At 46.2% G+C, this 54809-nt stretch carries 61 protein-coding genes, 1 tRNA gene and 5 pseudogenes (2 of these 67 cut by a window edge); 43 read left to right on the top strand and 24 right to left on the bottom strand.

Going from position 1 to position 54809, the window contains the following annotated elements:
• Window positions 1-486 carry the 3' end of a homocysteine S-methyltransferase family protein gene (locus DXE27_RS02895; RefSeq protein ID WP_128112837.1) on the top strand. The gene continues 579 nt to the left of window position 1, outside the view, so 486 of the gene's 1065 nt are visible here — the last part of the coding sequence; its start codon lies beyond the left edge, outside the window; it ends in the stop codon at window positions 484-486.
• Complete coding sequence (gene metH / locus DXE27_RS02890; RefSeq protein WP_128112836.1) at window positions 483-3233, top strand: methionine synthase; 2751 nt, start codon at window positions 483-485, stop codon at window positions 3231-3233. The genes DXE27_RS02895 and metH overlap by 4 nt, the downstream gene beginning before the upstream one ends.
• On the opposite strand, the gene DXE27_RS02885 is transcribed toward metH, so the two are convergent.
• Window positions 3230-3547 carry a DUF1840 domain-containing protein gene (locus DXE27_RS02885; RefSeq protein ID WP_128112835.1) on the bottom strand — a complete coding sequence of 106 codons (318 nt, stop codon included), beginning with the start codon at window positions 3545-3547 and terminating at the stop codon, window positions 3230-3232. The two genes, metH and DXE27_RS02885, sit on opposite strands and share 4 nt — an antisense overlap.
• A 35-nt stretch (window positions 3548-3582) precedes the next feature.
• On the opposite strand from DXE27_RS02885, the gene argS reads away from it, so the two are divergent.
• The 3 genes from argS to DXE27_RS02870 are packed head-to-tail and all read left to right on the top strand — an operon-like array spanning window position 3583 to window position 6610.
• Window positions 3583-5310, top strand: a complete 1728-nt coding sequence (argS, locus tag DXE27_RS02880) for an arginine--tRNA ligase (protein ID WP_128112834.1) — start codon at window positions 3583-3585, stop codon at window positions 5308-5310.
• Between the two features lie 38 nt (window positions 5311-5348).
• Window positions 5349-5969, top strand: coding sequence for an SPOR domain-containing protein (locus DXE27_RS02875; protein ID WP_231969624.1), 621 nt, complete (start codon window positions 5349-5351; stop codon window positions 5967-5969).
• A complete protein-coding gene (locus DXE27_RS02870) occupies window positions 5966-6610 on the top strand; it encodes a thiol:disulfide interchange protein DsbA/DsbL (protein WP_128112832.1) in 645 nt (214 codons plus the stop codon). Before DXE27_RS02875 ends, DXE27_RS02870 begins: the two co-directional genes overlap by 4 nt.
• A 33-nt stretch (window positions 6611-6643) precedes the next feature.
• Here the strand turns inward: DXE27_RS02870 and DXE27_RS02865 are convergent, their stop codons facing one another.
• The 6 genes and pseudogenes from DXE27_RS02865 to DXE27_RS02845 all read right to left on the bottom strand — a co-directional run bounded on the left by DXE27_RS02865 (window position 6644) and on the right by DXE27_RS02845 (window position 10734).
• Complete coding sequence (locus DXE27_RS02865) at window positions 6644-7420, bottom strand: SDR family NAD(P)-dependent oxidoreductase (RefSeq protein ID WP_128112831.1); 777 nt, start codon at window positions 7418-7420, stop codon at window positions 6644-6646.
• Window positions 7417-8715, bottom strand: coding sequence for an SAM-dependent methyltransferase (locus DXE27_RS02860; protein ID WP_128112830.1), 1299 nt, complete (start codon window positions 8713-8715; stop codon window positions 7417-7419). The genes DXE27_RS02865 and DXE27_RS02860 overlap by 4 nt, the downstream gene beginning before the upstream one ends.
• A 71-nt stretch (window positions 8716-8786) precedes the next feature.
• Window positions 8787-9314, bottom strand: coding sequence for a DUF1365 domain-containing protein (locus DXE27_RS10390; RefSeq protein ID WP_415064439.1), 528 nt, complete (start codon window positions 9312-9314; stop codon window positions 8787-8789).
• Window positions 9315-9382: 68 nt separating this feature from the next.
• Window positions 9383-9532, bottom strand: a pseudogene (locus DXE27_RS10385) (DUF1365 domain-containing protein); the annotation flags it as partial.
• A gap of 171 nt (window positions 9533-9703) precedes the next feature.
• Window positions 9704-10168, bottom strand: a complete 465-nt coding sequence (locus tag DXE27_RS02850; protein WP_197712286.1) for an FAD-dependent oxidoreductase — start codon at window positions 10166-10168, stop codon at window positions 9704-9706.
• A pseudogene (locus tag DXE27_RS02845) lies at window positions 10165-10734 on the bottom strand (glutathione peroxidase). Before DXE27_RS02845 ends, DXE27_RS02850 begins: the two are co-directional and overlap by 4 nt.
• A 92-nt stretch (window positions 10735-10826) precedes the next feature.
• Here DXE27_RS02845 and rfaE2 point away from each other — a divergent pair.
• On the top strand, window positions 10827-11315 hold the full coding sequence (rfaE2, locus tag DXE27_RS02840) for a D-glycero-beta-D-manno-heptose 1-phosphate adenylyltransferase (RefSeq protein ID WP_128112829.1): 489 nt from the start codon (window positions 10827-10829) through the stop codon (window positions 11313-11315).
• Here the strand turns inward: rfaE2 and DXE27_RS02835 are convergent.
• Window positions 11312-12121 carry a type III pantothenate kinase gene (locus DXE27_RS02835; RefSeq protein ID WP_128112828.1) on the bottom strand — a complete coding sequence of 270 codons (810 nt, stop codon included), beginning with the start codon at window positions 12119-12121 and terminating at the stop codon, window positions 11312-11314. The genes rfaE2 and DXE27_RS02835 overlap by 4 nt on opposite strands.
• Entirely contained in the window at window positions 12118-12912 is a 795-nt protein-coding gene (locus DXE27_RS02830; RefSeq protein ID WP_128112827.1) for a biotin--[acetyl-CoA-carboxylase] ligase, read from the bottom strand. The genes DXE27_RS02835 and DXE27_RS02830 overlap by 4 nt, the downstream gene beginning before the upstream one ends.
• Before the next feature lie 37 nt (window positions 12913-12949).
• Here DXE27_RS02830 and DXE27_RS02825 point away from each other — a divergent pair, with 37 nt between their 5' ends.
• The 6 genes and pseudogenes from DXE27_RS02825 (at window position 12950) to lipA (ending at window position 17063) form a co-directional block, all read left to right on the top strand.
• On the top strand, window positions 12950-14038 hold the full coding sequence (locus tag DXE27_RS02825; RefSeq protein WP_128112826.1) for a VanZ family protein: 1089 nt from the start codon (window positions 12950-12952) through the stop codon (window positions 14036-14038).
• Window positions 14039-14054: 16 nt separating this feature from the next.
• A complete protein-coding gene (locus DXE27_RS02820) occupies window positions 14055-14366 on the top strand; it encodes a (2Fe-2S) ferredoxin domain-containing protein (RefSeq protein WP_128112825.1) in 312 nt (103 codons plus the stop codon).
• 37 nt (window positions 14367-14403) lie between these two features.
• Window positions 14404-15087 (top strand): annotated as a pseudogene (locus DXE27_RS02815) (alpha/beta hydrolase); the annotation flags it as partial.
• 48 nt (window positions 15088-15135) lie between these two features.
• Window positions 15136-15402: a YbeD family protein gene (locus DXE27_RS09570; RefSeq protein WP_172457145.1), complete on the top strand. Its 267-nt coding sequence runs from the start codon at window positions 15136-15138 to the stop codon at window positions 15400-15402.
• A 10-nt stretch (window positions 15403-15412) separates the two neighbouring features.
• Entirely contained in the window at window positions 15413-16066 is a 654-nt protein-coding gene (lipB, locus tag DXE27_RS02810) for a lipoyl(octanoyl) transferase LipB (protein WP_128112823.1), read from the top strand.
• Window positions 16053-17063 carry a lipoyl synthase gene (lipA, locus tag DXE27_RS02805; protein ID WP_128112822.1) on the top strand — a complete coding sequence of 337 codons (1011 nt, stop codon included), beginning with the start codon at window positions 16053-16055 and terminating at the stop codon, window positions 17061-17063. Before lipB ends, lipA begins: the two co-directional genes overlap by 14 nt.
• A gap of 585 nt (window positions 17064-17648) precedes the next feature.
• Here lipA and DXE27_RS02795 read toward each other — a convergent pair.
• On the bottom strand, window positions 17649-17906 hold the full coding sequence (locus tag DXE27_RS02795) for an accessory factor UbiK family protein (protein WP_128112821.1): 258 nt from the start codon (window positions 17904-17906) through the stop codon (window positions 17649-17651).
• 263 nt (window positions 17907-18169) lie between these two features.
• Here DXE27_RS02795 and DXE27_RS02790 point away from each other — a divergent pair, with 263 nt between their 5' ends.
• From DXE27_RS02790 to ptsP, 8 genes and pseudogenes are all read left to right on the top strand, one after another.
• Window positions 18170-19069, top strand: a complete 900-nt coding sequence (locus DXE27_RS02790) for a TorF family putative porin (protein ID WP_128112820.1) — start codon at window positions 18170-18172, stop codon at window positions 19067-19069.
• Window positions 19070-19094: 25 nt separating this feature from the next.
• On the top strand, window positions 19095-19418 hold the full coding sequence (locus tag DXE27_RS02785) for a P-II family nitrogen regulator (protein WP_128112819.1): 324 nt from the start codon (window positions 19095-19097) through the stop codon (window positions 19416-19418).
• A gap of 13 nt (window positions 19419-19431) precedes the next feature.
• Window positions 19432-20892: pseudogene (locus DXE27_RS02780) on the top strand (ammonium transporter).
• 104 nt (window positions 20893-20996) lie between these two features.
• On the top strand, window positions 20997-22295 hold the full coding sequence (gene gshA / locus DXE27_RS02775) for a glutamate--cysteine ligase (RefSeq protein ID WP_128112818.1): 1299 nt from the start codon (window positions 20997-20999) through the stop codon (window positions 22293-22295).
• Between the two features lie 5 nt (window positions 22296-22300).
• Window positions 22301-23242 carry a glutathione synthase gene (gene gshB, locus DXE27_RS02770; RefSeq protein ID WP_128112817.1) on the top strand — a complete coding sequence of 314 codons (942 nt, stop codon included), beginning with the start codon at window positions 22301-22303 and terminating at the stop codon, window positions 23240-23242.
• Window position 23243: 1 nt separating this feature from the next.
• The gene (locus DXE27_RS02765) at window positions 23244-23666 is read left to right on the top strand and encodes a PTS sugar transporter subunit IIA (protein WP_128112816.1); all 423 of its coding nucleotides are present in this window, start codon (window positions 23244-23246) and stop codon (window positions 23664-23666) included.
• A gap of 17 nt (window positions 23667-23683) precedes the next feature.
• Window positions 23684-23953 (top strand): HPr family phosphocarrier protein, encoded by a 270-nt coding sequence (locus DXE27_RS02760; protein WP_128112815.1) that lies wholly within the window; start codon window positions 23684-23686, stop codon window positions 23951-23953.
• A gap of 2 nt (window positions 23954-23955) precedes the next feature.
• Window positions 23956-25710 (top strand): phosphoenolpyruvate--protein phosphotransferase, encoded by a 1755-nt coding sequence (ptsP, locus tag DXE27_RS02755; protein WP_128112814.1) that lies wholly within the window; start codon window positions 23956-23958, stop codon window positions 25708-25710.
• Between the two features lie 3 nt (window positions 25711-25713).
• On the opposite strand, the gene DXE27_RS02750 is transcribed toward ptsP, so the two are convergent.
• From DXE27_RS02750 to gpmA, 3 genes are all read right to left on the bottom strand, one after another.
• Window positions 25714-26400 carry a HesA/MoeB/ThiF family protein gene (locus DXE27_RS02750; RefSeq protein ID WP_331852072.1) on the bottom strand — a complete coding sequence of 229 codons (687 nt, stop codon included), beginning with the start codon at window positions 26398-26400 and terminating at the stop codon, window positions 25714-25716.
• An 82-nt stretch (window positions 26401-26482) separates the two neighbouring features.
• Complete coding sequence (locus tag DXE27_RS02745; protein WP_128112813.1) at window positions 26483-27916, bottom strand: S41 family peptidase; 1434 nt, start codon at window positions 27914-27916, stop codon at window positions 26483-26485.
• Between the two features lie 12 nt (window positions 27917-27928).
• Window positions 27929-28618 (bottom strand): 2,3-diphosphoglycerate-dependent phosphoglycerate mutase, encoded by a 690-nt coding sequence (gpmA, locus tag DXE27_RS02740; protein ID WP_128112812.1) that lies wholly within the window; start codon window positions 28616-28618, stop codon window positions 27929-27931.
• Between the two features lie 22 nt (window positions 28619-28640).
• Between gpmA and DXE27_RS02735 the strand changes: the two genes are divergently transcribed.
• The 4 genes from DXE27_RS02735 to DXE27_RS02720 are packed head-to-tail and all read left to right on the top strand — an operon-like array spanning window position 28641 to window position 30911.
• Entirely contained in the window at window positions 28641-29054 is a 414-nt protein-coding gene (locus DXE27_RS02735; protein ID WP_128112811.1) for a rhodanese-like domain-containing protein, read from the top strand.
• A 9-nt stretch (window positions 29055-29063) separates the two neighbouring features.
• Window positions 29064-29318: a glutaredoxin 3 gene (grxC, locus tag DXE27_RS02730; RefSeq protein WP_128113686.1), complete on the top strand. Its 255-nt coding sequence runs from the start codon at window positions 29064-29066 to the stop codon at window positions 29316-29318.
• Between the two features lie 24 nt (window positions 29319-29342).
• A complete protein-coding gene (gene secB, locus DXE27_RS02725) occupies window positions 29343-29867 on the top strand; it encodes a protein-export chaperone SecB (protein ID WP_128112810.1) in 525 nt (174 codons plus the stop codon).
• Window positions 29868-29891: 24 nt separating this feature from the next.
• Window positions 29892-30911 (top strand): NAD(P)H-dependent glycerol-3-phosphate dehydrogenase, encoded by a 1020-nt coding sequence (locus DXE27_RS02720; protein ID WP_128112809.1) that lies wholly within the window; start codon window positions 29892-29894, stop codon window positions 30909-30911.
• A gap of 11 nt (window positions 30912-30922) precedes the next feature.
• On the opposite strand, the gene trmL is transcribed toward DXE27_RS02720, so the two are convergent.
• Together trmL and DXE27_RS09565 are read right to left on the bottom strand one after the other, a co-directional pair.
• Window positions 30923-31393, bottom strand: coding sequence for a tRNA (uridine(34)/cytosine(34)/5-carboxymethylaminomethyluridine(34)-2'-O)-methyltransferase TrmL (gene trmL / locus DXE27_RS02715; protein WP_128112808.1), 471 nt, complete (start codon window positions 31391-31393; stop codon window positions 30923-30925).
• Window positions 31394-31406: 13 nt separating this feature from the next.
• Window positions 31407-31883, bottom strand: coding sequence for a ComF family protein (locus DXE27_RS09565; protein ID WP_231969623.1), 477 nt, complete (start codon window positions 31881-31883; stop codon window positions 31407-31409).
• A 290-nt stretch (window positions 31884-32173) separates the two neighbouring features.
• Between DXE27_RS09565 and DXE27_RS02705 the strand changes: the two genes are divergently transcribed.
• From DXE27_RS02705 to DXE27_RS02680, 7 genes and pseudogenes are all read left to right on the top strand, one after another.
• Window positions 32174-32971 (top strand): methyltransferase domain-containing protein, encoded by a 798-nt coding sequence (locus DXE27_RS02705; protein ID WP_231969622.1) that lies wholly within the window; start codon window positions 32174-32176, stop codon window positions 32969-32971.
• A 179-nt stretch (window positions 32972-33150) separates the two neighbouring features.
• Window positions 33151-34313 (top strand): annotated as a pseudogene (gene coxB, locus DXE27_RS02700) (cytochrome c oxidase subunit II).
• Between the two features lie 41 nt (window positions 34314-34354).
• Window positions 34355-35962, top strand: a complete 1608-nt coding sequence (gene ctaD, locus DXE27_RS02695; RefSeq protein WP_128112807.1) for a cytochrome c oxidase subunit I — start codon at window positions 34355-34357, stop codon at window positions 35960-35962.
• Complete coding sequence (locus DXE27_RS10380) at window positions 35862-36077, top strand: cytochrome oxidase small assembly protein (protein WP_415064438.1); 216 nt, start codon at window positions 35862-35864, stop codon at window positions 36075-36077. Before ctaD ends, DXE27_RS10380 begins: the two co-directional genes overlap by 101 nt.
• A gap of 14 nt (window positions 36078-36091) precedes the next feature.
• Entirely contained in the window at window positions 36092-36676 is a 585-nt protein-coding gene (locus DXE27_RS02690) for a cytochrome c oxidase assembly protein (protein WP_128113683.1), read from the top strand.
• Complete coding sequence (locus DXE27_RS02685; RefSeq protein ID WP_128112806.1) at window positions 36673-36870, top strand: DUF2970 domain-containing protein; 198 nt, start codon at window positions 36673-36675, stop codon at window positions 36868-36870. Before DXE27_RS02690 ends, DXE27_RS02685 begins: the two co-directional genes overlap by 4 nt.
• A gap of 29 nt (window positions 36871-36899) precedes the next feature.
• On the top strand, window positions 36900-37754 hold the full coding sequence (locus tag DXE27_RS02680) for a cytochrome c oxidase subunit 3 (protein WP_128112805.1): 855 nt from the start codon (window positions 36900-36902) through the stop codon (window positions 37752-37754).
• A gap of 70 nt (window positions 37755-37824) precedes the next feature.
• Here DXE27_RS02680 and DXE27_RS02675 read toward each other — a convergent pair whose 3' ends face one another.
• Window positions 37825-38037: a twin transmembrane helix small protein gene (locus tag DXE27_RS02675; protein ID WP_128112804.1), complete on the bottom strand. Its 213-nt coding sequence runs from the start codon at window positions 38035-38037 to the stop codon at window positions 37825-37827.
• Between the two features lie 23 nt (window positions 38038-38060).
• Here DXE27_RS02675 and DXE27_RS02670 point away from each other — a divergent pair, with 23 nt between their 5' ends.
• Genes DXE27_RS02670 through DXE27_RS02650 form a run of 5 tightly spaced genes read left to right on the top strand, consistent with a single transcriptional unit; the run spans window position 38061 to window position 42111 of the window.
• Window positions 38061-38849, top strand: coding sequence for an SURF1 family protein (locus tag DXE27_RS02670; RefSeq protein WP_231969621.1), 789 nt, complete (start codon window positions 38061-38063; stop codon window positions 38847-38849).
• The gene (locus DXE27_RS02665; protein WP_128112803.1) at window positions 38846-39502 is read left to right on the top strand and encodes a hypothetical protein; all 657 of its coding nucleotides are present in this window, start codon (window positions 38846-38848) and stop codon (window positions 39500-39502) included. Before DXE27_RS02670 ends, DXE27_RS02665 begins: the two co-directional genes overlap by 4 nt.
• A complete protein-coding gene (locus DXE27_RS02660) occupies window positions 39502-40623 on the top strand; it encodes a COX15/CtaA family protein (protein ID WP_128112802.1) in 1122 nt (373 codons plus the stop codon). Before DXE27_RS02665 ends, DXE27_RS02660 begins: the two co-directional genes overlap by 1 nt.
• A 2-nt stretch (window positions 40624-40625) precedes the next feature.
• A complete protein-coding gene (gene cyoE / locus DXE27_RS02655; RefSeq protein ID WP_128112801.1) occupies window positions 40626-41519 on the top strand; it encodes a heme o synthase in 894 nt (297 codons plus the stop codon).
• 7 nt (window positions 41520-41526) lie between these two features.
• A complete protein-coding gene (locus DXE27_RS02650; RefSeq protein WP_128112800.1) occupies window positions 41527-42111 on the top strand; it encodes an SCO family protein in 585 nt (194 codons plus the stop codon).
• Window positions 42112-42129: 18 nt separating this feature from the next.
• On the opposite strand, the gene rpoH is transcribed toward DXE27_RS02650, so the two are convergent.
• Complete coding sequence (gene rpoH, locus DXE27_RS02645) at window positions 42130-43053, bottom strand: RNA polymerase sigma factor RpoH (protein WP_128112799.1); 924 nt, start codon at window positions 43051-43053, stop codon at window positions 42130-42132.
• A gap of 97 nt (window positions 43054-43150) precedes the next feature.
• The gene (gene ftsY, locus DXE27_RS02640; protein ID WP_128112798.1) at window positions 43151-44041 is read right to left on the bottom strand and encodes a signal recognition particle-docking protein FtsY; all 891 of its coding nucleotides are present in this window, start codon (window positions 44039-44041) and stop codon (window positions 43151-43153) included.
• A gap of 63 nt (window positions 44042-44104) precedes the next feature.
• Here ftsY and DXE27_RS02635 point away from each other — a divergent pair, with 63 nt between their 5' ends.
• From DXE27_RS02635 to DXE27_RS02615, 5 genes are read left to right on the top strand one after another with little or no spacing between them, the layout of a single operon-like run.
• Window positions 44105-45472: a M16 family metallopeptidase gene (locus DXE27_RS02635; RefSeq protein ID WP_128112797.1), complete on the top strand. Its 1368-nt coding sequence runs from the start codon at window positions 44105-44107 to the stop codon at window positions 45470-45472.
• Window positions 45472-46809, top strand: a complete 1338-nt coding sequence (locus tag DXE27_RS02630; protein ID WP_128112796.1) for a M16 family metallopeptidase — start codon at window positions 45472-45474, stop codon at window positions 46807-46809. The genes DXE27_RS02635 and DXE27_RS02630 overlap by 1 nt, the downstream gene beginning before the upstream one ends.
• Window positions 46781-47422 (top strand): 16S rRNA (guanine(966)-N(2))-methyltransferase RsmD, encoded by a 642-nt coding sequence (gene rsmD, locus DXE27_RS02625; protein ID WP_231969619.1) that lies wholly within the window; start codon window positions 46781-46783, stop codon window positions 47420-47422. The genes DXE27_RS02630 and rsmD overlap by 29 nt, the downstream gene beginning before the upstream one ends.
• Window positions 47423-47458: 36 nt before the next feature.
• A complete protein-coding gene (gene coaD / locus DXE27_RS02620; RefSeq protein ID WP_128112795.1) occupies window positions 47459-47956 on the top strand; it encodes a pantetheine-phosphate adenylyltransferase in 498 nt (165 codons plus the stop codon).
• Window positions 47957-47972: 16 nt separating this feature from the next.
• Complete coding sequence (locus DXE27_RS02615; protein WP_128112794.1) at window positions 47973-48239, top strand: YfhL family 4Fe-4S dicluster ferredoxin; 267 nt, start codon at window positions 47973-47975, stop codon at window positions 48237-48239.
• Window positions 48240-48256: 17 nt separating this feature from the next.
• Here DXE27_RS02615 and pth read toward each other — a convergent pair whose 3' ends face one another.
• From pth to DXE27_RS02585, 6 genes are all read right to left on the bottom strand, one after another.
• A complete protein-coding gene (pth, locus tag DXE27_RS02610; protein WP_128112793.1) occupies window positions 48257-48850 on the bottom strand; it encodes an aminoacyl-tRNA hydrolase in 594 nt (197 codons plus the stop codon).
• A 111-nt stretch (window positions 48851-48961) separates the two neighbouring features.
• The gene (locus DXE27_RS02605; RefSeq protein WP_128112792.1) at window positions 48962-49606 is read right to left on the bottom strand and encodes a 50S ribosomal protein L25/general stress protein Ctc; all 645 of its coding nucleotides are present in this window, start codon (window positions 49604-49606) and stop codon (window positions 48962-48964) included.
• Window positions 49607-49744: 138 nt separating this feature from the next.
• On the bottom strand, window positions 49745-50710 hold the full coding sequence (locus tag DXE27_RS02600) for a ribose-phosphate pyrophosphokinase (protein ID WP_128112791.1): 966 nt from the start codon (window positions 50708-50710) through the stop codon (window positions 49745-49747).
• A 54-nt stretch (window positions 50711-50764) separates the two neighbouring features.
• Window positions 50765-50841, bottom strand: a tRNA-Gln gene (locus tag DXE27_RS02595).
• Between the two features lie 5 nt (window positions 50842-50846).
• Complete coding sequence (gene ispE, locus DXE27_RS02590; RefSeq protein WP_128112790.1) at window positions 50847-51737, bottom strand: 4-(cytidine 5'-diphospho)-2-C-methyl-D-erythritol kinase; 891 nt, start codon at window positions 51735-51737, stop codon at window positions 50847-50849.
• A complete protein-coding gene (locus DXE27_RS02585) occupies window positions 51730-53217 on the bottom strand; it encodes an outer membrane lipoprotein LolB (RefSeq protein ID WP_128112789.1) in 1488 nt (495 codons plus the stop codon). The genes ispE and DXE27_RS02585 overlap by 8 nt, the downstream gene beginning before the upstream one ends.
• A gap of 35 nt (window positions 53218-53252) precedes the next feature.
• On the opposite strand from DXE27_RS02585, the gene mutM reads away from it, so the two are divergent.
• Both mutM and mutY read left to right on the top strand, forming a co-directional pair.
• Window positions 53253-54089, top strand: coding sequence for a bifunctional DNA-formamidopyrimidine glycosylase/DNA-(apurinic or apyrimidinic site) lyase (mutM, locus tag DXE27_RS02580; RefSeq protein ID WP_128112788.1), 837 nt, complete (start codon window positions 53253-53255; stop codon window positions 54087-54089).
• Window positions 54074-54809 carry the 5' portion of an A/G-specific adenine glycosylase gene (gene mutY, locus DXE27_RS02575; RefSeq protein ID WP_128112787.1) on the top strand. Its footprint extends 410 nt past the window's final position, so the window shows 736 of its 1146 coding nt (coding positions 1-736); its start codon is at window positions 54074-54076; the stop codon falls past the right edge of the window. The genes mutM and mutY overlap by 16 nt, the downstream gene beginning before the upstream one ends.

Here is a 54809-nt window from a genome sequence, read left to right as displayed (position 1 = left end):
TTTGACACACTGAATGCCAAAGCGGCATTGTTTGCGCTGGATGAATTCTTTGAGGATACTGGCGAACGTTTGCCTGTCATGATTTCTGGAACGGTTACTGATGCATCGGGTCGTATTTTGTCTGGACAAACTGTTGAGGCGTTTTGGAACAGCTTGCGTCACATTAAGCCGCTGACTTTTGGTCTGAACTGTGCTCTAGGTGCTGCACTAATGCGCCCCTACATCGCAGAGCTGGCAAGGATTTGTGATGCCGCAGTTTCTTGCTACCCCAATGCCGGCTTACCTAATCCAATGAGCGATACGGGCTTTGATGAAACGCCTGAAATTACTTCTAGCTTGGTAGATGGCTTTGCTAAAGACGGCTTAGTAAATTTAGTGGGCGGCTGTTGCGGCACTACTCCTGACCATATTCGCGCAATTGCAGATGCTGTTACCAAGCGCAAACCTCGTGCGTTCTATCGTGAAAATGCAGGGGTGGCAGCATGAGCAAGCTAGAGAAAAAATCTATGCCAGCGATGAAGCTCTCCGGTCTCGAACCTTTTAACGTTACAGCTGATGTCGGCTTCGTGAATATTGGTGAGCGTACTAACGTCACAGGTTCAAAAGCGTTTGCCCGCATGATTTTAAATAATCAATTTGATGAGGCGTTAGCAGTAGCGCGTCAACAAGTTGAAAACGGCGCTCAAGTCATCGACATCAATATGGATGAGGCGATGCTTGATTCTGAAGCGGCTATGACACGCTTCTTAAATCTCATTGCGTCAGAGCCTGATATTGCTCGTGTACCCATCATGATTGACTCCTCAAAGTGGAGTGTGATCGAAGCGGGTTTGAAATGTATTCAAGGTAAGCCGATTGTTAACTCGATCTCTCTTAAAGAGGGCGAGGAGCCTTTCAGAAAGCAAGCACGTTTAATTCGTCGCTACGGAGCGGCTTCGGTAGTAATGGCTTTTGATGAGGTTGGTCAGGCTGATACATTTAAACGTAAGACAGAGATCTGTCAGCGCTGCTATGAGATCTTGGTAAACGAGATCGGTTTTCCTGCAGAAGACATTATCTTTGACCCCAATATTTTTGCCATTGCTACTGGTATTGAAGAGCACGACAACTACGCAGTTGACTTCATCAATGCTACTCGCTGGATTAAAGAAAATCTGCCTGGCGCCAAAGTAAGTGGTGGCGTTTCTAATGTGAGCTTCTCGTTCCGCGGCAATGATCGTGTTCGTGAAGCAATTCATACGGTGTTCCTGTATCACGCCATTCAAGCTGGCATGGACATGGGCATTGTGAATGCTGGTCAGTTAGGTGTGTACGCCGATCTAGATCCTGACTTGCGCGAGCGTGTAGAAGATGTGGTGCTCAATCGCTTTAAAGAAAAAGATGGCAAGACACCAACTGAGCGCTTACTTGATATCGCTGATCAATTTAAAGGTGGTGGCGCTAAACAAGTTGAGAACTTGGTTTGGCGTGAGGCGCCAGTACGTGAGCGCTTAACCCACGCATTAGTTCATGGCATTACAACTTATATTGAAGGTGATACCGAAGAGTTGCGCGCAGAAATCATGGGTGCAGGCGGTCGGCCAATTGAGGTGATTGAAGGCCCGCTGATGGATGGCATGAATGTGGTTGGCGATCTGTTTGGTGCCGGCAAAATGTTCTTGCCTCAGGTGGTTAAGAGTGCTCGTGTGATGAAGCAAGCAGTGGCTATTTTGATTCCTTATATTGAGGAAGAGAAGCGTCAGCATATCGCTGCAGGTGGTGAAGCTAAAGCCAAGGGCAAAATTGTGATGGCCACTGTTAAAGGCGACGTTCACGATATTGGAAAAAATATTGTGACTGTAGTTCTGCAATGTAATAACTTTGAAGTTGCCAATATGGGTGTAATGGTTCCTTGTGCAGAGATTCTCAAGCGTGCAAAGGAAGAGAATGCAGACATTGTTGGCCTATCAGGATTAATTACACCGTCCCTGGAAGAGATGACGTATGTTGCCCAAGAGATGCAGCGTGACGACTGGTTCCGTGAGCGTCAAATTCCGTTGATGATTGGTGGCGCAACAACATCCCGCGTTCATACTGCAGTAAAAATTGCTCCACACTACGATGGTCCGGTGGTTTATGTGCCAGATGCTTCACGTTCTGTATCAGTTGCTTCTAGCTTGCTTTCGGATGAAAGTGCTAAAAAGTTTATTCAGGATCTACGCGATGACTACGTGCGTATCCGTGAGCAGCATGCCAATAAAAAAGCTGCGCCAACCATTTCATTGGAGGCGGCACGTAAGAACCGCGAGATGATTGACTGGTCATCTTACGTGCCAGAGAAACCTAAATTTATTGGACGTCGTGTATTTAAGAACTTTGCACTAAGCGATATCGCGAAGTATATCGACTGGACGCCATTCTTTCAGACTTGGGATTTGGCTGGCAAATTCCCGGCAATCCTGGATGATGAGATCGTTGGTGTCGAGGCGCGCAAGGTATTTGAAGATGCTCAGGCCTTGCTCGATAAGTTGATTAAAGGCCAATGGCTGCAGGCTGATGCAGTAGTTGCTTTTTATCCTGCCAACACAATTGGTGACGATATCGTTTTGTATAGCGATGAAGCTCGTGAGCATCCTTTGTTTGTGTGGCATAACTTGCGCCAACAATCTGAGAGACCGGTTGTAGAGGGCGTTCGCAGACCAAATCGTTGTTTGGCTGATTATATTGCGCCAAAAGATTTAGGTGTTGCTGATTACCTCGGTTGTTTTGCTGTGACAACAGGCCATGGCGTAGAAAAGAAAGTGGCTGAGTTTCAAGCAAAGCATGATGATTACAGCGCAATTATGTTGAAGGCTTTGGCGGATCGTTTGGCTGAAGCGTTTGCTGAGTTAATGCACCATCGCGTACGCACCGATTTGTGGGGATATGCAACGGATGAGATTTTGACAAACGATCAAATGATCAATGAGGAATACCGTGGTATTCGTCCAGCGCCTGGCTATCCAGCCTGCCCTGCACATGAAGTTAAAGAAGATTTATTGCGCGTGATTGGGTCTGAGGATATCGGCATGACCTTGACAGAATCTATGGCTATGAATCCAGCCTCAAGCGTAAGCGGTTTCTATTTGGCCCATCCAGATGCCCGTTACTTTAACGTAGGCAAACTCTCGGATGATCAGGTGGAAGACTTGGCTAAGCGTCGTGGCCAATCAGTGGAAGACACTCGCCGTCAACTTGCTAGCTTATTAGATTAAACACCCCACATTACGGGTTCGTCTTTGGACTTTGCCTGCTTCATTAATTCTAGGAATGGGTAGGCTCTTTGCCCAAGCCGGTCTGCAAGCTTCGGTTTTTCAGCGCCATCTTCGGTCTCGGACTTAGCTTTGGATCTTTCTTCTAAATCTTTCAAAATGGCCGTTTCTAAGGCAGTGATGAGATCGGGAAGTTGCTCAACCGTGAGAATTCCCCTGGGCTCTAAAGGGCGCCCCAAAATATCGAAGATTCGCTTGGTCAGATCGGCCAGCATGATGACATCTGGACCAGCTTTTGAGCGAAATTGATAGATCATTTCGATAGCTTACCACCTGATAAACTCACCTAACTATGTTGTTAACTAATAAAAATCGTTTAATTGAAATGTTGAGCAGCGCCCTTCAGGGCTTGGCTCAGGAGCGCGGCCTGGGAGATGCACCAAGCCCTCGTTTGGAGCGCCCTAAGGCGGTAGATCATGGTGATGTTGCCTGCAATATCGCCCTCCAGCTGTCCAAGGCTTGGAAGCTCAATCCGCGGGAGCTTGCACAGGCGCTGATAGAGCGTTTGCAGCAGCAACCCGGTTTTGAGCAATTAATTGCTTCTTGTGAAATCGCAGGGCCTGGATTTATTAATTTTCGCTTGAGCAATGCCGCAAAGACGGCAGTTGTTGGTGAAATACTCTCAGCCGGAACTCATTTTGGTGAGCTTCCTTCCAGCAGTGCTGCAGTGCCAAGCGCGATGATTGAGTTTGTCTCAGCAAATCCAACGGGCCCTTTGCATGTTGGCCATGGAAGACAAGCTGCGCTCGGTGATGCCTTGGCAAACTTATTGGCTACGCAAGGTATCAAAGTGCATCGTGAGTTTTATTACAACGATGCTGGCGTGCAAATTGCAAACTTAGCTTTGTCGGTGCAAGCTCGTTTAAATGGATTAAAGCCGGGTGATGCCGCTTGGCCAGAGCAGGCCTACAACGGTGAATACATTGCTGAAATTGCTACTGCATTTAAAGCTTCTCCAGAATTTAAAGATGGCATCGAAGCGATTCGTCAGTTTGCTGTTGCTTATTTACGCAATGAACAAGATATCGATTTAAAAACCTTCGGCGTGAAATTTGACTGCTATTACCTAGAGTCTTCTTTGTATACCGATGGTAGTGTTGCCAAAATCGTTGATGAATTGCAATCCATTGGTAAGACCTATGAATCTGAAGGTGCGTTGTGGTTAAAAACGACTGATGATGGTGACGATAAAGATCGCGTGATGCGCAAGTCGGATGGTAGCTTTACTTACTTCGTTCCTGATGTCGCTTATCACACGAGCAAATGGAGTCGTGGCTTTCAGAAGGTGATTAATGTACAAGGCAGTGATCACCATGGCACGATTGCCCGTGTGCGCTCGGGCTTGCAGGGCGTAGCTCAGAAGCGCGGTTGGGATATTCCTAAAACCTATCCAGATTATGTTTTGCATAAGATGGTGACCATAATGCGTCATGGTGAAGAGGTCAAAATTTCTAAGCGCGCTGGTTCGTATGTCACTGTGCGTGATTTAGTAGAGTGGTCTGGCGGCGTAACACCAGAGATGACTCCTGAAGAAAGAGAGTTGGCTTTGCAGCGCGGTCGCGATGCCGTCCGCTTTTTCTTGATCTCACGTAAAGCGGATACTGAATTTGTATTTGATATTGATTTGGCCTTGCAGCAAAACGATGAGAACCCAGTGTTTTATGTTCAATATGCTCATGCGCGAATTAATTCAATTTTGCAACAGTGGGATGGTCAAACATCTGATCTAGCCTCTGCAGATTTATCGCTCCTACAAAGCAAGGCATCCGACCATCTACTGCGTCGTTTAGCTGAGTATCCAGAGGTGCTTACTGACGCCGCAGAGGAAATGGCACCGCATGCACTTGCTTTCTACTTGCGCGACTTAGCGGGAGATTTCCATACTTTTTATAATGCTGACCGCGTGTTAGTAGACGATCAGAATTTAAAAATGGCGCGCTTAGCGCTTCTCTTGGCAACCCGTCAGGTCTTGCAAAATGGTTTAAAAGTATTAGGGGTATCTGCACCAGCCAAGATGTAATGGCAAGATATGAAGTGAAACTGTAAGATGAGGAAATGATGAAAAAACCGAATCAACAAGCTGGCTTCATTGAGAGACCTAGCGCTGTAGTGAATGGCAAAGACGCCCAATATGGGGGCACTATTTTGGGCTTCATTTTGGGCCTAGGCGCCGGATTAGGGATTGCGTTTGTAATTGCCTTTTATCTATCCAAAAATACACCTCAAGAAAGACCTGGCGTACGGGCACCAAGCTTACCTTTGACGATCAAACCTTCTGGTACTCCGGCTGAAGGTGAGGCCGCCGCTCCGGTTGAGCAATTGGACTTAAATAAGCCATTGCAGGGCAAGGCGCCAGCTACTGCTGCCGCAGATCCCATTGGCGATTTAGTTAATGGCAAGAAACCTGCAGAATCCACTCCACCTCCAGCCGCTAAAAGTGACGCGATTTATTTCTTGCAAGTGGGTGTTTTTGTAAAGCGTTCTGATGCTGATGCGCAAAAAGCAAATTTAGCAATTCAAGGCTTACAGGCGCAGCTTAGCGAGGTAACCAGCGAGGGGAATACGCTGTGGCGTGTTCGTGTTGGGCCCTACAACAGCGTTGAGGAGAGCAATCCTGTACGCGATAAGTTGAATGGCTTAGGCATTAAATCAACCCTCATTAAATCTAGTAAATCATGATTTCATTAAGCAAACGTATTTTTACTGTATTGACCTTACTTTCTTTAAGTGGCCTTGTTGGTGCGCAGGCGCAAAAGATTGAAGAGGGTTTTTATTACCGCATATTGCCAATGGCTCAGCCAGTTGAAACAAAAGGCAAGGTCGAGGTTATTGAGTTCTTTTGGTATGGCTGCCCACACTGCTATGACTTCGAGCCAGAGCTCAGCGCGTGGGTTAAGCGTCAGCCTAAAGATGTTGCATTCCACAGGGTGCCGGTAGCATTTCGTGATAATTTCTTGCCGCATAGCCAGTTGTTTTATGCGCTTGAAGCTATGGGTAAGGGTGATGCTCTCAATGACAAAGTGATGTATGCAATGCATAAAGAGAATAAGCGCCTACTCACAGAACCCGAGATTGCAGATTGGGTTGCCTCTCAAGGTATTGACCGCAATTCCTTCTTAGCTACTTATCGTTCTTTTGCGGTGGTTTCTAAGGCGCGGGCTGCCAAGCAGCTAACAGAGGCATATCGCATTGATGGTGTTCCAACTATTGTGATGCAAGGAAAGTACGTTACTTCTCCTTCTATAGCCGGCTCTAAAGCCAAGGCAATTGCTGTGATGGATTATCTCGAAGAAAAGATTCGCAGAGATAAATACAAGTAATTCTTGCTAATCGGTACAGTGCTTTGGTGCCGATTAGATTTTGACAAAGCGTCGCACAATCCAGAAGTACAGGGGGTAAGGCAAGATTCTGAGAAATTTTAAGAATCTTGAGAACCGCTTGGGGAAGTGAATATCAAACTCCCCATTTTTTATTCCTGTCAAAATTTCAGTGGCTGCTTCTTCTGCGCTGATTAAGGCCGGCATCTCAAAATCATTTTGAGCCCTGGCTTCTGTTGCCACAAAGCCAGGGGAAATCATATGAACGCTGATTCCTGTTGGTAGTAGGTCGTAATACAGGTTCTCGCAAAAATTAATGATGGCTGCTTTGCTGGGTCCGTATGCCAGCGCTTTTGGCAGCCCGCTATAGCCTGCAACGCTCCCAACAATAGCGATATGACCAGAGTGGGTCTTTAGCATCTCTGGCAGCACCAGGGCTACAGCCCTCATTGGTCCGAGTAGGTTTGCGCCAATCGTTTTTTCTGCGACTTGAATATCAAAATCATCTGCTCGCAATGGGGTGTAAACACCAGAAACAAAGAGCATTAAATCTACTCCGCCCCAGGCATCTAAAATCGTTTGATAACCATTTTGCAGTTGGGATTGAGTGGTGACGTCTAGCGGAACCGTAAGGGTTTGATCTTTTTGAGAAGTTTCAGAAATTTGGTTTAAGCGCTCAACCCTGCGGCTCGATAGTGCAACTTTGGCACCTGCCGCGATGAATTCTTTTGCACAAGCTTCGCCAATGCCGCTGGAGGCGCCAATTACCCATATGCGCTTTCCTGAAAAACTTGGGATACCTTTTTGCTTCATGCGCTTAATGCATCCGAGGATGTCCTGGTGGGATTGTGACTGAGTGTGAATTGCACTACATCAATATTGCGCTCTGAAAAACCGGCCGCACAGTACATGAGGTAAAAATTCCAAAGTCGGATAAAAGCCTCGTCAAATCCAAGTTGACGAACCTCTTGTAGTTTTTGATTGAAGTTATCTCGCCACAGGCACAGTGTCTTGGCGTAATCGGAGCCAAAGGCAAATTCACCTTCGACTTTAAGGCCTGCTTTAGCTGCGCTAGCTCTGAATCTGGTGCGCGAAGGGAGCATGCCTCCTGGAAAAACATACTGTTGAATAAAGTCAGTGTTGTGGCGATAGCGTTCAAATAGATCTTCTGCGATCACAATAGTTTGAATACAAGCCTTGCCACCAGTCTTTAGGCAGTTCGCAATCGCATCAAAATACTCAGGCCAATGCTTTTCACCTACAGCCTCAAACATTTCAACAGAAGCAATGCCGTCAAATTTGTCCTGACAATCTCGGTAATCTTGCAAACGTACTTCGTATGAAGTATTTAAGCTTGCCTCACCTCGAACTACTTGCAGTCTTTTTTCGGCAAACGCCTTTTGTTCGGTTGATAGGGTTAGGCCTGTGATGGAGAGTTTATTGCGGAGTGCTTGTTCCATAACCCCGCCCCATCCACAGCCAATTTCCAAGATATGACCGCCTGACTTCACTTCAATCGAGTCCAGGATGCGTCGAATTTTGGCGTATTGAGCATCAGCAAGAGATTGTTTATCTCCCTCAGAAAACCAAGCGCTTGAATAGCTCATAGTTGGGTCTAGCCAGGGCGTATAGAAGAAGGCATTTCCAAGGTCATAGTGGGCGTGAATGTTCTTACGGCTACCAGTTTTAGTGTTATCTCGCAGCCAGTGTTTAAGGCGATAAAAAATCGAGCCGTACCAGCTTCCGTAAATGGCCTTCTCAAGAATGGTTCTATTGCGGATAGCAAGTTCGAGTATGGCTTTTAGGTCTGGCGTATTCCATTGCCCGCGAATATAGCTTTCTGCGAAGCCAATATCACCATGAGACATGACGTCTTTAAATACGGACCAATCTAAAACTGCAATTTCAGCATGCAAGGCATCCGAACGATTGCCAAACTCGCGTTGTTCGCCGTTTGGCAAAGTCATTCTTAGGTAGCCGCTGCTTAATTGGGAAAGAAGCTGCAGTAATGCCGCTGCACTCACTTGGTGGCGATGCGAGGACGCCACTTTGTTTTGTGTGCGTGAAAAATTTAGTCTAGAAAGTAATGATTGTCCGGGGCGATTCATCCGCTGATTTCGAGTTCTGGTGGCTTAGGCTTCGAATGAAAGGGTACACCTTTTACCCATAATTTCAATGCCTACCAGTGGATTCTGAAAATGACCCCAAGACTCATTAGGGGGTAGCGTAAAAAGGCTAAATAAAGGGCTGAGCGACTTAGTTCACGACTCGTGCCGCTGATGCTTGTGGTGATGAGTGGTTGCCCATCTTCATGTAATTCAATGCGACATACTGAGTTCTTGCCTGTAATGCTGTCTTGTGGAAATAAGAAACGAAAATGGTATTCGCCGCGCACTTCACAAAATGGCGATACATGAAAGACTTTTTTGCTCATGAGCGTTTCTCCGGAGAGCAGTTCTTCGCCAGAGTCCTTGTATAGCAAATAGCAATGACGCTCGCCAAAGGTGTTATTAACCTCCGCCAATACCGCCTGAACTTTCCCGGTGGATCGAGTGCATATCCAAAAGCTAACTGGATTAAAGACGTAACCCATGACTCTTGGAAAAGTTTGCAACCAAATCTCTCCATCGACATTGGGAATATGGTTCTCTTCCAAAATCTTCTCAATCCAATCCAATCCAATCCAATCCAATCCAATCCAATCCAATCCAAACTATCTTGTTGGCCTGCCCCGTGATCTTTATCGAGGAAGGAAAAGAGCCCAAGGCGGTTATCTCTTAAGCCTCTCGTATGCAGAATTTCTGGTTCTGCTTTCCTGGATCGCATTGGAATGGAAATGGTAAAGACGCCATAGCCAAATGCATTCTTGGCGGGTCTTAGGCGCCGATGCTTCACTACTCCAAAGTTAATCTTTGGTTGGTTCATTTATTGCGCACCATTGTTTGAATCGGGAACTCCAGCATTTGTTCAACAGAGCAAGACCAGATTGCACCAATCATTGGGAGAAAATAGTTCTCTCTAAAGCTTTGACTCAAGTGATTGCGATCCAAGAAATTTGCAATAGTTTCGTCGGACTCTTTGTATTGGTGGCCCCCTTCAATTTGCGTAAGCGCTAAGTTGGTGGCCCATGCGGTTAAAGCGCAGGATGTCGTAAGCCATGCGCCAAAACGATGGAGACAGAAGATTAGTGCGTTGACCAAAAAATGAATTGATGTCGTTGCCAGCCCACTCAATTTTTCTCGGATGGCTTGATCTTTCGGATGAATCAATTGATACAGAAAAAGACATTTCAGAGGGTGATGCAGGCGCTTGAATTTCTTCAAACAGGCGAACCAAGCGTGGATATGTTTTACGATTAAATACTAAGAATCCAGTATCAACACCGTGCGTGATAGATTCGCCACCCACTTCACATGTAAAGTTCACCGTATTGCTGTGACCGCCAATGTGGTCTCCAGACTCATATAGGGTAACGTCAAATTCAGGATGTTGTCTTAGGGCATAAGCACACCCTAGACCGGAGATGCCTGCTCCAATAATGGCAATACGTTTCTTGCTCACTGCGCTTTTTCCCCTAAGAGCTTTTCAATTTCAGCAGTAATGCTACTGCTTGTAGGTTTTGTAACACTTCCAAACGAATCGACAACATTACCATTGCGATCAATTAGATATTTATAAAAATTCCACTTCGGTGTTGTACCTGTTTTAGCGATCAACATTTTGAAGAGTGGGTTAGGGCTGCTTCCAGAAACTTGGCTTTTAGAAAACATTGGAAATTTCACGTCATAGGTATTCTTGCAAAAGTCGGCGATCTCTTTATTGCTGCCCGGCTCTTATTTTCCAAAATCATTCGATGGAAATCCTAAAACTACAAAACCCTGATCTTTGTATTTAGCGTAAATTTTCTCTAGACCTTCGTATTGGCTTGTAAAGCCGCAAAAGCTGGCTGTATTCACCACTAGCAGCACCTTTCCCTGGTATTGGCAAAGGTTCTGTGGAGCCTCGTCTTGTAGATGAGCAAAGGTGTGCGACAAAAGTGGGCTGCAACTGGCCGCCGCATTGGCGCTAGAAGCTATCGATAAAACGGCGGCAACGGTAAGGAGCCAAGAGATCACAAAACGGTGCATAGAGCGCCTTCTTTATTGGGTTTGGAGTGCTCAAGTCTAAGACATTCTGGCCAATATCGCAGGGTGGTGAGTATTGCCTTTAATATTGAGCCATGAGCTCTCTTTTGCCACCATCTTTTGAATCTAAGGTTTGCCCTTTAGATCAGCTTGCTAGCCGCATAGCCAAGCTACCTAGGCCATTGGTATTTACTAATGGGGTATTCGATATTCTTCATCGCGGCCATGCGAGTTATCTAGATCAGGCTAGAGCTCTAGGCGCTAGCTTGGTGGTTGGCGTGAATTCAGATGCCTCAGTCAAAATGCTTGGTAAAGGCGATGATCGACCGATCAATACTGGGGCCGATCGTCAGGCCTTATTGGCTGCGCTTGAAAGCGTCGACATGGCCGTCTTGTTTGTTGAGCAAACGCCCGTAGAGTTGATTGAGAAGATTCGTCCGGATATTTACGTGAAGGGCGGCGACTATGAAATCGATACCCTGGCTGAAACTCACTTAGTAAAAAGCTGGGGTGGAAAGGCCCTCGCCATTCCATTTCTTTATGAGCGCTCTACTACGAGCTTGCTAGGAAAGATTCGTTCTTAAACGTTTTGCAGCAACCAAGACCAAGCACCACGTAATACGAGCCCGTCGATAGGCTCTATTGCTATTGAGGTTGGCAGTTTTAACTTAGCAATTTCATTGGCTAAAATTTTTGCATTGCCGCCATCAATCCAAATTCTCTCAACCGGGCAATTGATTTCTTTTGCATGTTGCATGGCGTATTGAATTGCACCAATTTGCGCAGCATCACATCCGCCAATAATCGCATTATTTGTATTGGTAGCAAATCCATGATGTTCTTCACGAGTCGCCAAAGGTAATTGCGCGGTGTTGCTCTGAAGACTGGTTTGCATCATCTCTAAGCCAGGCAAAATCCAACCGCCGTAATGTACACCATTTGAACCAAGTAAATCAATGGTGGTAGCAGTGCCAGCGTTCACTATCAAAGTGCTATTACTTGATAAGGCGCGTGCACCTATGACTGCCGCCCAGCGATCGGCGCCAAGCTGGCTGGGGTTTTGGTACAGGGTGCGCATTCCGGTAAAAGGGGTGTCACCCTTCAGTTGCTGCCAAGCAATATCACCCCATTGCGGAAATAAGGATTGGAGGTTTTCGATTGCCTCTTTACCTGCGACACAGCAAAAAGCAATGGCATCAGGCTTAGGTAATGTTTTGGAAATATAGTCAGCTAACTCAGCTTTATGTTCTTTGGAGCTGAGAGATTTGCTGCTGATTGAGCCTGAATAAGCCCATAATTTTTTTTGTCGATCCGACGGTTGTTGCGTTGATTCAACGGCCGCCCATTTAAGGCGCGTATTACCAACGTCAAATAATAAATACAGACTCATGATTGAACTCGCAATGAAATATCGCCTGCATGTATGGCAACGGTTTTATTTTCTTGCTGTAAGAGAAGTGCGCCAGCTTGATCTACGCCTTTAGCGGTTCCGTAAATAGATTCTTTACCTGCACCGGAAATAGACGCCGCTTGATCTTTATAGGCGTCCCACTTTCCCCATTGCTCTCTGTAAAACTCAAATCCATGTTGATCAAAGTTTTTAAAATGATCCTCAAAAGAGGCGATGAGTTTGAGCCACAAATATTCAGTGTCGGGAAGTTTTGTCGATGCCCCCAAAATTTGATCAAGAGCCCCAACCTTTTGTCCGCCCCCAAGGCTAGATTCAATGAGTGCAGCATTTCGTAAGTTCAGGCCAACGCCAACAATCATCCATGTTGGTTCCTGGGGATTGGATTGACCCCCTTCGATAAGGATGCCCCCCAGTTTGGCGTTATTGAGCAATAGATCGTTTGGCCACTTGAGACGAAGACCGGCTGAATGAAGCGTTTCTTCATTCAGCCCGGAAGCCTGAGCTAAGCCAGAAATCACCGCCAGGCCGACTACAAGGCTTATCCCGGTGAGCTGTGCAGGGGTTCTTTTGAAAGGGAAGGCTAGAGAAAAGCAAATAGAGTCTTCAGGGTTGGCTAGCCATACGCGACCCACCCTGCCTTTGCCGGCAGTCTGTTTGTGGGCAATGCGGGCGACTGGATCAATTAATTGACCGGCGCGCCAGCGCTCTAAAAGATCGTCATTGGTTGATCTTGTTTCGTTTACGCGCTCAAGGATGCAATTAGCAGTCATTTCGCCATTGTAGAAAGGTCTGACCTAGAATTGTGGAATGCATCAAAAAGACCAGCGCCCCCGTAAATTTGTATGGCCACTTCAGGCCATGCCTTTGGCTAGGTTCATGAGTGTGAGTTATGTGTTATTGATTATTTATGTGAGTCTAAATCCATTTGATTTTGACTTTCAGAATGGCATAACAGCTTGGGCCTGGATAGATGCCCCTTTGCCTCGTTTCATCACTTTATTTGATGTTTCCGTCAATATTCTTGCCTATATCCCATTTGGATTTTTACTGGTTTTTGCTGCATATCCACGTTGGCGTAATTTTGTTGCCTTGGCTTTAAGTTTGAGTGCGCTATTGGCATTGACTGTCGAATCCTTACAGTCCTGGCTGCCAACCAGAATACCAAGTCAAATGGACTGGTGGGCCAATGTGCTCGGCGGCCTCCTGGGCGGCCTGCTAGCAATTCCCTTGGGCCCCCAATGGCTATCTGGTAGCGCCATCCGCCGTCGCTTTGATCAGTGGTTCGGACTTCATTGGGGCGCATGCGCGCTCTTCTTATTATTTCCCTGGTCACAAATTTATCCCCAAAGTTCATGGCTCGGGACGGGAGTTTGGGGTCATGCGATCTTTGGCTCGATTGATTGGGGAACAACGGTTGTTAACCACGTAGCGCAAGAAACGCTTATTACTGCGCTATGTTGGTTAGGAGTCGCCTTATTGCTTTCACTAGGTCTTAGACCAAAGGCGCCGCAGTGGTGCATTTTGAATGGCTTACTTTTCTTCACTGTCGCAATTAAAACCTTATTCACAGCACTTCAATTTGGTGGAGAATTTGGTTTGATATGGTTTACTGCCGGTGCATTATGGGGAATGGCTCTGGCAATGATCTTATTGAGACTGGCATTAAAGCTAAGTCAAGTAGCAAAATTTTGGCTGGCGTTTTTTTGTCTTGTTAGCGGCACGATTGCCATCAACATATTGCCGGATAATCCTTATTTCATATTGACTTTACGGCACTGGCATCAAGGGCGTTTATTACACTTTAATGATCTGATGCAGTGGGTTTCGGTGGTATGGTTACCAATCGCCTTAGTTTGGATGATTCGTAACGTTACTGAATTTAAATCGCAGCATTGATGAATATAATTTTTCTATGAGTTTTTCTAAGCGCCTATTTTTTTGTTTGAACCAGCGTAGTAATGGCGAAGATTGTTGTGATCGTCATAATGCATTTGCTTTGTTTGAGTACGCAAAAAATAGAGTAAAAGTGCTTGGACTATCTGGTCCGGGAAAGATTCGCGTGAACAAAGCGGGATGCTTGGACCGCTGCGCTGATGGCCCTGTGATGGTGGTCTATCCAGAGGGTGTCTGGTACACCATGATCGATGTACAAGACGTAGAAGAGATTATTCAGTCACATTTGATTTCAGGGCGCCCCGTAGAGCGCCTTCAGTTAACTTTGTAGTTCTTTTAAGTCATTCGTTTTTGTTGAAAGTTTTCCCATGAATAGCCGCACAAAAGTAATTCATATTGAAGGCATTGTTGGATCGATGGAAATGTCCATTAATCTTCCGGATGAATTAAAAAATGATCCATCATTTGTTGTGCGTGGTTTGGCTTTGGTTGCACACCCACACCCATTAATGGGCGGGACAATGGATAACAAGGTTGCCCAAACAATGGCCAGGGCTTTTAATCAGCTTGGTTACGTCAGCGTACGACCAAACTTTCGTGGCGTAGGCGGTACTGCCGGCGTGCATGATGATGGCGTTGGCGAGCTAGACGATTTGCTACATGTGACAGATTGGATGCGCACACCATCAAGCTGGGATCAATTTGAAGCGACTGCAAATCAATCATGGGTATCCGGCGCCAATACATTGCCTTTGGTTGTTTCTGGATTTTCGTTTGGCAGCTTTGTTGGTAGCCACCTAGTCGAGAAGTTGGCAGAGCTGGGTCGTCCCGCTGAGCGTTTGGTGATGGTTGGCAGTGCCGCTGGTAAATGGAAGCTTGCTAATGTGCCCACCGATACGGTGGTGATACATGGTGAGGTTGATGAAACTATTCCATTGGCTGATGTATTGGATTGGGCGCGCCCCCAAGAGTTAACTGTTCAAGTGGTGCCAGGAGCAGACCACTTTTTTCATCGCAGATTGCATTGCATTCGCAACATCATTACGGGGGCGCGTGGTTGGGTATGCCCGATCATCGAAAACAATAAAAGGATTGAAGCAATGTCAGAAGAAAAATCATTAATCGAGTATCCATCGCTCTTTCCAATTAAGGTGATGGGCAAAGCAAACCCGGAGTATTTGCCTGCAATTATTCATATTGTCAAGCAATTTGATCCAACATTTGACGAGAGCAAGGTTGAGCAGCGCCCATCAAAGGATGGAAATTATTTGGGTATTACCTTGCCAATTACAGCCACTAGCCGCGAGCAGTTAGACGAGCTGTACAGAACTTTATCTACACACCCATTAGTTAGCATCGTGCTCTAATTTATTCCTGATGCCATTTTTAGTAAAACAACTTGGAACGGTAGAGTACCTCTCGACTTATGAGGCGATGCAAGTATTTGCTAAGGAGCGCAATAGTCAAACTCCAGATGAGATTTGGGTTTTAGAGCACCCCCCGGTGTTTACTTTGGGTCTGGCAGGAGATGCTGGTAACTTGCATTCACCAAGTAATCAAATTCCGTTGGTACAAGTTGACCGTGGTGGAGAGATTACATATCACGGCCCTGGTCAGATCGTGGCCTACCTTCTGTTAGATCTCAAGCGCCTGGGAATTTTTGTAAAAGAATTGGTTTCACGTATTGAGCAGGCTTTGATGGATACCTTGGCAGATTTTGGGATTGCGGCCGAAAGACATGCTGGCGCACCCGGGATATATGTCTCTGAGCAGCCTGGAGTGCCCTCAGAGTGGTTTGGCGCTAAGGTTGCTGCCTTGGGCTTAAAGGTATCCAAAAGCTGCTCCTATCATGGCTTAGCCTTGAATGTAGCCACTGATTTAGAGGCTTTTAAGCGCATCCACCCCTGTGGCTATGAGGGCTTAAAGACAGTCGATATGCAAACCCTTGGGATCAAGGACAATATAGACACTATTAGCCAAAGGCTTTTGCAGCACTTACAAAAGCAACTGATGCCACATGACAACAAATAATCCTGACACCAAGACATCTATTGAGGGTCGCCAAGATCTGAATTACGACGCATCGCGCAAACAAAAGTCGAGCGAAAAAACTGCGCGTATTCCAATCAAAATCGTTCCCCTTGAAGAAGTGCTCAAGAAGCCCGATTGGATTCGTGTGAAAGCAGCATCAGGTAACTCACGCTTTGCTGAGATTAAAAAGATTTTGCGTGAGAATGAACTGGTTACCGTTTGCGAAGAAGCAAGTTGCCCAAACATTGGCGAGTGCTTTGGCAAAGGGACTGCTACTTTTATGATCATGGGCGACAAGTGCACACGTCGTTGCCCATTTTGCGATGTAGGGCATGGCAGACCAGATCCTTTAGATACAAAAGAGCCGGCTAACTTAGCTCGCACGATTGCTGCTCTCAAGCTCAACTATGTCGTGATTACTAGCGTCGACCGTGATGACCTGCGTGATGGTGGTGCTATGCATTATGTAGACTGCATTTCTCAATCACGCGCTTCATCCCCCAATACTCGAATTGAGGTTTTGGTTCCTGATTTCCGTGGTCGCTTAGATAAGGCGCTTGATATTTTTTCTGAGCATGCACCAAATGGTTTGCCTGATGTGATGAATCACAATCTAGAAACAGTGCCACGTTTGTATAAACAAGCTAGGCCTGGTGCTGACTATGCCCATTCTTTGAAATTGTTAAAGGATTTCAAAGAGCGTTTTCCACATGTGCCTACCAAGAGCGGTTTGATGGTTGGCCTTGGTGAAACTGACGAAGAGATTTTGGAAGTAATGCGCGATATGCGTGAGCACAACATTGATATGTTGACGATCGGCCAATATTTGGCGCCATCAGGTCATCATCTACCGGTGCAGCGCTATGTGCACCCTGATGTATTTAAGATGTTTGAAGAGAAGGCTTATGCCATGGGCTTCTCCCATGCAGCAGTGGGCGCGATGGTGCGCTCTAGCTATCACGCAGATCAACAGGCCCATGGAGCTGGGGTTGTCTAGAGTGGTTTTAAAGGTTGCCGTTCTATGGGCAACATCCCTTGCCTTACTCGCGTGCAGTCCAAAATTAGATTGGCGTACCGTTCAATCTCCTCAAGAGATATAGCGCCTTATTTCCAGGCAAACCCGATAAGTTAGAGCGTCAAATACCATATCAAGGACAAGAGTTTTGGCAGACTCTTGAGGCAGTAAAAATTGACGATGATATTTACTCTATTAGCAGTATTAAATTGCTAGCTAATCAAACAGTGCTGCTGCCAAATCTAATTCAGCAGTTGCAAAGTAATTTATTGGATAGGGCCAAAGCTTCTGGGGGTAGCGTAGAGGTGTTGGGCACAACTTACCAGCTTGGTAGCCGTCAAAAGTTGGCAAGCAAAGATTACTTTCTTGTTTTGAAATCAAACGGGAAGGCGTCGCAATTGATGCGAGTGCGCTGGATTACGCGTGCCGCACCAATTGCGAAATGTGGATCTATCAAGTATCTGTGTTACATCCAGATGGAAGTGTGGATGATGCTAAAACGCTTTTATCTAAAGAAGAGTATGAAAACTTCTTTGGCGGTTTTTCTCCAGAATAGAGCTCAGAAAATTACTGCGCTTTCTCGAGTGCTGCAACTTTAGCTTCAAGCGCTTCTAATTTCCCCCTCGTTTTGGCCAGCACCTTACTCTGAAGGTCAAACTCTTCACGCGTTACCAAGTCCATTTTCTGAAAACCCTGATTCATCATGGCGCGCACATTTTTTTCAATCTCTTGCGCTGGTGAATTGCGAATGGCATCACCCACCTTGTTCTGCATATCACTTGCCATACGTTGAATTTGCTCGAGGATTTCGCCGGGTTTTTGCATGATGGTATTTCGCAGCTCTATAAAAAGTTGCATAAAAGATACACGTCGCTATTTTAAGCTGGGTAGCGAAAAAGGGGCAAAACAGCAAAAAACCCTGAAAAGGCTTAATTTTCACCCCTATGGTGCAATATTAAGCACCAAATAAGTGCATAGGCATTAATAAGGGGAATGCAGGGGAATCCCAAATGGGTGCGCGCTTCATGATCACTCCATGCATTAAGCATTCAAACCCTTTTTTGATTACAAACAGTAAGGAGTAACACATGAAAACAATTCAAAAGACAGCTATTGCTCTAGCAGCCTCTGGCCTATTTGCAACTTCTGCATTTGCGCAGTCAGCTCCAGCAGCTCCTGAAGCCAGCCCAATTACAGCTAACGTAACTATCGTAAATGACTACCGCTGTCGTGGTATCAGTCAGTCAAACTTTAAGCCAGCAATTCAAGGTGGCTTTGACTACGCTCATGAAAGCGGTCTTTATGTTGGTAACTGGAACAGCTCAATCAGTTGGATCAGTGATGCATATGGACCTAATGGCGGTATCTCTGGAAAAGGCGCTACCGTCGGTCCAGTAAGCGCCCCAATTGAAATGGATTTCTATGCTGGTATTAAGAAGGAATTGATTGGTGAAGGTTTTGCAAGTGATTTGGGTGTTTTGCAGTACTACTACCCAACATCAGGCATTCTAAATACTGGTGGATACACTGCTAACCCAAATACAACTGAAATCTACGCAGCTCAGAATTTCACATTCGGTGCGTTTACTGGCTTTGCAAAAGTATCTTATGCGGTAAGCACATTGTTTGGCACTGTTAACTCAACCGGCTCTTACTATCCAGACTTAACCGTGAACTACGACACTGGCGTTTGGGGCTTGGCATTGAATGGTCACGTTGGTTACCAATATGTTGCCGGCAACACAAAAAATGGCTCGGTCAACTGGGTTGGTAATGCGATTGCAAATGGCACAAGCAACAGCAGCTTGTATAGCTATACCGATTGGAAATTGGGCGTAACTAAAGACTTCGGTGGTGGTTTATCTGCTGCTCTTGCGTACGTAGGCACAACCGCAGCAACATCTTTAGGCGGATATTTTTACTCTAGCCCGAGCGGTAAAAACCTCGGTAAGGCTGGCGGCTTAGTTTCTTTAACAAAAACTTTCTAATTTCCACCTCTGAACGGAGAAACACATGAAATTAATTACCGCAATCATCAAGCCTTTCAAGCTTGACGAAGTGCGCGAAGCTCTCTCTGAAGTGGGAGTTTCGGGCATTACCGTCACTGAAGTTAAAGGCTTTGGTCGTCAAAAAGGTCACACCGAGTTGTATTGCGGTGCTGAGTATGTTGTTGATTTTTTACCTAAAGTAAAAATTGAAGCTGCTGTTGAAGATGGCATCTTGGAGCGTGCGATTGAAGCAATTGAAAAATCTGCACGTACAGACAAGATTTTTGTCTCACCAGTTGAGCACGTCATTCGTATTCGTACCGGTGAAACCGGTGCGTCAGCACTTTAAAGAGAGGTTCAAAATGTTAACTTGGATGAAACGACTCGTTGCTGGTGGTGCTATGGCTTTAGCTATTAGCGCTACTGGTGTATTGGTTACTTCGCCAGCGCATGCTGATGAAGTAAAAAACCTGCTGTAACAGCTCCTGCAGCAACTCCTGCTCCAGTACTTGGCTCTGAAAAGCGCAATAAAGCAGATATCGCTTGGATGATGGTTTGTACAGCATTAGTGCTGTTGATGACTCTTCCTGGCTTGGCTTTGTTCTACGGCGGCTTAACCCGCAGCAAGAACATTTTGTCTATCTGCATGCAATGTTTCATGGTCTTCTCTTTGATTACGGTGCTATGGGCTATTTATGGCTATAGCTTCGCATTCACGGAAGGTGGAGCATTCATTGGTGGATTAGATCGCTTGTTCTTGGGTGGCATTAACCCTGACTCAGTAGCGGCAACCTTTGGTAAGGGCGTTGTGATTCCTGAGTATGTGTTTATGGCTTTCCAAGCGGTGTTCGCAACAATCACTTGCTGTTTGATCATTGGCTCTTTTGCTGAGCGCGCTAAGTTCTCTGCAATTTTGGTATTCATGGTGATTTGGTTCACTTTGAGCTACTTGCCAATCGCTCACATGGTTTGGTTCTGGCCTGGCCCAGATGACATCAAAGATGCTGCATCACTCGAAGCAATTACCGCTCGTGCTGGTTGGTTATGGCAAAAAGGTGTTCTCGACTTTGCTGGCGGTACTGTTGCGCACATCAATGTGGCGATCGCTGGTTTGGTTGATTCCTTTGTGATCGGCAAGCGTTTGGGCTATGGCAATGAAGCCACATAACTTAGTTTATGTAATGACTGGCGCCGCTCTCTTGTGGTTCGGCTGGTTCGGCTTCAATGCTGGTTCAGCGCTTGAAGCAAATGGCACTGCATGTTTGGCATTCGTGAATACTTATTTGGCTACTACTGCTGCTGTATTGGGTTGGTCAGTTGCTGAATGGGTTCTCAAAGGCAAACCATCTATGTTGGGCGCTGCATCTGGTTGCGTAGCTGGTTTGGTAGCAATTACTCCAGCGGCTGGTTTTGCTGGCCCAATGGGGGCAATCATCATTGGTTTGATCGCTGGTGTAGTTTGCCTCTGGGGTGTTACTGGCCTTAAGAAGATTTTGGGTTCAGATGACAGCTTGGACGTATTTGGTGTGCACGGCGTAGGCGGCATTACTGGTGCACTATTGACTGGTGTATTTGCTGACCCAGCATTGGGTGGCTCTGGTATTTGGGATTATGTAGCTAATGCAGTTGCTCCTGATTACTCTATTGCTAGCCAACTATGGATCCAAGCTCAAGGCGTGATTACCACTGTAATTTGGTCTGGCGTAGTTTCTTACGTAGCCTTCAAATTAATCGATATCGTGATTGGTTTGCGCGTTAAGGAAGAAGGAGAGCGCGAAGGCTTGGATATCAGCTCACATGGTGAGACTGCCTACGAGTCTTAATCTGTAGATTTACCCCTCACTGGGCGGCCCTGGTTGGCTGCCCGGTTTTAAGCGCGTGATCCTAGGATCCCGCGTCTTTCTTTTAATAATCTTACAATGGTGGAATGGTTCCACATCTCATTACTGCCTTAAGCAGCCCTTTGCTCGAATTAGAGTCAAAGGTTCTAGAAGCGACTCCAACCATTGAGCGTTGGTTTAGATTGGAGTGGCAAGAGCACACCCCGCCTTTTTACTGTTCTGTCGATTTGCGCAACTCTGGTTTTAAGCTTGCCCCAGTCGATACCAATTTATTTCCGGGTGGTTTTAATAATCTCTCTCCACAAATGTTGCCTTTGGCTGTGCAAGCCGCAATGGCCGCTATTGAGAAGATTTGCCCAGAAGCAAAAAATTTATTACTCATTCCCGAGAAACATACGCGCAATACTTTTTACTTGCAAAATATTGCGCGCCTGTCTTCAATCCTGCGTCAGGCAGGTTTGAATGTTAGCCTCGGCACTTTCTCTGAAGAAATTAAGAAGCCAACCTGGATTGAGTTGCCTGATGGCAATCGCCTCCTGATGGAGCCTTTATCCCGCCTTGGCTTGAAAAAGCAGCGTCTGGGTCTTAAGGATTTTGATCCTTGCTCTATCTTGCTCAACAACGATTTATCAGCTGGTATTCCTCCTATTTTGGAAAATATTTACGAGCAATATTTATTGCCTGGTTTGCATGCGGGTTGGCATGTGCGTCGTAAATCAAATCACTTTGCTGCCTATGAAGAGGTCGCAAAGAAATTTGCCAAAGTAGTCGACATTGATCCATGGATGATTAATCCATATTTTGCGAGTTGCTCAAATATTAATTTTCATGAACGTAAAGGCGAAGATGAGCTGCAAACAGCAGTAGAGCAAGTTCTGAAAAAGACTGCCAAAAAGTATCGTGAATACGGCATTAAAGAAAAACCACATGTCGTTGTGAAAGCGGATGCTGGCACTTATGGCATGGGCGTCATGGTTGTGCATGATCCAGCTCAACTTAAGGGTTTGAACCGCAAAGACCGCAATAAGATGAGCGTGGTTAAAGAGGGTCTAGAGGTTAGTGATGTCTTGATTCAAGAGGGTGTTTACACCTTTGAAAAGGTCAATGAAGCGGTTGCAGAGCCTGTGGTGTACATGATTGATCGTTACGTCATTGGCGGCTTCTATCGCGTTCATACAGATCGTGGTCCAGATGAAAACCTCAATGCTCCAGGTATGCATTTTGTGCCGCTCGCTTTCGAGCAGAATTCCATGCCTGATCTTGGTGCTAAACCAGGTAGTGCAGCTCCAAATCGTTTCTATTTGTACGGTGTTGTTGCCCGCTTGGCGCTTCTCGCGGCCTCGTTGGAGCTAGAGCGCACCGACCCAAATGCTGAAGTTGCATAAAGACTATGAATTTTTTATTCATTGCCGATCCGCTTGAATCTTTCAAGGTTAAAAAAGATTCCACATTAGCAATGATGCGCGTAGCGCAAGAGGCCGGCCATCAACTTTGGTTTTGCCAGAGTCGCAATGTATTGTCGAAGGAAAATGTCGTCCACGCGGATTGTCAGTCTTTGACAATTAAACCAAGCTCTACTTCTTGGTTTGAGTTGGGTCAAATAGAGTCTAGAGCGCTAAATTCTTTTTCAGCAGTATTAATACGAACTGATCCGCCATTTGATATTGAATACCTCAATACCACTTGGCTGCTTTCTGCAGCCGTTCGTCAGGGGGCTAAGGTATTTAATGAGCCTTCAGCCGTACGCGATCACTCCGAAAAATTATCGATTACGGAGTTTCCTGAGCTAATACCCCCAACTTTGGTGACTCGTGAACTCAGCGCGGTTGAAGACTTTCACCGCACTCACCAAGATATTGTGATTAAGCCATTAGATGGTATGGGTGGCATGGGTGTATTTCGTGTGGGGCCGGATGGCTTAAATCTTGCAAGTATTGTTGAGACCTTGGGCGAGAATGGTGCTAGGACCCTAATGATTCAACGCTTCTTGCCTGAAATCGCGCAAGGCGATAAGCGGGTTCTCTTGATTGGCGGCGAGGTCGTGCCTTTTGCTTTGGCGCGCATTCCTCAGGGTAGTGAAATTCGTGGCAATTTGGCAGCTGGAGGCAAGGGTGTTGCCATGCCTTTGTCTGATACCGAAATGAAGATTGCCCAAATGCTTGCCCCCAAATTAAATCAACGCGGTTTATTCTTGGTTGGACTAGACTTAATTGGCGGCTACTTGACGGAAATTAACGTTACTAGCCCTACTTGTTTTGTAGAGATAACGGATCAAAGTGGTTTTGATGTTCCTCATTTTTGGTTAAAAGCGCTCGAGAAGGCATTGTCTTAATATGGCTGGAATCGTAATCGTTGCTCATACACCTGTTGCAAGTGCAATGCTCAGTTTTGCCGAGCACACTTTTGGAGTCCTTCCCGAACGTGTCAGAGCAGTTGACATACCTCCGTATGAAGATACCAAAGTGAGTTTTGATCGTGTATTGAAAGCGGCTTATGGCGTCAACACTGGCAACGGCGTCTTAATTTTGACTGACGTCATGGGTGCAACCCCTGCAAACGTAGCCTCCAAGCTTGAAAGCTTGGGCCCACTATCTGGATTAAATGCCCCTGTGATCGTGTTGGCTGGTTTAAATCTGCCGATGCTGATGCGCTGCATCTCTCACCGTGGCGAAAGCCTCGAAGAGTTGGCGAAAAAAGCGCTAGCAGGTGGACAAAATGGAATTTTGCGTCTTGGCGCAAAAATGAATCAAGAATAAGAGGGGCCAATCGCTCAATGCCAATCGCTGAAATCGAGATCATCAACAAATTGGGTTTGCATGCTCGTGCATCCGCCAAGCTATCCCAATTAGCTGCACAGTTTCCTTGTGAAATATTTCTGTCACGTAATGGTCGTCAAATTAATGCTAAGAGCATTATGGGCGTCATGATGTTGGCCGCAGGTATTGGCAGCACTGTGACCTTAGAGACCGTGGGCGATCAAGCAGATGAAGCAATGACTGCGCTTACTGCATTAATTAACGACCGCTTTGGCGAGGGTGAATAAGCATGACATTTGCGCTGCATGGAATTCCGGTATCAAAAGGCATTGCCATTGGCAAGGCGGTACTGATTTCACGCGCAGCACTAGAAGTAAGTCACTATTTAGTTGAGGCTGGCAAAGAAGAGGCTGAGGCCCAAAAACTTTTAAATGCATTTGATCAGGCGCACCTTGAGTTAGAACAATTACGTCAAGGCTTGCCTAAAGATGCGCCACAAGAGATGGCTGCATTCTTGGATGTGCACGGCATGATCTTGGCCGATCCCGCATTGGCGGAGAAGCCGATTAAGTTGATTCGCACCCAAAGGCTCAATGCCGCCTGGGCGCTCACCACAGAATTAAACGACCTTTTGGAGCAATTTGCCGAGATCGAAGACCCTTACCTAAAAGAGCGCGCTAACGATATTCGCCAGGTCGCTGAGAGGGTAATTAAGGCATTAAATTTCCAAAAGAAAGATGCAATTGATGGAGCAGATTTCTTGCCCTCAAGTGATATTGGTATTGAGTCAATTATCGTGGCGCATGATATTGCCCCGCACGATATGTTACGCTTTAAAGAACGTGCGTTCACCGGGTTTGTAACCGATCTAGGCAGCAAGACATCACATACAGCAATTGTGGCTCGCAGCATGGAAATTCCTGCGGTAGTAGGAGTGCGCCATGCCAGCGAAATGATTCGTCATGGCGATTGGTTGGTCTTGGATGGCGAGCGGGGTGTTGTAGTTGTGGCGCCTGACGAACAGCTGTTGACCGAATACCGTAAATTACAAAGTCAGGCTTTAAAAGAAGCTCGCAAGCTACAGCAATTTAAGCACGCTAAAACTGAAACCGCAGATGGCGTTGATATTGAGTTATTCGCAAACATTGAATTGCCTGAAGATGCGATTCAAGCGGTGAAGCTGGGGGCAGTGGGCGTCGGCCTGTTCCGCTCCGAGTTTTTATTTATGGATCGTAAGCAGGCCTTGCCAGACGAAGAGCAGCAATATCAAGAATACCGTCGGGTTGTTGATTTAATGCACGGCTTGCCTGTGAATATTAGGACGATTGACGTTGGTGCTGATAAGGCGCTGGGAGCCGGCGGAACGGATGTTTCTCAAACAGGTACGTCCCCATTGGGTTTGCGGGCTATTCGTTGGTCTCTCGCTGAGCCAGAAATATTTTTAACTCAACTAAGAGCTATATTGCGCGCTTCTGCCCATGGTCAAGCGCGCATCATGATTCCGATGTTGGCTCATGCAAAAGAGATTGATGAGACGCTTCGATTAATTGAAAAAGCAAAGCAACAGCTGCATCAACGCGGACAATCATTTAACCCCAATATTCAAGTGGGTGCCATGATTGAAATCCCTGCGGCAGCGTTGGTATTACCTTTGTTTATTAATCGCTTTGATTTTCTGTCGATTGGCACAAACGATTTAATTCAGTACACCTTGGCGATTGATCGCGCAGATCATGCTGTTGCGCATTTATATGATCCCTTGCACCCAGCGATCCTGAATTTGTTGGCTAATATTATTGAGCAGGCAAAACGGGCCAATGTGTCTATTGCTGTATGTGGCGAGATGGCAGGCGACCCTGCGCTTACTAGACTTTTATTGGCGCTGGGATTAACTGATTTTTCAATGCACTTTAGTCAACTGCTGCTTGTCAAGCGCGAGATATTAAAAGCAAATGTAGGTTTACTAAAAGTCAGAGTGCCTAGACTCCTGAAGGCATATGAGCCGGAAGCCCAAGCCGCAGCTCTTGAGCGCCTGCTTTCTTAAGGGCTAGTGGGGCGTTCCGCAAACCGAACATTCGGGATTGCGAGAAATTTTAAATTCATCAATTTGCGTGCTGCGCGCATTCCATAAAAGCATGCGTCCGACTAACGGCTCTCCAAAACCAATGATGACTTGAAGCGCCTGAGCTGCTTGCATAGTGCCAATAATTCCAACTAAGGGAGAGAAGACGCCCATGCTTGCGCAATTGACCTCTTCGAATTGCTCTTCTGGTGAAAAGATACAGGCATAGCAAGGCGATGTTGAGTTACGCGGATCAAAGACGCTTACTTGTCCATCAAAGCGCAGGGCAGATCCAGAGACTAGCGGCTTTTGATGTTTTACACAGCAAGCATTAATTAAATGACGTGTTGTGAAGTTATCAGTGCAATCTAAAACAACATCTACGCTTGGTAGTAGCTCATCGAGCAGGGATGCAGTTGCTTTTGCTTGGATAGTTTCAATGTGAATACTGGAATTAAGATGCTGTAGAAATTGTTTCCCAAAATCAACCTTGCTTTTGCCCACAGTACTTTCGGCATGCATGATTTGACGTTGAAGATTTGTCAGCTCTACAAGGGTGATATGCCCAACCCCAGCGGCTGCTAGATAGGGGGCGGCAGCGCTGCCTAGGCCGCCCGCGCCGATCACTAGTATGTGTGAGGCTAGTAACTTTTCTTGACCTACGACATCGATGTCATCAAGCAGTAAATGCCTTGCCTTGAATAGCGAAGTAACTGCTCATCATTCATTTGTAGGCCAAGAATGTTGTTTTGAATTATTCGAGCTTGGATGAAGAGCGCTTTACCGGCTGACCATTAATAAATGCGACTGCTTGTGTCAACATAAAGTCATCTGCACTACCAAGCTCAGGCGGTTTTTTGTTCTTATCTTTCTCTTTTTCTTCAGGAGTTTTCTTGGCATTTTTTTCTTCAATGCGCTGTAACTCCTCAAGACGACGTTGCTCGCGATCCTTAATGAGCTTGTCTTCAGCAGACTGCTTGTTGCGCAGATGCTTCTCGCTATCGATTTCGCGGGCGATCAACACATCGTCTGGATCGCCATCTTTATTTTGATCCACTGGAATATCAGGCTTCACACCGTAGGCCTGAATAGATTTTCCACTTGGCGTGTAGTAGTAGGCGGTTGTGATCTTTAGGGCTGAATCACTAGTTAGGGGGTGTACTGTTTGCACGGAACCTTTACCAAAAGTGGTTTTGCCAATAATCGTCGCGCGTTTGTAGTCTTGCAATGCGCCCGCAACAATTTCGGATGCTGACGCGGAGTAGGCGTTTACCAAAACCACCATTGGTAGCTTTTTAAACATTTCAGGTACGCCAGCCAATGGATCGCCAGGCTCGCTTAAGCGGTACATGGCTGGAGTGGCATTAAAAACTTGTTTGGAGTCTGGGGACTGGCCTTTAGTAGACACAATCACAACATCTGCAGGTAAAAAGGCGGCAGCCACTCCTACGGCACCTTGTAGGAGGCCGCCACCATTATTGCGAAGATCCAAAATAATACCTTTGAGCTTCGGATCTTGATTGGCAATTTCAGTGAGCTTCTTGGCTAAATCTGGAACGGTACGCTCTTGGAAGCTGGTAATCCGAACCCATGCAATATCGTTATCCAGTATTTTGGTTTTAACGGACTGCACTTTAATTTCTGCGCGAGTGATGGTGACGGGGAAGCTGCGCTCTTCACTTTTGCGATAAATCGTTAACGTAATTTTTGTTCCGGACGTTCCGCGCATGGTGCGTACTGCTTTATCAAGTGACATGCCACGAACAGGCTTGTCATCGAGTCGAGTAATTAAGTCGCCAGCTTGTAAGCCTGCACGTGCTGCAGGACTACCCTCAATTGGATTCAGAACTTTTGCTACACCGTCTTCGGAAGTGATTTCAATGCCAAGACCAGCAAACTTACCAGAAGTTTGTTCTTGCATTTCGGAGAAATCTTTTTTGTCTAAGAATGTGGAGTGCGGATCAAGACTGCTTACCATTCCCTTTACGGCATCAGTAAGAAGCTGCTTGTCTTTAATAGGCTCAACATATTCACGTTTGATCTGCGCAAAAACATTTGAGAGTGTGCGAAGCTCATCCAGCGGGAGTTGCGCGCATTGTTGGGCAGTAGCAGAAAGCTGAATAGTTGCCGCAACACCAGCAATGAGGCCAACCGAAATGAGGGCAAAGTTCTTCAGAAATTGGCGCATGTGTTTTGTACTTTATTCCAAGTAAAAATGTTTAATGGGTTTGAGGTTGTCATCCAACTCATATACAAGAGGAACTCCATTAGGAACGTTAACTTCCATAATGGCTTCGTCAGACATTTGATCTAAATGCTTAATCAAAGAGCGAATGCTGTTGCCATGCGCTACTAATAAAACACGCTTGTTAGCTTTAAGTGCTGGCGCAATAGATTCATTCCATAGCGGAAGTACTCGCTCCACATTATCTTTAAGACATTCACCTAGAGGAATATCAGAAGAATTTAATTTTGAGTAGCGACGATCATTTTTTGGGTTGCGTTCATCATCGCCTTCTAAAAGTGGTGGACGCACATCGTAAGACCGGCGCCAGATATGCACTTGTTCATCGCCGTACTTGGCTGCAGTTTCTGCTTTATTCAGACCAGTCAATGCGCCGTAATGACGCTCGTTCAATCTCCAGCTATGAACCACTGGAATCCACATTAGATCCATTGTGTCTTGAACGTGCCAAAGCGTACGAATAGCGCGCCTTAAAACAGAGGTGTACGCGACATCAAACTCATACCCCGCTTTTCGTAGGTTTTCACCTGCGGCAAGCGCTTGTTCTGCGCCCTTAGGGGTTAAGTCAACATCCGCCCAGCCAGTAAAGCGGTTTTCAAGGTTCCAGGCGGATTCGCCATGACGAATAAGGGCAAGTTGTTTCATAGAGCCATTCTATAATCCGGTGATGAACTTTCTCACACAAATTGATAATTTAGCGCTTATCGCCCTCCTATTGGTTTCGGGCGCCGCGCTTTTCCTACCAACATTATCTACGCTTATTGGCGGTAAAGGCTTATCTCCTACAGAAGCCACAATCTGGATTAATCGCCGCAAGGCCTACGTTTTGGATTTGCGCTCAGAAGAGGCGTTCAAGGCGGGACATTTGCCTGGGGCAAAACTGCTTGGCACGGCTGGTTTGGCTGCTGGAATTGAAAAGCTGAAACTAGAGCGCAAGCATCCAGTTGTTTTGGTATGCGAAACAGGGGCGCAATCTCGCAAGTTTGTTGCAGAAACCCAAAAAATGGGTTTTGTTGAGGTTGGCGCTTTAGATGGTGGCGTCCAGGCCTGGAAGGCCGCAGCGCTTCCTCTGGTGAAATAAGGAGTAATGATGCCTCCAGTAACGATGTACAGCACCCAAGTTTGCCCATATTGCGTCATAGCTGAAAAGCTTCTGCTTAAAAAAGGCGCAAGCAATCTTGAAAAGATCTTGATTGATCGAGACCCATCACAGCGCGAAATCATGATGACTCGCACTGGTCGACGCACCGTACCTCAGATTTATATTGGCGAGACCCATGTTGGCGGATATGATGACTTGGTCGCCTTAGATCGAGCAGGAAACCTCGATCCTTTATTGGTTTAATGAATTTACAAAAGAAAGTTAGCAATGACTGAACAATCTTCTGCGCCTCAAGAAGGCACCGACAACGCAAATGCCCCTTCATTTCGAATTCAGCGCATTTATTTGAAAGACTTGTCGCTGGAGCAGCCTAATGCACCCCAAATTTTGTTGGTGACTTCAGAGCCTCAGGTGCAAGTAGAGATCGATATAGCCGTGAGCCCTGTTAGCAACGAGATTTTTGAAGTTGCTCTAAGCTCAACTGTTACAGCAAAAGTCGACGGCGAAGTATTGTTCTTGGTTGAAGCAAAGCAAGCGGGCATTTTCGAATTTAGCAATATTCCGCCAGAGCAGGTAGACCCTATGTTAGGCATTACATGTCCAACTATCTTGTACCCTTACTTGCGCTCTAACATTGCCGATACCATTAGTCGTGCCGGCTTCCAGCCGATTCATTTGAATGAAATTAATTTCCACGGCATGTACGAGCATCGCTTGATGCAGGCCCATCAAGCTGCATCAGCAAAGAATGATGACGCTGCTGATGAGAGCAAAATTATTCTTCCTCACTAAGCTTTTATAGCGAGCGCACAGATCATGAAAGTGACCCTGCTTGGCGCTGGTGCATGGGGAACGGCGATGGCGGTGCAAGCCGCCCGCCATCTTCAGGGTGAAGTCTGCTTATGGTCTCGTAGCGCAGATCAATTAACTGAAATTCAGCAGAGTGGTGAGAACTGCTCTTGCTTGCTTGGTATTAAGCTTCCTCAAAACTTGCTATTTGAGAATGACTTTACAAGGGCAATCAAAAAACTTTCTAGCACTGATTTATTAGTCATTGCGACACCGATGTCTGGTCTGTCTGAAACGATTGCTCAGGTTTTAAAGATTGCTGATCATCCTTTAAATATTATTTGGTTGTGCAAAGGTTTGGAGCCGAAGACTGCATTGTTGCCCCATCAAGTTGTGGAGCGCGAAGATGCATTACATAGTCATGGCCTATTCCATTCTTATGGCGCTTTATCTGGGCCGAGTTTTGCGCGTGAAGTAGGGGCGGGAATGCCTTGCGCATTAACGGTTGCAAGCAAATCGCCGAAGTTGTGCGAGACAGTTCAAGCCGCTTTTCATCATGGCAATATGCGCGTTTACTCCAGTGATGATTTGATTGGTGTGGAGTTGGGTGGGGCTATTAAGAACGTGTTAGCAATCGCCGCCGGCATCGGCGACGGCTTAGATCTTGGTTTAAATGCGCGTGCAGCAGTGTTAACGCGTGGCCTTGCAGAGATGATGCGGATTGTGAAGGCTGCAGGCGGTAGGCCAGAGACTTGCATGGGCCTTACTGGTGTTGGCGACCTCATTCTGACTGCTACTGGTGATTTGTCTCGCAATCGTCGTGTTGGTCTTGAGCTTGCAGCAGGAAAATCTTTGAGCGAGATATTGGCTGGATTAGGGCATGTAGCTGAAGGTGTGCTCTGTGCTGCAGCTGTTGGTGATTTGGCAAAACGTTTAAATGTTGATATGCCAATTACTGCGATGATGGGAGAAGTGCTCTCCGGAAAACTCACCACATCAGAAGCCGTTAAAAAATTAATGGGCCGCGATCCTAAAATCGAAGCCTAAGGTAATGTACTTTACTTACCTCCAGTCAAACCATTCTGGCGCCAAGCTTCATAAACTACGATAGCTACTGTATTCGATAGATTCAAACTTCGACTGCTATCTTGCATGGCTAGGCGCATTTGATTTTCAGTAGGTATTGAGCTTCTCACTTCATCAGTAATGCCTTTGGTTTCAGAACCAAAAACAAAGTAATCATTTGGAGAATATTTCCCCTCATGAAAGCTGCCACTACCTTTCGTGGTGAGCGCAATCAAATGCTGTGGATCTGGGCCCTCACCTTTTAAGAACTGCGACCAATTTGAATGAACTTTGACTTTGGCGAACTCGTGATAATCCAAGCCTGCCCGGCGTAGCTTTGCATCTTCCATGGGGAAGCCAAGCGGCTCAATCAGGTGTAATTTTGCGCCAGTGTTTGCACACAAGCGAATAATGTTGCCTGTATTAGGTGGAATTTCTGGTTCAAATAAAACAATGTTAAACATTTCTTTTTGCTTTTTAAGTGGGTCTTGAGGTTCTCAGCAAAACCCAGTTGATAACACGTGATACGCCATTGTCCTTCAGAATGCTTGCAATCTCATTGAGGGTTGCTCCGCTAGTCATGACATCATCAAACACGACGACAATTTTCCCTGCTAGTAAATCAATATGTATGGGCTCAATATAAAACATCCCCCGTATAGAAGTTTGTCTGTTGACAAGGGGGTTGCCTGCTTGATTCTCTGAGTAATGATGGCGCTTCAGAATGTAGGGTGATTGTTGAATGTGGGGCGCGCAGTCAATGCGCCTGGCTAGTTCCCAGCTTTGATTAAATCCCCTGACCCCCAATTTTTGAATACTAAGCGGAACGGGCAACAAGTAATCAGCAGACATATTCATTGTTTGACTGGCGATAACTTGATTCCACGCTCTAGAAAGCCCATCAGCAAATGCAATCCGTTTTTGATATTTCAGTTGGTGTAATCCTTCTTGCAAAATGCCATCGTATCGATCAAGGCAGAGTATGTGATCAAAAGATGGTGGATGGTTGATGCATTGAGTGCAGAGTTTTCTTGGAATTTCAGATTCACGTAATGCAATGCCACATTGCGTGCAGCATTCGTAATTTAATAAACCATCTGTCTGCAAGAAGGAGAGGCATTTATTGCAAAGGGATAACTTTTGAAAGTGTCCACAGATAATGCAGGCCGTTGGTAAAACTTGATAGCTAAGGGATTGAAAAATCTTCTCTAGAAATCGCATGGGGCGCTGAGTATACTGAGCCAATGACCCAGCCAATCAGATGGCTACAAGATGAAATTGCAGAACGCATGCTGCAAAAATTGGATATCGTCAAACTCGATATGAAGGATGTCTTAATCGTTCCCGACTTCCCCGGGAAGCATTTGGCAGTATTCGCAAGCCGTTACCCACGAGCAACTATTCATAGCCTTGCTGAGGAAGGTATTTCAGAATTTGCCCTCTGGCGCTCTAAGGCCTCGTCGAATTGGCGTAGTTTATTTCGCTTCAATGCAGCCCCATTTGCGCATTACCAATCCACTGGCAAATTTGATCTTCCTGACAATTCTGTTGATTTGGTCTTTAGTGATCTCCTAATTCAGGATCTTTCCGATCCAAAGCATTTTCTGCAGGAATGTTGGCGAGTCTTAAGGGAGGGGGGATTGATTGCTTTTAGTTATTATGGGCCCGATTCCGCTAAAGAGTTGCGAGCCCTTGAGCCATCCGACTTGCAGCTGAAGAATTTATTAAGCCCCTGGGATATGCACGATATGGGCGACGCACTGCTTGGAGAGCGTTTTTCTGATCCCGTGATGGATATGGAGTACCTCACCCTGGACTATGAAAAGCCAGCATTGTTGATTGCCGACATAGAGGCGCTAAAACTATCAAATTCTTCTGCATTGGAGATCTCTAAAACAGACGTTTTGCCGCAAAAACTGACTTTAGAGGTGGTTTATGGGCATGCCTGGGTCATAGGAAAGCATCTTGCTAAGGCTAAGGACAACGTTGCCTATATTGATCTAAATCAAATTGGACGCAAGACTAGGTCAAATTCTGCTTAAGTGTAAGTGCTTACTATCATTTAAACCTTGGCCAAGATTGGATCAAGCTGGGTTAACCCTGTTTGTTGTTGCGCCTAATTAACCCTATAATCACGGCAGGATGTATTGGCTTGAGACCGTTTTTTGGGCATTTTGTGGCATTTTTGCTGCTTTGCTCACGACAATAAACAGAGAATAAGATGAATTTATTTGGAAAATTCACTAGGGCTTCGCTCTATTTCGCAGTAGCTTTTGGCACTGCTTTTGCTCATGCAGCAGAGAACATGCCTGGTGGCCCAGCTGTTAATCAGCTGAATTTTGCGCCTCCTGCCACCAAAATCATGCAAGAGATTCATTGGTTGCATTGGATGATGTTGGTAATTTGCGCATTGATTTTTGTGGGCGTTTTTGGAGTGATGTTTTATTCCATCCTCAAGCACCGTAAATCACTCGGTCATAAATCTGCTTCTTTCCATGAGAGCACCACTGTAGAAATTATTTGGACAGTGATTCCGTTGCTCATCGTTATCGGTATGGCATTGCCTGCAACTAAAACTGTTGTGGCGATGAAAGACACCACCAACTCTGACATCACTATTAAGACAACTGGTTACCAGTGGAAGTGGGGTTACGACTACATCAAAGGTGAAGGCGAAGGCATTAGCTTTTTATCTACCTTGTCAACTTCACGTGAAGCAATCAATAACTTGGCTCCAAAATCAAACACCTACTTGATGGAAGTAGACAATGAAATGGTTGTGCCAGTAAGTAAAAAAATTCGCTTGATCACAACTGCTAACGACGTGATTCACGCTTGGACTATTCCAGCGTTTGGCGTTAAGCAAGATGCGATCCCAGGCTTCGTTCGTGACACTTGGTTTAGAGCTGACAAGATTGGTACATTCCGCGGTCAGTGTTCTGAGCTCTGCGGTGCAGAGCATGCCTTTATGCCGATCGTTGTGAGAGTTGTCTCACAAGAGGACTACACCAAGTGGGTAGAAGAGAAGAAAAAAGAGATGGGTGCTGGCGGTGATGATCCATCTAAGGTTTACACATTAGATGAGCAAAAAGAACGCGGCGCAAAAGTATATGCAGCGAACTGTGCAGCTTGTCACCAACCTAACGGTAAAGGTGCGGGCGCATTCCCAGCATTGGACGGCAGCAAAGTTGTTAACGGTCCTATAAGGCTGGTCAATTCAACATCCTTATCAATGGTAAGGGCGCGATGCCGAAGTGGGCTGGTGTGATTTCTGATGGCGATATCGCTGCAGTAATGACCTACTACACACGTAACGCATGGGGTAATAAGACGGGTGAAGTGATTCAGACCCAAGAAATTATTACTGCGCGCGGCGGCAAGTAATTCGATTAACAAGTACAGATAAAACGAAACCGGAGTAATCCATGAGCACAGTCTCTACTACCCACAATCACGCGCATGATGATCACACGCCACACGGCTGGCGTCGTTGGCTGTTCGCAACCAACCACAAAGACATCGGCACGATGTATTTGATCTTCTCATTTGTTAGCTTGTTAGCTGGCGGTGTGATGGCATTGGGAATTCGTTTGGAATTATTCCAACCTGGTTTGCAGTTCTTGCGCCCAGAGTTCTTCAATCAGCTCACAACCATGCACGGTTTGGTGATGGTGTTCGGCGCGATCATGCCAGCCTTCGTTGGTTTTGCTAACTGGATGGTGCCTTTGCAAATCGGCGCATCTGACATGGCATTTGCTCGTATGAATAACTTTAGCTTCTGGATTCTTCCAGTAGCAGCAACATTGTTATTGAGCTCATTCCTCGTTCCTGGCGGCGCTCCATCGGGCGGCTGGACTATCTATGCTCCATTGACTTCACAAATGGGCCCTGGCATGGACATGGCAATTTTTGCTCTCCACTTGTTAGGCGCTTCTTCCATCATGGGTTCGATCAACATCATCGTGACCATTTTGAATATGCGCGCTCCTGGCATGACATTGATGAAGATGCCAATGTTCTGCTGGACTTGGTTGATCACTGCTTACTTGTTGATTGCTGTGATGCCTGTATTGGCTGGCGCGATCACCATGGCTCTGACTGACCGTCATTTCGGTACTTCATTCTTCTCTGCTGTTGGCGGTGGCGACCCAATCATGTTCCAGCATATTTTCTGGTTCTTTGGTCACCCAGAGGTTTACATCATGATTCTTCCTGCATTCGGAATCATCAGTGAAATCGTTCCAGCGTTCTCTAGAAAAACATTATTTGGTTACAGCTCAATGGTTTATGCAACCGCATCTATTGCGATCTTGTCATTTATCGTTTGGGCTCACCACATGTTTGCAACCGGTATGCCGGTAACAGGTCAGTTGTTCTTCATGTACGCAACAATGTTGATCGCTGTTCCAACCGGCGTGAAGATTTTTAACTGGGTTGCAACAATGTGGAAAGGTTCAATGACCTTTGAGACTCCAATGTTGTGGGCAATCGGCTTCATCTTCGTTTTCACAATGGGTGGCTTTACTGGTTTGATCTTGGCGATGGCGCCAATTGATATTGGTGTTCAAGATACTTACTACGTTGTGGCTCACTTCCACTATGTATTGGTAGCAGGTTCATTGTTCGCAATGTTTGCTAGCTTCTACTACTGGTGTCCTAAGTGGACTGGCTATATGGCTAGTGAAACTCGCGGCAAGATCCATTTCTGGGCTTCCATGGTTTTCTTTAACATCACCTTCTTCCCAATGCACTTCTTGGGCTTAGCAGGTATGCCACGTCGCTATGCTGACTATCCAACTCAGTTTGCTGACTTCAATGCGGTTGCTTCGATTGGTGCTTTAGGCTTTGGTTTGGCACAGGTTTATTTCTTGCTCTTCGTGGTAATGCCAGCTTATAGCGGCAAAGGTGAGAAAGCCCCAATGAAGCCATGGGATGGCGCTAAAGGTTTGGAGTGGACAATTCCATCACCAGCACCGCACCACACTTTTGAAACTCCGCCTAATGCAGAGCAAATGCGTGAAGCCGGAATTTAATTCTTCAGAGAAGCAAGCCCTTGCTGCGAATAATCGCAGGGTGGGCTTCATTCTTTTGAGTGTTGTAGTAACTTTTTTTATTGGTATTGTGATTAAGCGGAGTATGTTGGGTTAATCCCCTCGATGACGATGGTTTCAACTCAATCACTGAATCGCCAGATTTTATTAAAACTGCTAATTGCAGCAGTAATGATGTTTGGTTTTGGTTACGCGTTGGTTCCGATGTACAAGGCCTTGTGTGAGGTCACCGGAATTAACGTAGTGACAAGCAAGAATGATTATGGTGTCAGAGCCTTTAGCCCGAATAAGGTTGGCAATACACAGGTTAACTATGCTCGCACGGTAACCATTGAGTTTGACTCAAACAGTCGCGGCCCGTTTACGTTTAAGCCAGTAAAGAATTTTTTAGAAGTGCATCCCGGTGAAATGACCGAGATTGTTTATGAAGTAACAAACAATCAAAATCGTCCGGTACGCGCTCAAGCAATACCGAGTTATGCGCCTAAAAGTGCAACAGAGTTTTTTACGAAATTAGAGTGCTTTTGCTTTCAGGAGCAAACGCTAGCAGCAAACGAAATAAAAAAGATGCCGGTAGTCTTTGTGATCGATGCAGGTTTACCGGATGATGTAAAAACAATTACTTTGTCATATACCTTCTTTGAATTGGGCTTAGGCGGTACTCCTCCAGCCCCAAAAACAAGGATGGCTTCATGAAAAAGAAAAGTAGTTTTATGCAATCTATGAAAGCCGTTTTGTGGGGCTTTTTGGGTGTGCGTAAGAAGTCAGGTTTGCAGGAAGATGTTGCTGCTTCATTAAGTTTTGTGCACATTATCATTGCAGGTGTAATTGGCGCCTTGATTTTTATGGGCGTTCTCCTGTTGATCGTGAAAGCAGTTGTGTCCCATTGATTATTTTTTGATTGAATAGAGAGAATAAGATGTCATCCAATTCAACCCCATACTATTTCGTCCCTGGACTATCTAAACATCCAGCCATGGCGGCACTAGGTTTGATCGCCTTTGGATTCGGTATATCTGGATGGGTTAACCACGCTTCTTGGGGCGGCCCATTAACCCTTACCGGTGTGGCCTGGGTTATCTTTATTCTTTACAACTGGTTCGGCGACACCATTGCAGAATCAAATGCCGGCAAGAATGGCGTTAACGTTGACATCTCTTATCGCTGGTCAATGGCATGGTTCATCTTCTCAGAAATTATGTTCTTTGGCGCGTTCTTCGCAGCCCTGTTCTATGCGCGCAATATTGCAATACCTTGGATGGGTGATGTAGAAAACAAATTGCTTTGGCCTAATTTCCAAGCTGTTTGGCCAAATGATGGTCCTGCTGGATTGGTTGAGAAATTCACCACGATGGGTCCATGGCCAATTCCAACAATCAACACATTGTTGCTCTTGAGCTCAGGCGTGACGATTACTATCGCGCACCATGCGTTAGTAGAAAACCACATGAAAAAAGCCATCATTGGCTTAGCAGCAACTGTAGGCTTGGGCGTAGTTTTCTTGGGCTTCCAGGTTTATGAGTACTACCATGCATACCATGCGTTGAACTTGAAATTGACTTCAGGTATCTATGGTTCAACTTTCTTCATGTTGACTGGCTTCCACGGCTTCCACGTGTTCCTTGGCGGCACTATGTTGGTGATTGTGTTGCGTCGCATGATTCGTGGCGACTTCACATCTAAGCATCACTTTGCATTTGAAGGTGCGGCTTGGTACTGGCACTTTGTTGACGTAGTCTGGCTGGGTCTCTACATCGCTGTTTATTGGATGTAATGAAATAAAAAATCGGGGCTTAAAGTAAAGCCCCGATTTGTTTTTAAGTGCCCATTAATGGATGCACTCTTTAGTTGGTGCCCACCTTGATTCCGGTGGCCTCAATCAGGCCGAAATAGTGGGCCAAAAGAATCCCCAGAAATAGGGCGATAGATAAGCCAATCCGCAACATTAATGAGTGAACCATGCGAGAGCTGTTGCCCCTATCTTTCATCATGTAATACAGGGCGGAACCTAAGCTAAAAACAATCATTAGTAGGACAATAGGAATAAGCCACTTCATCTTGAATCCTTATTTTAAATCTCTTGAATAGTCTATTTACTGCCCTCATTGCTAAGCGCATAGTTGCTACTGTATCAGCCTTGCTGGTCATTGCGATTGGCTGTGGAGCTGGCATTTGGCAACTAGGCAGGGCTGATACCAAAATTACCCTAGCGGCCAATTTACTCGCGAGGCAACAGATGCCTATCTTGAGTGCGAATGCAGGCCCTTGGACCTTGGAAGAGGCCGCTGAACGCCGCATGATTGCACGTGGCCAGTACATCCCTGAGGCAGCTATCTGGCTTGATAACCGACCCAGACCTATACCTCCAGTCGGAAGTACTAATTCACAGTCAGGTTTTTATCTCATGATGCCTTTGAGGCTTGAGGGCAGGGAAGAGGTTCTTTGGGTCAACCGAGGTTGGGCGCCGCGTAATAACGACAATCGTGAAACTCTGCCGCCCGTCCAAACGCCCAATAAGGCGATCAATGTTGAGGGCATCGTATTTTCTCATCCTGGTAAGGTGTATGAATTGGGTGGAAGCAAGATTTCTGCTGATGTAAACAAACCCAAAATTGAACAAAACTTTGATTTAGCTGCAGAAGGGAAGCTGCATGGCTGGATGCAAAGCCCATTTATCTTGCGGGAGGTTGAGGCCGGCTCAGAAGATGGCTTACTCCGCGATTGGGCCCCTCTGACAACTGGGGTCGATCGCCATTATGCTTATGCATTCCAGTGGTTTGCCTTGGCTTTTGCTGGGTTTGTATTTTGGTTAGTCAGTGGTCTGCGGCAATATAAACGTCGTGGATTCGTGAATGGGGATCAAGAGTGAGTGATAATGAGTTATTAATTCCAGCATCTCAGATAGATGCATCAGCTATTAATGCGCGCACTCGTCGTGGCCGCATACAGATGCTTTTGTTATTGCTGGCTTGCGCCTCTCCAGTCATAGCCTCTTATTTTGCATACTATGTGATTAAGCCAGCAGGCGGCAAAACCAATCTTGGCACACTGGTGTATCCAGCTCAAGATTTCAATGTCGCATGGCTTGAGGCGCCAGTGAAAGGTAAGTGGACGCTTTTGATTGCTCGCCCGGCCGGAGAGTGCCAAATCAAAGATGAGAAATGCATCGAGGCGCTCTTTTTGATGCGTCAGACGAGAGTTGCTATGGGCAGAGAAAGCGGACGCTTGCAGCTTATCTGGGTCAATACCGATGGCAAGCCTGTTGATCCTGAAGTCATCAAGATTTATGACGAAAAGGTAGCGGGTCTTAAGGTGGTTGCAGCTCCATCGGATCCCAAACTCAAAGCTGAATTTGAGGCTTGGTTGAATAAAGAAGGCGCCGGCCAACAGATCCAGTTAATTGATCCAAGCCCTGCCAAGATGATGCATTTCCCTGTGACAAATTCTCCTAAAGAATTTTCCAGCATGAAAAAAGATTTGGAAAAGCTCTTGAAGCTAAATCATAAGGGCGAGAACCTGTAATGCCGAGTTTGTTTTTATTTTTAGAGCTTGCCGCAATTGCGATTGTTTTTGCTGGGCTACCGCTACTCTATCTTTGGGGAAAGCCGGGCTATAGCTTTTTCCAAAAACTCAATTGGGTATTGGTCTTTACGACTTTTGATCTGATTGTGTTTGGCGCCTTTACCCGCTTAACTGATTCAGGCTTAGGCTGTCCTGATTGGCCTGGGTGTTATGGTACTTCCAATCCTTTTCATGCACTTAGCGACATACAGCAAGCGGAGAGCGCCTTGCCTACAGGGCCTGTGACGGTAATTAAGGCCTGGATTGAAATGATCCATCGTTATTTGGCGATGACGGTAGGTGCTTTAATTTTGGTTCAAGTGGGTATTGCTTTTACCAAGCTGAAGAAGTTTGGAAAGAATCCCTTGCTTGGTAGTGTGGGCTTATTAGTTTTAGTTTGCGTGCAAGGTGCATTTGGTGCCTGGACTGTTACCCTGAAGTTGCAACCGATCATTGTCGCCATTCATTTGATGTTGGCTTTAGTGTTGTTGGCTTGTTTAACAGCCTATGCACAACAGCCTTGGGAGAGCAAGGACTCAGCAATTCGCTCTATCCGAGTTCGACCGCTTTCCGCACAGCTTTTAGTTTTATCGTTCTTTGTTTTATTTACTCAGGTTTTTTTAGGCGCTTGGGTGAGCACCAATTACGCAGTATTAGCCTGTCCAGATTTTCCAACCTGCTTAGGCAGTTTTTGGCCCGAGACAAATTGGGGCGAAGGCTTTACGCTTTGGCGTCAATTAGGTTTAAATGCGCATGGTGAATTCATCTCCCCGCTTGCGTTGCAGACCATCCATTGGACACATCGCCTCTTTGCTATGGTAGTTTTAGTTGTGCTTGGTGCCTTAGGTTGGAGAGCGCTCCAGCTTGCTGCTCCAGTGTTAACTGGTCTTAGTCAAATAGCTAAGCTTTTGCTGGGCTTGCTTTTGTTGCAGCTCATTACAGGTATTTCTAATGTGATTTTCCAGTGGCCTTTATTGGCTGCTTTATTGCATACCGGCGGCTCCGCTGCTTTGGTATTCTGTCTAGTCAGAATGAGCTATTGGGCTTCTTGGAAGCCTTTCATTCAAAAGAAGATGGCATAAATATGAGTACTCCTCAAACAACTACACCGGTGGCTATGCCACGTTGGCGTCAATATTGGGTTTTAACTAAGCCCAGAGTGACGCAGCTCGCCGTCTTTTGTGCTGTGATTGGCATGTTCTTGGCAACCCCTGGCATGGTTCCCTATCCCGTGCTCTTTGGCGGCATCGTTGGCATCTGGCTTTTGGCAGGCGCTGCATTTGCGGTTAATTGTTTGATCGAGCAGGCAGTCGATGCCAAGATGAAGCGCACCTCTTGGCGCCCTTCAGCAACGGGAGAAGTGACACCGTTTCATATCATTATTTTTTCTATCATTTTGGGTTCGCTCGGAATGATTATTTTGTGGAACTTCTGCAACCCTTTAACGATGTGGTTAACTCTTTCTACCTTTGTTGGGTATGCAGTGATTTACACCTGGTTGCTTAAGCCTGCAACGCCACAAAATATCGTGATTGGCGGTTTATCTGGTGCAATGCCGCCAGCTCTTGGTTGGGCCGCAGTAACCAATACGCTTTCTGCTGAAGCGTGGCTATTGGTGCTGATTATTTTTGTATGGACGCCACCACATTTTTGGGCGCTTGCTTTGTATCGTCGTGATGACTATGTTCAGTCTGGTCTTCCAATGTTGCCGGTAACCCATGGAGAGCGCTTTACTTTATTGAATATCGTTCTCTATACCTTAATTTTGATCGCAGCTACTTTGTTGCCTTACATCTATGGCATGAGCGGCATTGTGTATTTGGTGTCTGCAATTATTTTGGGCTTACTATTTTTGGCTTATGTAGTTGCGCTATTCATTTCTTATAGCGATGCTTTAGCCAAGAAAACTTTCCGCTTTTCGATTACCTATTTATCGCTACTTTTTGCAGCGCTATTGGTAGACCACTATTTCCTCTGAGAGTCATATGAAATTTCTGTGCTTTTTTCTTTTGGTGATACTGTGTGTTGTATTGACAGCTTGTAGCCCAAAGTCAGAATTCAAAAACATTGATATCACCGGCAGCACTGCCTTTGGCAAGGACTTTAGTCTGCTTGATCCAGATGGCAAGGTAAGAACTCTGGCAGACTTTAAGGGCAAAGTAGTGGTGATGTTCTTTGGCTACACCCAGTGCCCTGATATTTGTCCAACAACGCTGACAGAGATGCAGCAAGTGATGGCGCTGATGGGTCCTCAGTCGGATAAAGTCCAGGTGCTTTTTGTAACGGTTGATCCCGAGCGAGACACTGCTGAAATTCTCAAGCAGTATGTTCCTGCATTTGATCCACGCTTCTTGGGTCTTCGTCCTGCGGATGAGGCTGCTTTGGAGAAGGTCACTAAAGACTTTAAGATTTACTACAAGAAAGTTCCAGGTAGTAAGCCAGGTACTTACACGATGGACCACACCGCTGGTAGCTACGCTTTTGATCCCGAGGGACGTTTGCGTTTATATATCAAGCACGCTCAAGGTCCTGAGACCTTGGCGCATGACTTGAAAGAATTGCTAAAGTAAGAGAAAGTGCTGCGCTACTTAGGCTGCTTGTAGCAAGCCACGCATTTTTTTGAGGGCAGCGGTTTCGATTTGGCGGACACGCTCTGCAGAAATGCCGTATTCAGCGGCAAGATCATGCAATGTTTTGGCGCCATTGCCTTCGGCATCCATTGCCAGCCACCGAGACTGAACGATATCGCGGCTGCGCTCGTCCAAAGCCATCAGGGCTTGATCGAGTTTAGGGCCTTGCAAGGCATCAGCCTCAGCACTAGCAATGCGAGCGGTTGGCTCTTGGGTGTTATCAGCCAGCCATTGAATGGGTGCGTAAGCCGCATCATCATCACTGTCGTCGCCGTCAAGTGCAACATCGCCACCCGCAAGACGCATTTCCATTTCTTTAACGTCAGAACCCTTTACATCGAGTGCTTTAGCTAAAGCCTCTACTTCACTCGGAGTAAGTGCGCTTAATGTGGGTTTGTTACTGCGCAAGTTAAAGAACAGTTTGCGTTGTGCTTTGGTGGTTGTAGTTTTGACTAGGCGCCAATTCTTGAGAATGTACTCATGAATTTCTGCCTTGATCCAGTGAATTACATAAGACACTAAACGCGCACCATTGTTTGGATCGTAGCGTTTAACAGCTTTCATCAAGCCAATATTGCCTTCTTGAATTAAGTCAGAGTGTGGAATGCCATAGCCAAGATATTGGCGAGCAACAGAAACTACTAAACGCAAATGTGAGAGCACTAAAGTTTTAGCGGCATCAACATTTTCAGTGCGACGAAATTCCTGCGCAAGATGTAACTCTTCAGCAGCGCTGAGCATTGGTACGCGATTAACGTACGCAATGTAGGAATCGAGAGTGCCAACTCCAAGAGTTGGCAGCATTGGAAATGCAGACGCCGCCGCAGTCTGCGCGACTGGCAGTATTTGCATGCTCGGTTTGTCAGATTTCTTTTGAACCATTTTTTCTTATAAATATGAGGTGTTAATAGAAAGAAGTCTATTTTAGCACTCTTGTTAAGAGAGTGCTAATGGTTTTAAAGCAATTTAAGTTATTGATTTAATTGAATAATTCGGATGAATATTGCCCTGCTGTAAAGGGGGCTAAATCATCAATTCCTTCGCCCTTCCCTAGGGCTAGCACAGCGGGTTTTGGACCATCTTGTAGGGTGTGGGCTAGGGCGCAGATAACACCGCCCTTGGCAGTCCCATCCAGCTTGGTAACGATGATCCCAGTTAGGCCCAGGGCAGCATGAAAGGCTTTGACCTGGCTTAAGCCGTTTTGCCCTGTGTTGCCATCTAAAACAAGCAGAGTGTGGTGTGGCGCACCAGGAAGTGCCTTGCCGATCACGCGCTTTACCTTCTTCAGCTCTTCCATCAGGTTGTCCTGCGTGGCAAGACGGCCTGCGGTATCAATAATAAGAATGTCATTTTTGCGAGAAACGGCAGCATGAATAGCATCATGCGCAACAGCGGCAGCATCACCGCCATCCTGGGTGATAACGTCTACCTGATTGCGATCACCCCACTCTTGTAGTTGATTGCGGGCGGCAGCTCTAAAGGTATCGCCAGCGGCCAAGAGAACAGATTTACCTTGAGACTGAAAGAGTTTGCAAAGCTTGCCTATTGTTGTTGTCTTGCCTGCACCGTTTACCCCTACAACCAGCCATACCTCTGGTGTATTGGCTTTCTGGCTTATAAATAGTGGGTTTGGTGAAGTTTCAATAGCCGTAAGGAGCGTGCTTACCTCTTGAATGAGCAGTGATTGCAACTCCTCAGGGCTTGAGGCTTTTTCAGATTTCGCTGCTTTGCGTAGCTTGTTGATGAGTTGTTCGGTCGTAGGTAGCCCCACATCACTTTGAATGAGTGATTCTTCTAAATGATCAAACCAAGCTTCGTCAACTTTGCTTGATTTGAAAAGAGATCCGAGGGTTTTACGTAGGCCGAACATAATTGATACAATTTAAAATATGCATCTTATCAATTTAATTCTTAAGGTATGGTGATTTAGCAGATGCTTTCCAATTTACTTCGAATTTCCTTCTTATTCATCTTATTTGCCCAAATATCCTGGGCAGCTACTGGTGATTCTCCAGATACACATGAATATCAATTGAGTAATGGGCTCAAATTGATTGTGAGAGAAGATCATCGCGCTCCAACGGTAGCGCATATGGTCTGGTATCGCGCAGGATCCATGGATGAGACAAATGGCCGCACTGGTGTTGCCCATGTGCTTGAGCATATGATGTTTAAGGGCACTCACAAGGTAAAGGCTGGCGAATTCTCACGCTTAGTTGCTGCTGTAGGTGGGCGCGAAAATGCATTCACTTCACGTGACTACACTGCGTACTTTCAACAAGTTGAAAAATCAAAACTAGAAGAGGTTATCAAGCTTGAGGCAGATCGAATGTCTAACCTTAATTTTGATGATGCGGAATTCTTAAAAGAAATCCAGGTGGTGATGGAGGAGCGTCGTCTACGGACGGAAGATAACCCAAGCAGCCTTCTTAATGAATCGCTGATGGCAACTGCATTTATGAGTTCTCCATATCGTCATCCAGTAGTCGGCTGGATGAATGATCTGCAGAATATGACCGCTTCTGATGCGCGTGATTGGTACCGCAGTTGGTACAAGCCGAATAATGCAACAGTGGTGATTAGTGGTGATGTGGACCCCAAGCAAATTCTGAGTGCGGTACAAAAATACTACGGTGCAATTGCTGCACAAGAGTTGCCCGTTCGTAAGCCCCAAATAGAGCCCCCTCAAAAAGGTATCAAACAGGTGCAGGTAAAGGCGCCAGCAGATAGCGCGCAATTAGCTATGGCATGGAAAGCTCCGCGCCTTGAGCCTGGCAAGCTGGATGATGTTGAGCCCTATGCCTTGGAGTTGCTGACAGCCGTTCTGGACGGCTATGACAACGCCCGCTTAAATCGCACACTCGTTAAACAGGAAAAGGTAGTAAATGACGTTGGTGTAGGCTACGACATGATCTCCCGTGGGCCGGAACTGTTCTTAATTAGCGCGACGATGGCTAAGGGAAAAACCGTTGAGCAAGCGCAGGCAAGTATTCGTAAAGCGCTCGATGAGCTAAAGCAAAAAGGGATCTTGGAGTCTGAGCTTAAGCGAATAGAGGTGCGCATCTTGTCTGAACAAATTTATAAGCGTGATTCCATCTTCGGACAGGCGATGGAAATTGGCAGCACCGAAATGGCAGGATTTTCTTGGAAAGACATAGACTATATGTTGGAGAAAATGCAAACCATCACGCCAGAACAGGTGCAGGCGGTTGCAAAAAAATATCTAGTAGATTCGGGCTTAACAATTGCTGTTTTAGATCCGCAGGCGCGTAAATCGGCTGCAAGTAAGAAGAGCAAATAATGAAAGCTCTCAATAAATGCGCTCTGATATTTTGGGTAGCTGTTGCTCACGTGGGCTTCGCTCATGCAATCTTGCCGATTGAGCCACTAGATTCTTATAAAGGTGCAAAAGCATATTTAGTGCAAACCAAAGCTTTGCCTATGGTGGATATCGAGATCAGTATTGATGCTGGAGATCGGTACGATCCTGTGGGCAAGAGCGGGTTGGCAGATATGACTGCAGGCCTGATGCATTATGGGGCGCGAGGCAGTAAGGGCGCCCTTAGTGAGGCACAAATTGCTGATGAAATCGCAGATTTGGGTGCCAATATTGGTTTATCGGTGGGTGATGAGCGCGCAATATTGCGCATTCGTAGCTTAAGCAGAAAAGATTTGCGTGATAGAGCGGTTGAACTGGCATCCGCAATGTTGAGTGCACCAACATACGATCCCAAAATTGTCGAGCGCGAAAAACAAAGAACTATTACCAGCTTGCTAGAGGCGGAAACAAAGCCAGAATTTGTTCTTGAACGACAGTTTAAAAAATCAGTTTATGGGAGTTACCCGTTAGCTAATGCTCCAACTGTGAAGACAGTTGCCGCAGTTAGTGCTGCGGATTTAACGCAGTTTCACAAGCAGTTTTATCGTGGCGATCGCATGATCGTAAGTATTGTTGGCGATGTTGATCGTACTCAAGCCAATGAAATTGTGCAGGCCTTACTCAAGCAGATCCCACAAACAGGCGCATCTGTTGCGAGTCTTCCAGAGTTCATGCGATCACCTGTTGAGCCTTTAAGGCAGAGAGAGATTCAAATTCCGTTTGATTCGCAGCAAGCCCACATTGCAATGGGTATGACGGCGGTGACACGCAATAATCCCGATTACTTTCCTTTAATGGTGGGTAACTATGTTTTGGGTGGTGGAGGTTTTGTATCTCGCTTAATGTCAGAGGTGCGCGAAAAACGCGGTTTGGCATATAGCGTATTTAGTTACTTTGCTCCCGGCAAGGACACTGGTATTTTTCAAGCAGGCCTGCAGACCAAGAGTGATCAGGGCGCCTTAGCGCTTGAGGTAATGAGTTCGACCATTGCGCAATTTATTGCAGATGGCCCTACACCAGCAGAGTTACTTGCCGCTAAAGCAAATCTAGTGAATGGTTATCCATTGCGAATTGATAACAATCGTAAGTTGCTTGATAACGTTTCATCGATTGCTTGGAATAATTTGCCGCTCGATGCGATGGAGATTTGGACTAAGCAAGTTGAGGCGGTGACTTTGGAGCAAGTAAAAGCCGCTTTCCAAAAGTATCTTGCAATGGATCGCATGAAGATTGTTGTATTGGGAGCCCAAAATAAATAAGCCTATTAAGAGCCCAAAGACTGAGCCATCCAAAAAGATTCGCATCATTGGCGGTAATTGGCGCAGCCGCTTGCTAACTGTAGTTGATCTTCCAGGTTTGCGCCCCACCACGGATCGTATTCGAGAAACATTATTCAATTGGCTTGGGCAAGATTTAACTGGATTGCGTTGCCTTGATCTTTTTGCGGGAACCGGCGCCTTGGGTTTTGAGGCCGCTTCAAGAGGCTCTGATTTAGTGGTGCTGTTAGAAAAAGATAAAAAGGCACATGCAAGCCTAAAAACAAATTTTGCGTTATTGCAGTCTTCCCCTGCTTCTGGAATCGTTGAGATACTGCATAGGGATAGCTTGGAGTATCTAAAACAACAGGCGGATCGATCTAGCAATTTAATTTTTATTGATCCACCCTTCCAAGAGACCAGCCTATTTGATCAAGTGGTCATTGAGGCGGGCAGAGTATGTGATGACTCTTCTGGAGGCGGTATTTATGTTGAATTTCCCTCTACTACTTGCACACGCGAGGAGGTTGAGACCCTACTGCCAGACTGGCATTGTGGAAAATACTTAGAGGCAGGCCAGGTAAAGGCCTGTCTATTTCGAGGTGGAAGAGGCTAAACTCTTGCCTGTAGCTGATAAAGCCCTAGGAGAGTTATGACTGTCGCTGTATATCCCGGAACATTTGATCCATTTACCCGTGGTCACGAGGATTTGGTTCGTCGCGCATCCAGCATTTTTAAAGAGCTCATTGTTGGTGTGGCTGATAGTCGTAGCAAGCGCCCATTCTTTACATTGCAAGAGCGTATTGATATTACAAAAGAAGTGCTTGGTCATTACTCCAACGTCAAGGTTGTTGGATTTTCTGGCCTCCTAAAAGATTTTGCGCGTGAGCATAATGCGTGCGTGATTGTGCGCGGTTTGCGCGCGGTCTCTGACTTTGAGTATGAATTCCAGATGGCCGGCATGAATAGATATCTTTTGCCAGATGTTGAAACATTATTTTTAACGCCATCAGATCAATACCAATTTATCTCTGGTACCTTTGTGCGTGAGATCGCCTCCATGGGTGGAGACGTCAGCAAGTTTGTATTTCCATCCGTTGAAAAATGGCTGGTAGAAAAGATCGCCTCTGGCGCTCAGAACAAAGAATAAGGCTAGCGAGTAAAGCATGGCCTTAATGATTACGAACGAATGCATCAACTGCGATGTGTGTGAGCCTGAATGTCCGAATGATGCGATTTATATGGGTCTAGAGATTTACGAGATTGATCCAGACAAGTGCACTGAATGCGTCGGTCACTATGACGCACCTCAGTGCCGTCAGGTCTGCCCAGTGGATTGCATCCCTTTCAATCCAGAGTTTGTGGAATCCCAAGATCAGTTGATGGCTAAATACCGCCAGCTCACCGCAGTTAAAAAAGCAAACTCAGCTTAACTGAGCGCTTCATTTCCTTATCTCTTGGAGTGCAGCTCCATCATGGCAGTTTGGGTGTCGCCCTTTAAGAAGATTGGCAAGCTTTGCAAGCCATTTTCTATGCTGGCATCGATGAGTTTTTGTTCGGCCAATTGTGGTCTGCGTAAGACGTAATCAGCAACATCCATGGGTCGACCGTCACCGGCCAAATCTCTTGGGTGACCAATACCAAGACGTAAGCGCCAGTAATCAGGAGTGCTTAAATGCGCCTGAATATCTTTGAGGCCATTGTGACCACCAGTGCCCCCCCCGCCTAGCTTTAGGCGTGCAGTCCCGGGCTTGAGATCAAGCTCATCTTGAACTACCAAAATATCTGCAGGTGTAATTTTGTGAAAGCGACATAGAGCGCCAACAGCTTGTCCACTGAGATTCATATAAGTGCTTGGCTTGAGTAGAAAGAGGTCTTCACCTTCCCACTTTGCTTTTGCAACTTTTCCATGGAAGCGTTTTTCAGTTTCAAAGCGAGTGTTTAATTGTTTTGCCAGCGCGTCAACGAACCAGAAGCCAGCATTGTGCCGATCTTCTTCATGCTCATCTCCAGGATTGCCTAGGCCAACAATTAATTTAGTCATATCGAGAGTTTAAAGATATAAAAGTATTTCGCCAAAAAAGAATGAAAACTTGGGGCAATAAAAAAGGCCCGCTTGCGCAGGCCTTCCAGTACAAGCAATTTAGCTAAATAATTAAGCTTTATCCTTTGGTGCTTCAGCAGCAGGTGCTTCAGCAGCTGGTGCAGCAGGCGCATCTGTAGGCTCAGCAGCTTTAACTGCTGGGAAACGTGCGTTTGCAAGCACTGGGTTCTCTTGCTCAACATGCATTACCAAGCTAACGCCTTTTGGTAATGCGATGTCTTTAGCGTGAATAGAGTGACCCACTTCAATTTTCTGTAAGTCCACTTCAATGAACTCTGGCAGGTCTGCAGGTAAGCAAGATACTTCGAGTTCAGTAGCGATGCGGCTAACAACTGCGCCTTGCAATTTCACTGCGTCTGAAGTGTCAGCGTTTGTGAAGTGCAATGGAACGCGCATGTGAACTTTCTCAGTTGCGGATACGCGCTGGAAGTCAATGTGCAATACCAATGGCTTAAATGGATGCATCTGGTAATCGCGCAACAACACTTTTTGTGTTTTGCCGCCAATTTCCAAATCCAAAATGGATGAGTGGAATGCTTCCTTGCGGAGAGCATGGAATAACGCGTTATGGTCTAACTCAATGACCAAGGCTGGATCTTTACTACCGTAAACGATGCCTGGAGTTTTTCCGGCATTGCGCAGACGGCGGCTCGCACCCGTTCCCTGTACGCTTCTTTCAAAAGCTACTACTTTCATAATTAATTCCCTAGTTAAGGTTAATTTCCGTTCGCGACCAAACAGAAAAGCCTTCGATTATATCGTGGGAAAGGGTGTTTTTGCCTAGAAAAGGCTTGGAACTGCCAAAAAACGGGGTATAAAACAGCGTTTTTTTGCTTATTCGGCGAACATGGACATGACTGAATCGCCTTTGCTGATGCGCGATAGGGTCTCGGCCAACAGGGGGGCTACAGTCAATTGACGAATTTTGCTTACTTTCATTGCCTCTGGGGTCAGGGGAATGGTGTCGGTAACAACCAACTCATCCAATTTAGAGGCCGCAATACGGGCCACAGCACCGCCTGAGAGGACTGCGTGAGTACAGTAGGCGGTAACGCCCTTAGCGCCGCGCTCTTTAAGCGCCTCAGCAGCTTTACAGAGGGTTCCACCGGTATCGATGATGTCATCCATGATGACGCAATGACGGCCTTCTACTTCGCCGATGAGGTGCATTACTTCGGAGACGTTAGCTTTAGGGCGGCGTTTATCAATAATTGCCAAATCGGTGCCCAATTGCTTGGCCATCGCACGGGCGCGCACTACGCCACCAATATCAGGGGAGACGATGATGAGGTCTTTTTGAGTCTTCTGAGCCTGCAGGTCAGCCAATAGCACTGGGGAAGCGTAGATGTTGTCTACTGGAATGTCGAAAAAGCCCTGAATTTGGTCGGCATGAAGATCCATTGTCAGTACGCGCTCAATACCGGCAACCGATTGCAGCATGTTTGCCACAATGCGCGCAGAGATCGCAACACGGGCGGAACGAGGGCGGCGGTCTTGACGGGCGTAACCGAAGTAAGGAATCACTGCGGTTACGCGGCTTGCAGATGCTCGTTTAAGGGCATCAATCATGATCATGAGTTCCATCAAACTGTCGTTTGTTGGCGCACAGGTTGATTGAATCACCACGACATTCTTGCCGCGGACGTTTTCTTGAATTTCTACTTGGATCTCACCATCAGAGAAGCGGCCAACAAAGGCTTTCCCCATTGGGAGTTTGAGTTCTTTGGCTACAGCCTCAGCCAAAACGGGATTTGCGTTGCCTGTGAAAAGTGTCAGTAAATCAGCGTTTATGGAGGACATAGTCTTAAGGGTATTGAGGGGTCAAAAGGTTATCTTTGTCGTTTCTACAGTATTTGGCAGGGGAAGAAGGATTCGAACCTTCGCATGCTGGAATCAAAATCCAGTGCCTTAACCAGCTTGGCGATTCCCCTACAGGTCAATCTGAAGAAATCAAATTGTAAGCGGGATTTTTATTTAGCCTCCGAACAACCCGACCTACCCATCCTTTAGGAAGATTTTGCAAAAGATTTTCCAGTTTCGCGGTGTCGATCTTAGGGTCTAAGACGGCAAAAACACTACTTCCAGAGCCAGACATTCGGGGCGCTGAGCCCGGTACTGCCTGGGTAATCCAATCCAAAGCTTGCTTCACTTCAGGACAAATCCGCATCGCTACAGCCTGACAATCATTCGTCAGATCCGACCATGACGATGCAAGAAAGCCATCAATTGTAATCTGAGCATGATCTCGGGTCAATTCAGGGTCTTGAAAAATACCTACGGTAGGAATGCCTTGATTGGGGAAAATAACCAAAAAGTCACGTTTTTCAAGGGCAATTTCTTGAATTTTCTCGCCGATACCCTCCACAAATGCATTTTGGCCAAAGATGAAAAATGGCACATCTGCTCCAAGCTTTAAGCCCAGATTGCAGAGGGTCTCTTTATCAAGCTTAAGATTCCAAAGGGCATTCAGACCAATCAGTGTGGTGGCAGCATTCGAGGATCCGCCTCCCATTCCAGCTCCCATGGGAATTTCTTTTTTGACATCAATTTCTACGCCGACATCTGTCTTGCAAAAATCTTTTAATAGATTTGCTGCGCGCACCACCAAATCATCTTCGGGTAAAGCGCCAGGAATTGGATTTATTCGACGCACTTCATTTTGTGAAATGCGTTTTAAGGTAATCGTGTCGCACCAGTCAATCAGTTGAAAAACAGATTGCAGCAAGTGATAGCCATCTGGTTTACGACCAACAATGTGCAGAAATAGATTGAGCTTCGCTGGGGAGCGGAGTGATAAGTAATCCGAATTTAAATTTTCATTACTCATTCGGATGATCAAGTACTAGACGAATATCAATAGACCCAATATTAGAGCTACGAGTCATAGTGAGCTTATCGAGACGATTGGAGTTGCTCCAGATATAAGCCAGACTCCAGCCATCCTGACTAATTTTGCTGACCTGTCCTTTAGCATTTTGTTCAACACTTGCTTCGCTACCTGGTCGAGTCTCACCCCTTAACCAGTTTGATAGGCCACGTGCTGGTAATGGAAGGCCAAGGGTGTTTTGTACCAAGGTGTCTGCATCCACTGCAGTTACTACCTGACCGTCGCGCTCAAGCGTTGCTTCGCCTGGCGTAATGGTAATTTTTGCAATAGAGCCACCCATTGGATTGCGAATTTCTAAGATATCTTTTAAAGACTCTTGCGTTAAGGTAAAGCCGCCAGATCCACCTTGGTTCTGACTGTCTGTAAGCCCCGTGACCTTGACTGCAAAACGACCATCCCATGCGCCATTCGCGGCTTGATTTGTGTTTGACCAATCAGGCTTTAAGCGCTGCAAAGTTTCTTTTAGAGTGGAGTTGTTGGCATCTATTTTTTGACCTTGACGCCACATATCTTCAGCTTCGCTACGACGATTCATTGTCCACAACACCTCACCAAGGTGCGCAGCAATATCTGCCTCCGGCTTCATGGAAAATGCTTGTTGTAATTGCTCTAGTGCAAGCGCATTTTTCCCCATACGAAAATTGACCCAGCCCAAGCTATCCAAAATGAATGCATCTTTTGGGGCGACTTGGTGTGCCTTGCTGATGAGTGTGAATGCCTCTGGTAATTTGAGGTTGCGATCTGCTAATGAATAACCCAATGCATTAAGAGAATTTGCATCGTTAGGATTTCTGCGCAAAATTTCACGCAATGTTTTTTCCATGACATCAATGTGGCCTGCTTTTTCGGCAGACATGGCATAGGTATACAGCAGACCCAAATCTTTAGGCTGGGGTTTTGCAGTGGAGGTAATTTCATAGAATGCACGCATTGCCTCAGACTCATCTTTTGCCTTAGCAAGGAGCGCTTGTAATTGCAGGAGGGTGTTTTCTTGTTGCGCTGGATTTTGCTGGCGCAGCAATGCAATACCTGGCTTAACAGCATCATTCCAGCGACCGCTTAGCACTAGAAGGGTGACCAACACCTCTTTGGGTTTGGTTTGATTGGGTGGGGAGAGCTCATCCCAAGACTTGGCGGCATGTAAAGCGAGGTCCGGGGACCCGCCGGCGATCGCAATTTCCATTGCTCGCTGTGCCAGTCTCGGGTCTTGATATTGGCGCGCCATTTCCATATAGGTGTTGTACGCCAGGCCCGCTTCACCCCGTTGTAGTGCAATCTCAGATGCGAGTACCTCAAAGATTGCTTCGCCCGTCTGGATGGCGTTTGTCTGGGCGTTAGCGGGCGCGGATAAGAGGGCGCCCCCAGCGAGCGTTGCAAAGGCCAATACCTTCAAAAAGGGTTTGAGTAGGAATTTGCTCATAAGCACATTCTAATCCGCGAATCTACAATCCATTTATGCCAGAACTTCCTGAAGTAGAAGTCACTCGTCTCGGAATTGCCCCACATCTTGAGGGTAAGAAAGTAAGCGCCGTCAAAGTGCTAGATGGTCGCTTGCGCTGGCCTGTGCCCAGTAGCTTGCCAAAAACCCTCCCAGGGCAAAAAGTGCAATCCATCCAAAGACGAGGAAAGTACTTGCTGTTGGAGATGGATACGGGCCATTTGCTGATTCATTTGGGTATGACGGGAACCTTACGAGTCTTGCCAAGTAGTGAGGCTTTAAAAACCCATGATCGCGTGATTTTTGAATTTGGTAGATTGAGTTTGCGTTTGCATGATCCCCGAAAATTTGGCGCAGTCTTGTGGCATCCAAAAACAAAAGGACCCGTTGAAAAGAATCCCTTATTGCAAAAGCTTGGAGTGGAACCATTCGCATCTGAATTTGCAGGCGATAAGGGCACTGATATTTTGTATCAATTCTCTCGTAAGCGAAGCTTGGCTGTGAAGCAGTTTTTGTTGGCGGGTCAGGCTGTCGTCGGGGTTGGCAATATCTATTGCTCAGAAAGTTTGTTTGATGCGGGCATTCATCCTGCAAAAGCGGCTGGTAAGCTGACGCGTCCGCAGTGTATGCGTTTGGCAGCTGCGGTAAGACATATTCTCAAAAAAGCAATTGATGCAGGCGGAAGTTCTTTAAAAGATTTTGTAAACAGTGAAGGCGATCCTGGTCACTTCATGATGCAAACCAAAGTCTACGATCGCAAAGGTTTGCCGTGCAAGATTTGTAAAACGCCGATTGCACAAATTGTGCAGGGGCAGCGGTCCACTTATTTTTGCCCTCAATGTCAAAAGCGCTGATTAATACGTTTGCCAAGAAGCTGATTGCTTGGCATGGGGTGAGCGGGCGATCGGGCCTACCATGGCAAAACAATCGCGACCCTTATGCGGTATGGGTATCGGAAATCATGTTGCAGCAAACTCAGGTAGCCACGGTTCTGGAGCGCTATCCCCGCTTTATGAAACGTTTCCCGACTGTGAAAAAATTAGCCGTTGCCGATATTGATGGCGTGTTAGCTGAGTGGGCTGGCTTGGGTTATTACTCGCGTGCACGCAATTTACATGCTTGTGCGCAAGCAGTGGTGACAGACTTTGCTGGAAAGTTTCCAAGCGATCCGTTATTGCTGGAGCAATTAAAAGGCATTGGACGTTCTACTGCAGGCGCTATCGCCGCATTTGCATTTCATGAGCGAGCCCCAATTTTGGATGCCAATGTAAAGCGTATTTTGGCGCGCTTGTTTGCTATTGAGGGAGCCATTCAAGATAAGGTGGTCAATGACCGTTTATGGGCCTTAGCAAAAGAGTTGCTGCCTACCAGCCCGCAAGATATGCCGGTGTATACGCAAGCCTTGATGGACTTTGGAGCAACTTGGTGTACGGCTCGCAAGCCAGTATGTTTGACTGGTGAAAAGAAATGCCCATTCATCAAAGAGTGTCAGGCTAACTTAAGTGATCAGGTGCTTTTACTTCCACAAAAGACGGTAAAAGCAAAATCTCCTGAGTTTGACTGCAATATGCTCT

It is taken from the genome of Polynucleobacter necessarius (genome assembly GCF_900096755.1).
Taxonomy (GTDB): domain Bacteria; phylum Pseudomonadota; class Gammaproteobacteria; order Burkholderiales; family Burkholderiaceae; genus Polynucleobacter; species Polynucleobacter necessarius_K.
This window is presented reverse-complemented; position numbering and strand designations above follow the sequence as displayed.

Bases quoted from the DNA above. Each gene is read 5' to 3' on its own strand.
- pth (WP_128112793.1), bottom strand. From the start codon at position 48,850: ATGACTAAATTAATTGTTGGCCTAGGCAATCCTGGAGATGAGCATGAA.
- DXE27_RS02650 (WP_128112800.1), top strand. From the start codon at position 41,527: ATGAAATTTCTGTGCTTTTTTCTTTTGGTGATACTGTGTGTTGTATTG.
- DXE27_RS02830 (WP_128112827.1), bottom strand. From the start codon at position 12,912: ATGACTGCTAATTGCATCCTTGAGCGCGTAAACGAAACAAGATCAACC.
- trmL (WP_128112808.1), bottom strand. From the start codon at position 31,393: ATGTTTAACATTGTTTTATTTGAACCAGAAATTCCACCTAATACAGGC.
- coaD (WP_128112795.1), top strand. From the start codon at position 47,459: ATGACTGTCGCTGTATATCCCGGAACATTTGATCCATTTACCCGTGGT.
- DXE27_RS02720 (WP_128112809.1), top strand. From the start codon at position 29,892: ATGAAAGTGACCCTGCTTGGCGCTGGTGCATGGGGAACGGCGATGGCG.
- DXE27_RS02630 (WP_128112796.1), top strand. From the start codon at position 45,472: ATGAAAGCTCTCAATAAATGCGCTCTGATATTTTGGGTAGCTGTTGCT.
- metH (WP_128112836.1), top strand. From the start codon at position 483: ATGAGCAAGCTAGAGAAAAAATCTATGCCAGCGATGAAGCTCTCCGGT.
- DXE27_RS02785 (WP_128112819.1), top strand. From the start codon at position 19,095: ATGAAATTAATTACCGCAATCATCAAGCCTTTCAAGCTTGACGAAGTG.
- argS (WP_128112834.1), top strand. From the start codon at position 3,583: ATGTTGTTAACTAATAAAAATCGTTTAATTGAAATGTTGAGCAGCGCC.
- gpmA (WP_128112812.1), bottom strand. From the start codon at position 28,618: ATGAAACAACTTGCCCTTATTCGTCATGGCGAATCCGCCTGGAACCTT.
- ptsP (WP_128112814.1), top strand. From the start codon at position 23,956: ATGACATTTGCGCTGCATGGAATTCCGGTATCAAAAGGCATTGCCATT.
- secB (WP_128112810.1), top strand. From the start codon at position 29,343: ATGACTGAACAATCTTCTGCGCCTCAAGAAGGCACCGACAACGCAAAT.
- grxC (WP_128113686.1), top strand. From the start codon at position 29,064: ATGCCTCCAGTAACGATGTACAGCACCCAAGTTTGCCCATATTGCGTC.
- DXE27_RS02760 (WP_128112815.1), top strand. From the start codon at position 23,684: ATGCCAATCGCTGAAATCGAGATCATCAACAAATTGGGTTTGCATGCT.
- DXE27_RS02735 (WP_128112811.1), top strand. From the start codon at position 28,641: ATGAACTTTCTCACACAAATTGATAATTTAGCGCTTATCGCCCTCCTA.
- DXE27_RS02860 (WP_128112830.1), bottom strand. From the start codon at position 8,715: ATGAATCGCCCCGGACAATCATTACTTTCTAGACTAAATTTTTCACGC.
- DXE27_RS02685 (WP_128112806.1), top strand. From the start codon at position 36,673: ATGAAAAAGAAAAGTAGTTTTATGCAATCTATGAAAGCCGTTTTGTGG.
- gshA (WP_128112818.1), top strand. From the start codon at position 20,997: ATGGTTCCACATCTCATTACTGCCTTAAGCAGCCCTTTGCTCGAATTA.
- DXE27_RS02765 (WP_128112816.1), top strand. From the start codon at position 23,244: ATGGCTGGAATCGTAATCGTTGCTCATACACCTGTTGCAAGTGCAATG.
- DXE27_RS02600 (WP_128112791.1), bottom strand. From the start codon at position 50,710: ATGTCCTCCATAAACGCTGATTTACTGACACTTTTCACAGGCAACGCA.
- ftsY (WP_128112798.1), bottom strand. From the start codon at position 44,041: ATGTTCGGCCTACGTAAAACCCTCGGATCTCTTTTCAAATCAAGCAAA.
- DXE27_RS02705 (WP_231969622.1), top strand. From the start codon at position 32,174: ATGACCCAGCCAATCAGATGGCTACAAGATGAAATTGCAGAACGCATG.
- cyoE (WP_128112801.1), top strand. From the start codon at position 40,626: ATGAGTACTCCTCAAACAACTACACCGGTGGCTATGCCACGTTGGCGT.
- DXE27_RS10380 (WP_415064438.1), top strand. From the start codon at position 35,862: ATGGCGCTAAAGGTTTGGAGTGGACAATTCCATCACCAGCACCGCACC.
- DXE27_RS02790 (WP_128112820.1), top strand. From the start codon at position 18,170: ATGAAAACAATTCAAAAGACAGCTATTGCTCTAGCAGCCTCTGGCCTA.
- mutM (WP_128112788.1), top strand. From the start codon at position 53,253: ATGCCAGAACTTCCTGAAGTAGAAGTCACTCGTCTCGGAATTGCCCCA.
- DXE27_RS02745 (WP_128112813.1), bottom strand. From the start codon at position 27,916: ATGCGCCAATTTCTGAAGAACTTTGCCCTCATTTCGGTTGGCCTCATT.
- DXE27_RS02680 (WP_128112805.1), top strand. From the start codon at position 36,900: ATGTCATCCAATTCAACCCCATACTATTTCGTCCCTGGACTATCTAAA.
- lipB (WP_128112823.1), top strand. From the start codon at position 15,413: ATGCCATTTTTAGTAAAACAACTTGGAACGGTAGAGTACCTCTCGACT.
- rpoH (WP_128112799.1), bottom strand. From the start codon at position 43,053: ATGGTTCAAAAGAAATCTGACAAACCGAGCATGCAAATACTGCCAGTC.
- gshB (WP_128112817.1), top strand. From the start codon at position 22,301: ATGAATTTTTTATTCATTGCCGATCCGCTTGAATCTTTCAAGGTTAAA.
- ispE (WP_128112790.1), bottom strand. From the start codon at position 51,737: ATGAGTAATGAAAATTTAAATTCGGATTACTTATCACTCCGCTCCCCA.
- DXE27_RS02690 (WP_128113683.1), top strand. From the start codon at position 36,092: ATGGTTTCAACTCAATCACTGAATCGCCAGATTTTATTAAAACTGCTA.
- DXE27_RS02820 (WP_128112825.1), top strand. From the start codon at position 14,055: ATGAGTTTTTCTAAGCGCCTATTTTTTTGTTTGAACCAGCGTAGTAAT.
- DXE27_RS02795 (WP_128112821.1), bottom strand. From the start codon at position 17,906: ATGCAAAAACCCGGCGAAATCCTCGAGCAAATTCAACGTATGGCAAGT.
- DXE27_RS02675 (WP_128112804.1), bottom strand. From the start codon at position 38,037: ATGAAGTGGCTTATTCCTATTGTCCTACTAATGATTGTTTTTAGCTTA.
- rfaE2 (WP_128112829.1), top strand. From the start codon at position 10,827: ATGAGCTCTCTTTTGCCACCATCTTTTGAATCTAAGGTTTGCCCTTTA.
- ctaD (WP_128112807.1), top strand. From the start codon at position 34,355: ATGAGCACAGTCTCTACTACCCACAATCACGCGCATGATGATCACACG.
- lipA (WP_128112822.1), top strand. From the start codon at position 16,053: ATGACAACAAATAATCCTGACACCAAGACATCTATTGAGGGTCGCCAA.
- DXE27_RS02615 (WP_128112794.1), top strand. From the start codon at position 47,973: ATGGCCTTAATGATTACGAACGAATGCATCAACTGCGATGTGTGTGAG.
- DXE27_RS02865 (WP_128112831.1), bottom strand. From the start codon at position 7,420: ATGAAGCAAAAAGGTATCCCAAGTTTTTCAGGAAAGCGCATATGGGTA.
- DXE27_RS02875 (WP_231969624.1), top strand. From the start codon at position 5,349: ATGAAAAAACCGAATCAACAAGCTGGCTTCATTGAGAGACCTAGCGCT.
- DXE27_RS02605 (WP_128112792.1), bottom strand. From the start codon at position 49,606: ATGAAAGTAGTAGCTTTTGAAAGAAGCGTACAGGGAACGGGTGCGAGC.
- DXE27_RS02585 (WP_128112789.1), bottom strand. From the start codon at position 53,217: ATGAGCAAATTCCTACTCAAACCCTTTTTGAAGGTATTGGCCTTTGCA.
- DXE27_RS02635 (WP_128112797.1), top strand. From the start codon at position 44,105: ATGCTTTCCAATTTACTTCGAATTTCCTTCTTATTCATCTTATTTGCC.
- DXE27_RS02885 (WP_128112835.1), bottom strand. From the start codon at position 3,547: ATGATCTATCAATTTCGCTCAAAAGCTGGTCCAGATGTCATCATGCTG.
- DXE27_RS02835 (WP_128112828.1), bottom strand. From the start codon at position 12,121: ATGAGTCTGTATTTATTATTTGACGTTGGTAATACGCGCCTTAAATGG.
- DXE27_RS02825 (WP_128112826.1), top strand. From the start codon at position 12,950: ATGCATCAAAAAGACCAGCGCCCCCGTAAATTTGTATGGCCACTTCAG.
- DXE27_RS09570 (WP_172457145.1), top strand. From the start codon at position 15,136: ATGTCAGAAGAAAAATCATTAATCGAGTATCCATCGCTCTTTCCAATT.
- DXE27_RS02870 (WP_128112832.1), top strand. From the start codon at position 5,966: ATGATTTCATTAAGCAAACGTATTTTTACTGTATTGACCTTACTTTCT.
- DXE27_RS02660 (WP_128112802.1), top strand. From the start codon at position 39,502: ATGCCGAGTTTGTTTTTATTTTTAGAGCTTGCCGCAATTGCGATTGTT.